The organism is Variovorax sp. S12S4, assembly GCF_023195515.1.
GTDB lineage: Bacteria > Pseudomonadota > Gammaproteobacteria > Burkholderiales > Burkholderiaceae_C > Variovorax.
The window spans coordinates 3,127,540-3,182,034 of the sequence record NZ_JALPKR020000002.1; the positions used below are offsets into that span (position 1 = coordinate 3,127,540).

A 54,495-nucleotide genomic window follows, 5' to 3' on the forward strand; every position below is an offset into this window, starting at 1 on the left:
AGGCGTGGCCACCGCGATTCCCTTCGTGAGTACTTTCCAGCCCTCCGAAAAGGCCAAGGCCGCGGGCGCTGCGGTCGAGGTGGACATTGCGGGCCTCAAGGTCGGTGAGAAGATCACCGTCGAATGGCGCGGCAAGCCCGTCTGGATTCTCAAGCGCTCGCCCGAGCAGGTTGCCGAGCTCGCCAAGCTCGACGGCCAGCTGGCCGATCCGCTCTCCAAGCGGCACCCCGACGAGTTCACCCCCGAATACGCGCAAAACCAGCACCGCTCCATCAAGCCCGACGTGCTGGTGGTCGTGGGCATCTGCACCCACCTCGGCTGTTCGCCGGTCGACCGGCTCCAGGCCGGTCCGCAGCCTTCGCTGCCGAACGACTGGGAAGGCGGGTTCCTGTGCCCTTGCCATGGCTCGACCTTCGACTTGGCCGGCCGCGTCTTCAAGAACAAGCCCGCGCCTGACAACCTGCCGGTGCCCCCGCACATGTACGTGTCGGACACCAAGTTGCTCATCGGCGAAGACTCCAAGAAGGCCTGAGGCAGAAGAAGAACATGGCTGAATTCCACGAAATTTCCCCCAACGCGCCCGCCGGCGAGAAGCTGCTCAACTGGGTCGACAACCGCTTCCCGCTGACCAAGCTCTGGAACGACCAGTGGGGCAAGTACTACGCGCCGAAGAACTTCAACTTCTGGTACATCTTCGGCTCGCTCGCGATGCTGGTCCTCGTGATCCAGATCGTGACCGGCATCTTCCTGGTGATGCACTACAAGCCCGACGCGAACCAGGCGTTCGCATCGGTCGAGTACATCATGCGCGACGTGCCCTGGGGCTGGCTCATCCGCTACATCCACTCGACGGGCGCCTCGGCGTTCTTCATCGTGGTGTACCTGCACATGTTCCGCGGCCTCATGTACGGCAGCTACCGCAAGCCGCGCGAGCTGATCTGGGTGTTCGGCTGCGCGATCTTCCTGTGCCTGATGGCCGAAGCCTTCATGGGTTACCTGCTGCCGTGGGGCCAGATGAGCTACTGGGGCGCCCAGGTGATCGTGAACCTGTTCGCCGCCATCCCGTTCATCGGTCCTGACCTGGCCCTGCTGATCCGCGGCGACTACGTGGTGAGCGACGCCACGCTCAACCGCTTCTTCAGCTTCCACGTGATCGCCGTGCCGCTGGTGCTGCTCGGCCTTGTGGTGGCTCACCTCATCGCGCTGCACGAAGTGGGTTCCAACAACCCCGACGGCATCGAGATCAAGGCCAAGCGCGGCCCTGATGGCCATCCGCTCGACGGCATTCCGTCGCACCCGTACTACACGGTGCACGACATCTTCGGCGTAGTGGTGTTCCTCACGATCTTCTCGGCCGTGGTGTTCTTCGCGCCCGAAGCAGGTGGGTACTTCCTGGAGTACAACAACTTCATTCCGGCCGATTCGCTCAAGACGCCCAACCACATTGCGCCGGTCTGGTACTTCACGCCGTTCTATTCGATGCTGCGTGCAACCACCGACGACATGGTCAACGTTTTCGCGCTGATCATCGGCTTGGCCGCCATCCTGAACTTCGTCAAGGGCAAGTCGGGCACCGCGCTGAAAATCGCGGTCGTCGTGGTGGCGGCCGTGGCGATCTTCCTGCTCAAGGCGTTCGACGCCAAGTTCTGGGGCGTGGTCGTGATGGGCGGCTCGGTCATCATCCTGTTCTTCCTGCCCTGGCTGGACAAGAGCGAAGTCAAGTCGATCCGCTATCGTCCGGGCTGGCACAAGTATGTCTACGGCGTCTTCGTGTTCCTCTTCCTGATCCTGGGCTACCTGGGCATCCAGGCGCCCGGCGTCTGGGGCAACCTGGTCATCGGTTCGTTCGCGCTCGACATCGCGCAGACCATCTCGCAGATCGGCACGCTTTTCTACTTCGGTTTCTTCCTGCTCATGCCCTGGTGGAGCAGCAAGGGCGAGTTCAAGCCCGTGCCCGACCGCGTGACCTTCGCCGCCCATTGAGAAGCCCAAGAGAGCTCGAGAGAAACACGATGAAGAAAAGCATTTCTGGCTGGCTCGCGGTTGTGGGCCTGGCACTGGGCCTGACCTTTTCCGCAGCCGCCTCGGCCGAATCTGGCGGCATTGCATGGGACAAGGCGCCCAACAAGACCACCGACGTGGCCTCCCTCCAGAACGGCGCCAAGCTGTTCGTCAACTACTGCCTGAACTGCCACTCCGCGGCTTTCATGCGCTACAACCGCCTGCAGGACATCGGCATTTCCGAGCAGCAGATCAAGGACAACCTGCTGTTCTCGACCGACAAGGTCGGCGAGACCATGAAGGCCAACATCGATGCACGCCAGGCCAAGGACTGGTTCGGCACCACGCCGCCCGACCTGACGCTGGTCGCGCGCTCGCGCGCCGGCCACGGCGGCACCGGTGCCGACTACCTGTACACCTACCTGCGCACCTACTACCGCGACGACACCAAGGCCACCGGCTGGAACAACCTCGTGTTCCCGAGCGTTGCCATGCCCAACCCGCTGTGGGAGCTGCAAGGCGAGCGCCGTCCGGTCTACGCCAAGGTCGAGCAGCACGGCCACGCAACTGAAGTGTTCAAGGGCTGGGAGCAAGTTACCCCCGGCACCATGACGCCGCTGCAGTTCGACAATGCCGTGGGCGACCTGGTGGGCTACCTGCAATGGATGGCCGAGCCGGCACAGAACACGCGCATCCGCATCGGCGTGTGGGTGCTGCTGTTCCTGGCCATGTCGTTGGTTTTCGTGTGGCGACTGAACGCCTCGTACTGGAAAGACGTCAAGTAGTTCCGTCCACGCCGACCGGGCGCCCCGTGCGTCCGGTCCCACAGAGTGGGTTGCCAACGCGACCCACTCTTTTTGATTTTTAGGAGTCTCTCGCCATGATGGTCTTGTATTCAGGAACGACCTGCCCCTTTTCCCACCGCTGCCGGTTCGTGTTGTTCGAAAAGGGCATGGATTTCGAAATCCGCGACGTCGACCTCTACAACAAGCCCGAAGACATCAGTGTGATGAACCCGTACGGCCAGGTGCCGATCCTGGTCGAGCGCGACCTGATCCTGTACGAGTCGAACATCATCAACGAGTACATCGACGAGCGCTTTCCGCATCCCCAGCTGATGCCCGGCGATCCGGTCGACCGCGCCCGCGTGCGCCTGTTCCTGCTCAACTTCGAGAAGGAACTCTTCGTGCACGTGGCCACGCTCGAGAACCGCACCGCCAAGGGCAACGAGAAGGCTCTCGAAAAGGCCCGCTCGCACATTCGCGACCGCCTTACGCAGCTCGCACCCGTGTTCCTCAAGAACAAGTACATGCTGGGCGACAACTTCTCGATGCTCGACGTGGCCATTGCGCCGCTGCTCTGGCGCCTGGACTACTACGGCATTGACCTCAGCAAGAACGCAGCGCCGCTTCTGAAGTACGCTGAGCGCATCTTCTCGCGCCCGGCTTACATCGAAGCGCTCACCCCGTCCGAAAAGGTCATGCGCAAGTAAAACTGCGTCAACCGTTCTCCGCTGTCTTTCATGATCAACGCGCTCGAGTCGTCCTCCACCCGCCCGTACCTCATCCGGGCGCTGTACGAATGGTGCACCGACAACGGGTTTACGCCCTATGTCGCGGTGCAGGTCGACGACACCGTCCAGGTGCCGCGCGAATACGTGAAGAACGGCGAGATCGTGCTGAACATCAGCTTCGACGCGACCAGTTCGCTCAAGCTCGGCAACGACTTCATCGAGTTCAAGGCCCGTTTTGCCGGCAGCGCGCGCGAGATCATCGTGCCCGTGGGCCGTGTGATCGCGATCTATGCACGCGAGAACGGGCAGGGCATGGCCTTTCCGGCTCCCGTGCCGGCAGGCAGCGGCGCAGAGGGCGGTGCTTCCACGGGCGCCGCGGCGCCTTCGCCCCAGGGGCCCGCGCGCATGCCGCTGCGCGATGCGTCTCGCGGTACCGAAGGCGATGCCGGCAAGATCGTGCACCTGGTAACAGGTGAAGACGCGGATGAGATGGTCGATGTCGGCGACGATTCCGGCGCATCCTCCGAGCCGCACGACGAGCCGCCGCGCCCTCCAGCCGGTGGCGGCAGCCGCCCCTCGCTCAAGCGCGTGAAGTAGGCGTATTTCGCACCGCTAAAATCCCAGGATTCGTGCCGCTTTAGCTCAGTTGGTAGAGCACCCGCCTTGTAAGCGGAAGGTCGTCAGTTCGATTCCGACAAGCGGCACCATATATCGAAGATCCCGGAAAAGGCATCTGCCTTGGCCGGCAAGCAAAAAGGGGCGATTTCTCGCCCCTTTTCATTTTTCGGCGGCCGACAGAAATCAGCAACGGCCTTTCTTGGCTTGTCCCGGTGGGCAATGCGCGTGCCCGCCGCCGCCGTGGTCACCGCCATGATCCGCGTGGCGAGGCCGCTCCGCCCGGCGCCAGTTGCCTTCCATCCACCGCCATCCGCCGTCCGCCTGAACCCAGCGACCGGGCGCATAGGCGTAGTCCGGCCGTGCAGCCTGCCAGAAGCCGGCGCGCCAGACATAGGCGCGCTGGTTCCATTGCCAGTGTCCCGGCACCCACACCTGGCCGGACCTGGGGCCCGGCATCGGCTCATAGCGAGGCGCGGGAGGCGCAACCTGGACCAGGGGCAGGTTGATGTTGACCGAAACCTGTGCCACGGCCGGCACGGCAGACGCGGCGAGCGCGGCGGCGATCAGAAGAGCAGAGACTTTCATCGGAACCTTTGAATATGTGAACACGTATGCACAACGCAGACCGGTGCAAAGTGTAGTCAGCGCATTCCCAGGTGGCGCCGCATCGAAAGCGTGATAGCCCGGGGCCGTTGCTCCTGCCGGGTGCTAGAGTCGAAAGCGCAAGTTGCACGCCGATGCGCAGACTCCGCTTTCTTACCCACCGCCACCGCGCCCCTTCGACGAATCGGGTGCTCGGGCTTCTGCTGGCCTTCAATGCCGGCGCGGTGAATGCGGGAGGCTTTCTTGTGCTGCACATGTATACGTCGCACATGACGGGTTTCGCGTCGCAGTTCGCCGACAGCCTGGTGCTGGGCAACACGAAGCTGCTGCTGAATGCGCTGGGAGCCATCCTGGCGTTTCTTTCGGGGGCAGCCGTCTGCGCGATTCTCGTGAACTGGGGCCGCCAGCATCGCTTGCGCAGCGTCTATGCGGTACCGCTGCTGCTCGAGGCGGCGCTCATGTTTCCGTTCGGCCTGATCGGGGCCATCACCCTGACATGGCCCACGCCGTTTGCGGTGCCGCTCACGGTGCTGTTGCTCTCATTCATCATGGGCTTGCAGAACGCGGTCGGCTCCAAGACCTCCGGCGGCAGCATCCGCACGACCCACATGACGGGCAACATCACCGATGTGGGCATGGAACTGGGCAAGCTGCTCTACTGGAACCGCCATGCAACGCCCGAACGGGCGATGGTGCGCCACAACCGCCGCAGGATGCAGGCGGCGGGCGGGCTGATCGGCATGTTCGTGCTGGGCGGGATCGTCGGCGCACTCGGTTTCAGCTACCTCGGCTTCGTATGCGTGGTGCCGCTCGCGGCATTGCTGTTGGCCGTCTCGGTGCCGCCTCTGGTGCAGGACGTGCCGCGGTCCAGAACACTGCAGAAACTATTGGCGGCACTCAAACCGCGCCCACGCTGCCCGTGATCGGCAGCACGATGCCGGTGATGTAGCTGGCGCAACTCGGCGCGGCCAGGAACACATAGGCGGGGGAGAGCTCCTCGGGCTGTGCCGGCCTTTGCATGTCGGTGTTCTTGCCGAAGTCCTTGACCTTTTCGGGCGGGCTGTCCGCGGGATTCAAGGGCGTCCACACCGGCCCTGGCGCCACCGCATTCACGCGGATGCCCTTGGGCAGCAGGTTGCTGGCCAGCGACTTGGTGAAGGCGTGGATGGCGCCTTTGGTCGTGGAGTAGTCGAGCAGGTGCGCGCTTCCCTCGAGACCCGTGACCGAGCCGGTGTTGATGATCGACGAGCCCTGGCCCAGGTGCGGCACCGCGGCGCGCGCCATCTGGAAATAGCCGAACACGTTGGTCCTGAGCGTCAGGTCGAAGCGTTCGTCGGTAATGTCCTCGATGGACGCCGCATGCAGCTGGAAGGCCGCGTTGTTCACCAGGATGTCGAGCTTGCCGAAGGCCTCGATGGTCTTGTCGACCGCTTCGCGGCAGAACGCCGGATCGCAGACGTCGCCCTTGATCACGATGCAGCGCGCGCCTTCGTCCTCCACGTGCCGCCGGGTTTCCTCCGCGTCCTCGTCTTCATCGAGGTGCACGATGGCCACGTCGGCGCCTTCGCGTGCATACAGCAGCGCCACGGCGCGCCCAATGCCCGAGTCGCCTCCGGTGATCAGTGCCGTCATGCCCTCGAGCTTGCCGCTGCCCTGGTAGTCGGGTGCCTCGAAGCGCGGCCGCAGCGCCATGTCGGCTTCCTGGCCGGGCTTGCTCAGGTGCTGGGCCGGCATCGGGTTGGCCGGCTGCGGGCGCGAGCCTGCCTGTGCGGGCTGGCTGGACTTCTTGGCAGCGGGTTTCGCGCTGTCCTTTTCATCTTGCTCGCGCTGGACTTCCCGATGCTTGGCCGCCGTCTGGGCGGGTCCCGCGGACTGGAATGACTTGGCGGATTTGGGAGGTGATGCGGTGGTCGATTTCATGGTGCCTGGGCTCCTGCATGTGAAAGACAACCGTAGAACCCCGTCGCGCGGCCCGCGTAGGAATCCGTCTCGAATGTGCGCGCACCGATGCCGACCAAGGGGAGTTTCGTGCCTGTTTCAGAAACACCGCGGAACCGGCTTTGCCGGGCCGCTGGTGTTGCCCCCGGTAGGGGGAGGGAGTAGCGACACGAAGTGCGCGAAGCCTGGGGCGAGCTAGATTTCAGCGCCCTCGACCAGGAAGCGCACGCGGCGCACCCCCTGCCACTCATCGGCATCGAGCCTGAAGGCGAGCTTCACGCGTGCGGGCAGCGGGTCGGTATGGCCGAACCAGATGCCGTCGACCGGGTGGCCCTGGTGCCGCAGCTTGAGCGCCAGGTGCTTTTCGCCGACGAGGCGTTGCGACACCACCTCCACTTCCTCGCTGAAGGTGGGCGGCGCAAAGCCCTGGCCCCACACCTCGCGGTGCAGCGTGTCGACGAGGTCGATGCGCATGTACTCGCGCTCCAGCGGTCCGTCGGTGTCCAGGCGCCGGGTCAGCGTGGCTGCGTCGAGCCACTCGTGCGCCACCTCGGCCAGCGCGCGCTCGAACACCTCGAATTTCTCGCGCGCCACGGTGCAGCCCGCCGCCATGGCATGGCCGCCAAAGCGCAGCAGCACGCCCGGATGCCGCTTGGCCACGAGGTCGAGCGCATCGCGCAGGTGAAAGCCCGGAATCGACCGGCCCGAGCCCTTGAGCTCGTGCTCCTTGCCCGGTGCGCCGCTCGCGGCAAATACGAAGGTCGGGCGATGGAAGCGGTCTTTCAGGCGCGAGGCCACGATGCCGACCACGCCCTCGTGGAATTCCGCGTCGAACACGCTGATGGCGGCGGGCGGTGCTTCGCCGCCCTTCGCATCGGGGCCGAACAGCGACTCGGCCAGCATCAGTGCCTGGTCGCGCATGCCGCCTTCGATGTCGCGCCGCTCGCGGTTGATGCCGTCGAGCATGCGCGCGAGTTCGTCGGCGCGGCCCGCGTCATCCGTTAGCAGGCACTCGATGCCCAGCGTCATGTCGGCGAGGCGTCCGGCCGCATTGATGCGCGGCCCCAGTGCAAAGCCGAAGTCGAAAGTGGTGGCCACGGCAGCATTGCGCCCCGCCGCCTTGAACAGGGCCGCAATGCCCGCCGGCAGCGCGCCAGCGCGAATGCGCCTGAGGCCCTGCGCCACCAGGCGACGGTTGTTGGCGTCGAGCTTCACCACGTCGGCCACGGTGCCAAGCGCCACCAGCGGAAGCAGCACGTCGAGCTTGGGCTGCGTGGCCGCCGTGAACACGCCGCGCGTGCGCAACTCGGAGCGCAGCGCCAGCAGCACATAGAACATCACGCCCACGCCGGCAATGCTCTTGCTCTCGAAGCCGCAGCAGGGCTGGTTGGGGTTCACCAGCACATCGGCGGCCGGCAGTTCGGGGCCGGGCAGGTGGTGGTCGGTCACCAGCACCTGCAGGCCGCGCGCCTTGGCGGCGGCCACGCCTTCGACGCTGGCAATGCCGTTGTCCACGGTAATCAGCATGTCGGCGCCGCTGTTTGCGACGCGCTCGGCAATGGGCGGTGTAAGGCCGTAGCCGTCGACCACGCGGTCGGGCACCAGGTAGCTCACGTTCTTTGCGCCGAGCAGGCGCAGGCCGCGCACGGCAACCGCGCAGGCAGTGGCGCCGTCGCAGTCGTAGTCGGCCACGATGCACAGGCGCTTGTCCTGCGCCATGGCATCGGCCAGCAGCACCGCGGCCTCGCGCGTGCCGTGCAGCGTATCGGGCGGCAGCAGGCGCGCCAGGCCGTCGTCGAGCTCGTCCTTGGCCAGCACGCCGCGCGCGGCAAAAAGGCGGGCCAGCAAGGGGTGTACGCCGGCCTGCTCCAGCGCCCAGACCGTGCGGGGCGGAATTTCCCTGGCGATGATCTTCATAGGGCCTCAAGCACCGCAGGGGCGCGTGGCCGGTCGAACAGGCTCTTGGCCCAACCCACCAGGCCGCGCTGCTGTACCGCATAGCGCTGCGCCGCACGGTCGCCGCACAGCGTGAGCGTGATGTCGGCACCCGCGGTGTAGTCGGCCAGCAGGCCGGCGACGGGGCCCGCATCCAGCGCTTGCCATGCCTGTGCCCACTCTGGCCCGTCGTCGCGCAACGCGGCCACGCGCAGCGCGTCGCTCACGGTGGGCGCGGGCATGGCGGGAGAAAGCGGGTCCGCCTGCAGCGCGCCGGTGCCGCTGAGCCAGAAGGAGTTGATCGGCGGCACGCCGCGGGCGGCGCGGTCGTCGTTCACGCGTTGGGTGTAGAGCAGCATCTGCATTTCATTCTGGAGGCGGCGCAGCGGCCGCGCGGCTTCGGCCAGAGGCGACCACTGCGAAATCGGATGGCCCACCGCACGGTCGATCGATGCCGTTGCCAGGCCGTCGAAGATGCGTGCGCGCGCCAGCCAGCGGCCGGGGGTGGAAGAGGGGTGCAGCGCAATGCCGTCTTCCTCGAAGAAAGGATGGGCGGCAGCCAGCAGCGCGGCCGATTCGGCGGCATCGATCTCGATGGCGGACGGGTCGCCCAGCACCACGTCGTCGATGCCCACCTGCCAGTTGCACAGCGACACCAGGCCCCAGCCTTCGCGGTCGCCGGGCTCGGCAATGCCGATTTGCCTGGCTTCGAGCGCGGCCCAGGGAATGCAGCCGTCGGCTGCGGAAATGCCCAGCGCCGCGGCCAGCGCCCTTTCATGGGGCGGTGAGCGCGTGCTTTCGTCCTGCGTATCGGTCTCCACCAGAGAGAGCCGGGAGAGCAGGGACTCGAGGTTGGGCAGCCGAAGCGATGGCAGCGCGGCGCGGCATGCAGGGGAACCGCGGCCGGCAAAGGGAATCAACAGATGACGTGGGAGAGGTTCGGCCATTCCCCTATTGTCCGGGAATGCCACAATCCCGGGGATGCAACGCCCCGAAGCGCCCTTGGCGCCGGAAGCGCGTCAAAGAACTGGAAATATGCGACTTCCTTATGAACTGCAACTCGGCTGGCGCTACACGCGCGCAGGCCGGGCGACACGGCGCAACGGCTTCATCTCCTTCATCTCGGGCGTATCGATGCTCGGCATTGCGCTGGGGGTGGCGGCGCTGATCATCGTGCTCAGCGTGATGAACGGCTTCCAGAAGGAAGTGCGCGACCGCATGCTCGGCGTCGTGTCGCACATCGAAATACTTTCGCGCGACGGCCAGGCCCTGCCCGACATCGACGCCATCATGGCCGCGGCGCGCAAGAATCCCGAGGTGGTCGGCGCGGCTCCCTTCATTGCCACGCAGGCGCTCATCGCGCGCGGCGAGGACATGAAGGGCACGCTGGTGCGCGGCATCGTGCCCAAGCTCGAACCCGAGGTCACCGACATTGCCACCACCGCCCAAAAGGGCACGCTCGACAAGCTGGTGCCGGGTGAATTCGGCATCGTGCTCGGCGGCGAGCTCGCGCGGTCGCTCTTCGTGCAACCCGGCGACCAGGTCACGCTGGTGGCGCCCGGCGGGCAGGTCACGCCCGCGGGCGTGGTGCCGCGACTCAAGCAGTTCACCGTGGTGGGCACCTTCGATTCGGGCCACTACGAATACGACTCGGCCCTGGCCATGATTCACGCGGAAGACGCCCAGCGCGTGTTCAGGCTCGACGGGCCCACCGGCATCCGCATCAAGCTCAAGGACCTGAACGAGGCACGCGACGTGGCCGACCAGATGGCCGTCACGCTGCCGGGCCAGTTCCTCATTCGCGACTGGACGCGCCAGAACAAGACATGGTTTGCGGCCGTGCAGGTCGAGAAGCGCATGATGTTCATCATCCTCACGCTCATCGTGGCGGTGGCCGCGTTCAACCTGGTGTCCACCCTGGTGATGACCGTGACCGACAAGCGGGCGGACATTGCCATCCTGCGCACGCTGGGCAGCTCGCCGCGCAGCATCATGGGCATCTTCGTGGTGCAGGGCGCCATGGTCGGGGTGATCGGCACCGTGGCCGGGCTGCTGCTGGGGCTGGGCATTGCCTACAACATCGACGTGATCGTGCCCGCGCTCGAGCAGCTCTTTCATGCGAGCTTCCTGCCGAAGGACATCTACCTGATCAGCAAGATGCCGAGCGATCCGCAGCGCAGCGACATCATGCCGATTGCGATCATTTCCCTTGTCCTGGCCTTCCTGGCCACGCTGTATCCGAGCTGGCGCGCGAGCCGCGTCAACCCCGCCGAGGCCCTGCGCTATGAGTGAACGGACCCCCACGCTCGGCACTGACGTGTCCTCGCTGCCCCCTGAGGGGGCCGCCATTGGCTTGGGGCGGCCCGGCGCCAATGATGGCGTCGTCCTGAAGGCCCGCGGGCTCACCAAGCGCTTTCATGAGGGGCGCATCGACCTCACCGTCCTGCACGGCGTCGACCTGGACGTGCGCGCCGGCGAAACGCTGGCCATCGTCGGCGCCTCGGGCTCCGGCAAGAGCACGCTGCTGCACCTGATGGGCGGGCTCGATGCACCCACCTCCGGCAAAGTCGAGCTGCTCGGCAAGGACATCGCCCATGCCGACGCGGCCGAGCAAGGGCGCCTGCGCAACCAGCACCTGGGCTTCGTCTACCAGTTTCACCACTTGCTGCCCGAATTCAGCGCGCTCGACAACGTGGCGATGCCGCTAAAAATCCGCCGCACCGAGCCCGCGCAAGCGGTGGCTGCGGCCACCAAGATTCTCGAAAGCGTGGGCCTTGGCGGCCGCCTGCATCACCGGCCGGCCGAGCTTTCCGGCGGCGAGCGCCAGCGCGTGGCCATTGCGCGCGCACTCGTCACGCAGCCAGCCTGCGTGCTGGCCGACGAGCCCACGGGCAACCTCGACCGCAACACGGCCGACACCGTGTTCGCGCTGATGATCGAACTCGCGCACAAGCACCGCACCGCCTTCGTGATGGTCACGCACGACCAGGAGCTTGCAAAGCGCTGCGACCGCGTGCTGCAACTTGTGGCGGGACGTCTGGCGGGTTGAGTTGATGCCGCTTGCCACGCGTCCACGCAATGTCGGCGAAACTGTCTGTCTGTTCGGCAAGATGCCGTTCAACTACAGGAGTGCTTCTTGATCATGGAAACCGACGACGACACCACGCCCGCTGCCACTGCCGAGCCGCGCAACTCCTATCTGGAAGAAAAAGCCTTCAAGTCGCGCACGCTGCTGATCTTCGGCAGCATCACCGATTCGGTGGCCGCCGACGTGACGCGCAGGCTCATCGCGCTGGACGCCGACAGCAGCGAAAAACCCATCGACATTCTCGTGAGCTCGCCCGGCGGCCACCTGGAATCGGGCGATGCGATCCACGACATCGTGCGTTTCATTTCGGCCCCGGTGAACATGATCGGCACCGGTTGGGTCGGCAGCGCCGCCACGCACTTGTACCTGGCCGCGCCGAAGGAACGGCGCGTGTGCCTGCCCAACACGCGCTTCCTGATTCACCAGCCGAGCGGCGGCGCGGGCGGTCAGGCGACCGACATTGCCATCCAGGCGCAAGAGATCATCAAGGCCCGCCACCGCATCGCGCATGAGATTGCGCGCGAAACCGGCAAGCCGATCGACGTGGTGCTGGCCGACATCGAGCGCGACCGCTGGCTCTCGGCCGAAGAAGCGGTTGCCTACGGGCTGGTCTCGCGCATCATCCAGCGCAAGACCGAGCTGCTGTAGCAGCTGCAGCCCGGGCCGATTACTTCGGCTTGTAGGCCACCACGTCGATCTCGACCTTGGCGTCGACCATCAGGCGCGCCTCGGTGGTCGAGCGCGCCGGCTTGTTCTCACCGAAATAGCTCATGTAGATGCGGTTGAAGGCACCAAAGTCGCGCGCGTCCTGCAGCCACACGGTGCTCTTGCACACGTCGTCGAGCGTGGCGCCGGCGAGTGCGAGCACCTTCTTCAGGTTTTCCATCACCTGGCGCGTCTGCGCCTCGATGCCGCCCACCACGATTTCGCCTTCTGCATTGGCGGGCACCTGGCCCGACACGTAGATGAAATCGCCCGCGCGCACGGCGGGGGAGAAGGGGCGGGCCTGGCGGTCCGAGGCGACAGGCGGGGCGCCGAGGTATTCGAGCGGCATGGGAAAACTCCTGAAGTAAGAAAGAAGAAAAGAGGATCGCAAGTATCGATCTAATCTGAAAATTAGTTTCAGAAAATCCTGCAAACAAGGGTTAACACGGATGATTTGGCATGAATACTGCTTCAAAGTCCGGGCCGAAAAGAAAATTTCTTTCAAACACTGCCCGCCCCATGAAGGAGTTCCCCATGCCTCACGCCGGTCTTGTCCAGCGCCTGCCGCACCTGTCCAAGCGCAGCCTGCTGGGCGCTTCCCTGCTTGCGCTGCTGTGCGCCGCGTTGCCCCAACAGCCGGCCCAGGCCCAGGGCCCGCGCAACTTTGCCACGCTGGCCATGGTGGCCGAGCCGCAGACGCTCGACCCGATGGCCTCGACCGCCGACCTGGTCGGAACCATCATGCAGCACGTGTATGAAACGCTCTACACCTTCGACGCAAAGTGGAACGTGGTGCCGATGCTGGCCGAGACCATGCCCAAGATCTCCGCCGACGGCAAGACCTACGCCATTACCCTGCGCAGGGGCGTGATGCTGCACAACGGCCGCGAACTCACGGCCGACGACGTGGTGGCCAGCCTGCAGCGCTGGATGGACCAGTCGCCGCGCGGCAAGGCCGTGGGCAAGGAAGTCGAGAGCCTCAAGGCCAAGGGCCCGCTGGGCGTGGAGATCGTTTTGAAGGCGCCGTATGCGCCGCTGCTGTCGCAGCTTGCGCTGCCGAGCGGCATGGCCGCCATCATGGCCAAGGACTCCATCGCCTCGCCGCTGAAGGAGTTCGTCGGCACCGGCCCCTACAAGTTCAAGGAGCGCCGGCCCGACCAGTTCGTGCTGCTCACGCGCTTCGACAAATACGCAGCGCGCAAGGAGCCCGCAAGCGGCTACGGCGGCAAGCGCGAAGCAGCGATTGAAGAACTGCGCTTCGTGCCCGTGCCCAATGCGAGCACGCGCGTCGAAGGCGCCCTGGCCGGCCAGTACGACTTTGCCGACCTGCTGCCCGTCGAGGCGCTGCCCCGGCTCGAAAAAGCCGGTGGCAAGACCGTGCCGATCATGACGCCGTCGTTCGGCTTTCCGTACCTGGTGCTCAACACCAAGGAAGGCGTTGCCTCCAACCAGGCCATCCGCCAGGCCATTCAAACGGCGCTCGGCGAGGGCGAGATGCTCGCGGCCGGCTTTGGCGACACGCGCTTCTTCGCGGCCGAGGGCAACCACTTTCCGAAGGGCTCGCCGTTCTATTCGGCGGCCGGTGCCACGCTGTACAACGAGCGCAACGCGCCCAAGGCCAAGGAGGCCGCGGCCAAGGCCGGCTACAAGGGTGAGCCGATCCGCGTGCTCACCAGCCGCCAGTACGACTTTCACTACAACATGTCGCTCCTGATGGCCGAGCAGCTCAAGCGCGCCGGGTTCAAGGTCGACCTCAACGTGGTCGACTGGGCCACGCTGGTGCAGCGCCGCAACGATCCCAAGCTCTGGGATATCTACGTCACCCACTCGGGCCAGTTCCCCGAGCCGATGCTCTCGCCTCCGCAACTCGGCGACGGCGCGCCCGGCTGGTGGGACACGCCCGCCAAGAAGGCGGCGCTGCAGGCCTTCAATGTCGAAAGCGACCCGGCCAAGCGCGGCGCGCTGTGGGGCAAGGTGCAGCAGGTGGTCTACGAAGAAGTGCCGTACATCAACGTCGGCAAGTTCAACGGCCTCTCGGCCAAGAGCCCGGCACTCGACAACTACCAGCCGGCCACGTGGCCGTTCTTCTGGAACGCCCGGATCAAGTAATGGCGCCGTCCGCTTTCGCCTCGGCTCGACAAGACTGCACCCCATGATCCGCTACATCGCTTCCCGCGCCGCCGGCATGCTGGTGGTGCTCGCCATCGTGGCGGTGCTCGTCTTCGTGCTCACGCGTGCGGCTTCGGGCGATCCGGTGTCGGTGCTGCTGGGCGACCAGGCCACCGCGGCCGACATCGCCCGCGTGCAGAAGGAATACGGCCTGGACAAGCCTTTGCCCGTGCAGTTCGGCTACTGGCTGCGCGAGGTGCTGCAGGGCAACCTCGGCACCTCCATCTTCCTGCAGCGGCCGGTCACGCAGGCGCTGTGGGAGCGGGCCGAACCGACCACGCTGCTCGCGCTCATGGCCGTGGCCATTGCGGCGCTGATCGGCGTGCCCTGCGGCATCGTTTCGGCGGTGTTCCGCGGGCGCGTGGTCGACCAGCTGTTCACCGGCATCGCGATGCTGGGCGCCAGCATTCCGAGCTTCTGGCTCGGCATCGTGCTGATCCAGATCTTTGCCGTGTCGTTCGGCTGGTTTCCGGTGTCGGGCTACGGCGCGCCTGATGCGCCGTTCGCCGAGCGGCTGCATGCGCTGGTATTGCCTGCCACGGTGCTCGGCCTCTTGAACTCGGCGCTCATCATCCGCTTCACGCGGGCCTCGATGCTCGACGTGCTCGGTGAAGACTACGTGCGCACCGCGCGCTCCAAGGGCCTGAGCGAGAGCACGGTTGTGCTCAAGCATGCGCTGCGCAATGCACTGGTGCCCATCGTCACGGTGATCGGCCTCACGGTCGCGCTGATGATCGGCGGCGCCGTCATTACCGAAACCGTATTCGGCCTGCCGGGCGTCGGCAACCTGGTGGTGAGCGCGGTGCTGCGGCGCGACTACCCGGTGATCCAGGGCGCGCTGCTCGTGATCGCGGCGATCTACGTGCTGATCAATTTCTCCATCGACCTGCTGTATGCGGTGGTCGATCCGCGCGTGAAGGTTTGAGAGAAAAAATGCAAATGCCCCGAATGCTCCGCCAGCTGATGCACCGCCGCATCGTGATGGTCTCCGCGCTGGTGCTGCTGGTCATCGCGGTCATGGCCATCGGCGCGCCGTTGTTCGCCTCCATCGATCCCAACGACACCGCCGTGCTGCAACGCCTGAAGGGGCCGAGCGCCGAGCACCTGCTTGGCACCGACGAGTTGGGCCGTGACATGTACTCGCGCATCGTGCACGGTGCGCGCTATTCGCTGGCGATTGCGGCGCTCACCGCGCTCGGCGCGGTCGTCGCCGGCACCGTGCTGGGTCTCATGGCCGGTTTCTTTCGCCGCCTCGACGCGCCGCTGATGCGCGTGGTCGACGCGATGATGTCGTTCCCAGACATCCTGCTGGCCATCGCACTCGTCGCGATACTCGGCCCTTCGCTCATCAACACGGTGCTGGCGCTGGTGCTGGTCTACACCCCACGCGTGGCGCGGGTGGTGCGGGCCTCGACATTGGTGGTGCGCGAGCTGCTGTTCGTCGAAGCGGTGCGTGCATTGGGCGTACGCACCTCGCGCATCCTGTGGCGGCACATCCTGCCCAACCTGATGTCGCCGATCCTCGTGCAGGTGTCGTTCATCTTTGCCTACGCCATCCTGGCCGAGGCGGGGCTCTCGTTTCTCGGCGTCGGCGTGCCGCCCGAAATTCCGACCTGGGGCACCATGGTCGCGGGCAGCCAGCAGTACGCGCACCAGGCCTTCTGGGTGGTGCTGTTTCCGGGGCTCGCCATCATCTTTACCGCGCTCTCGCTGCAGCTGCTGGGTGACGGCGTGCGCGACCTGCTCGACCCCAAGCTCAAGAAGACGCTGTGATGACGACCCCCACGAACACACCGCGTCTCCAGGTCAGCAACCTGAGCACCAGCTTTCCCACCGAAGACGGCCTCATCCGCTCGGTGGCCGACGTGAGCTTTTCGATCCAGCCCGGCAAGACCACGGCGCTGGTGGGCGAATCGGGCTCGGGCAAATCGGTGACCAGCCTCACGCTGATGCGCCTCTTGCCAAAGACTGCGAATGCGCAGGTCAGCGGCTCGGCCTCTTTCGTCACGCGCGAAGGCAAGTCGCTCGACCTGCTGCAGATCGGCGAGCGCGAAATGCGCAGCCTGCGCGGCAACCAGTTGTCGATGATCTTCCAGGAGCCGATGACCAGCCTGAACCCGGTCTTCACCATCGGCGAGCAGATTGCCGAGAGCGTGCGGCTGCACAAGGGCCTCGACCGCAAGGCAGCCATGGCCCATGCGCTGCGCATGCTGGAGCTGGTCGAGATTCCGGCCGCGGCGCAGCGCATTCACGAGTACCCGCATCAGCTGTCAGGCGGCATGCGCCAGCGCGTGATGATTGCGCTGGCCATGGCCTGCGACCCGACGCTGCTGATTGCCGACGAGCCCACCACCGCGCTCGACGTGACCATCCAGGCGCAAATCCTCGAACTCATGCGCCGGCTGCAGGCCGAGACGGGCATGAGCATCCTCTTCATCACCCACAACCTCGGCGTGGTCGCGCACCATGCGGACGACGTGGTGGTGCTCTATGCGGGCCGCGTGGTCGAAAGCGCGCCCGTGCGGCCGCTGTTCGCGCAGCCTGAGCATCCGTACACCCAAGGGCTCCTGGCCTGCCTGCCGGGCAAGGCGCGCCTGCCGGGGCAGCCCAAGCCCAAGCGGCTGTTCGCCATTCGCGGCCAGGTGTCGAGCCCGCTTGCGCCGCCGCCGGGCTGTGCGTTCGAGCCGCGCTGCGACCATGCGGTGGCAGAGTGCAAGGAGGCGATGCCGCCGCTCATCGATATCCGGCAAGACCGCCAGGTGCGCTGCACTCGGGTGCAGCCGGATGCGCAACTTGCGAGGGTTGCATGAGCCGCCCGCCGCTGACCCCGTCTTGCTCCCTCCCCTTCCGGGGAGGGTTGGGGTGGGGGCTCTGGGCGGTGGAGACCGTCGCAACAATAAAACGGCCGCGTGCCCCCACCCCAGCCCTCCCCGGAAGGGGAGGGAGAAAGTCCACGATGACCACCGCCGCCCCTCTCATCGAAGTCCGCAGCCTCAAGAAATACTTCGGCAGCAGCGACCGCCCGGTGCGTGCCGTCGACGATGTGTCGTTCGCCATCCGCCCCGGCGAAACGCTGGGCCTCGTAGGCGAATCGGGCTCGGGCAAGAGCACCATCGGCCGCACCGTGCTGCGGCTCGTAGAGCGCACCGATGGCCAGGTGTTCTACCGCGGCGACGACATCGGCGCACTCTCGGGCGAGCGCATGCGCAAGCTGCGCAGCAGGCTGCAGATCATCTTCCAAGACCCGTATGCAAGCCTGAACCCGAAGATGCGCATCAGCGCCATCCTCGGCGAGGCGCTGTCCACGCACGGCTTGCACAAGGGCGCCGCCGCGCGCGACAAGCGCATTGCCGAGCTGCTCGAAACCGTGGGCCTGCGCGCCGAGCATGCGAGCCGCTTTCCGCACGAGTTCTCGGGTGGCCAGCGCCAGCGCATCGGCGTGGCGCGCGCGCTCGCGGTGGAACCCGAGTTCATCGTGGCGGACGAGCCGCTGTCGGCGCTCGACGTGTCGATCCAGTCGCAGGTCATCAACCTGCTGGCCGACCTGCGCGAGCGGCTTGGGCTGACCATGCTCTTCATCTCGCACGACCTCGACGTGGTCGAGTACCTGTGCGACCGCGTGGTGGTGCTCTACCTCGGCAAGGTGATGGAAGTGGCCGAGACCGACGAGCTGTTCGCGCGTCCCTCGCATCCCTACACCCAGGCGCTGCTGGCCGCGAGCCCGAAGCCCGACCCGACGCTGGCCACCGAACGCATCGCCCTCAAGGGCGACATTCCCAGCCCCATCTCGCCGCCATCGGGCTGCGTGTTCCGCACCCGCTGCCCCCACGCCATCGAGGCCTGCGCTCAGACCGTGCCGCCGCTCGAAGAGATTTCCGTCGGACACTACAGCGCCTGCATCCGCAAAGAGCTGCTCTCCAACAATGCCGCATGACCATGACCGACATCACCGCCGCCACCGACAACATCGACGATTTCAACGACCCCCTGCTGGGCAGCAGCTTCAAGGGCTACCCGCGCACCCAGCCGCCGCGCCGCCGCAGCGAAGTAGGCGCCGCGGGCTGGAACGTGCTCGCGGGCGACCTGCCGCTGCCGCTGGCCGTGCTCAAGCGCGAGGCGCTCGAGCACAACCTGGCCTGGATGCAGTCGCGCGTGCGCGAGTGGGGCATCGACCTGGCGCCGCACGGCAAGACCACCATGTCGCCGCAGCTCTTCCAGCGCCAGCTTGATGCCGGCGCCTGGGGCCTCACCTTCGCCACGGTGACGCAGCTCGCGGTGGGCGTGGCGGCCGGCGCGCGCCGCACGCTCATCGCCAACCAGGTGGTGAGCGACGAAGATCTGGGCGGCATCCAGCTGCTGCTGCAGGCGCATGTCGACCTGCGCATCGTGTTCCTGGTCGATTCGCTCGCGCAGCTTGCGCTGATCGAAGACTGGGCGAAGCGCCATCCGGCAAGCGTGCCTTTCGAGGTCATGATCGAGATCGGTGTCGAAGGGGCACGCACCGGCTGCCGTACGCACGAAGAAGCCGTGGCGCTCGCCACGCGGCTGCGCGCCAGCGATGCGGTCAAGCTCGTGGGCATCGAAACCTACGAGGGGCAGGGCGCCACCGGTGCCAGCGAACCCGACACGGCCTACGCCAACACGCTGATGGACCGCGTGGAAGCCATCGCGCGCCATTGCGACACGCAGCAGCTGTTCGAAACCGATGAGGTGCTGGTCTCTGCCGGCGGCTCCGCCATCTTCGACCTCGTGGCCGGCCGCTTGAAGCCAGCGCTGGGTTCGCCGGTGCGCGGCCTGCTGCGCTCGGGCTGCTATGTCACGCACGACCACGGCTTCTACAAGCGCATGGTGAGCGCGGTGGACGAGCGGCTGGGCTGCGATTGCGGCGAGAGCCTGCGCCCCGCCATGGAGGTGTGGGCCACCGTGCAATCGCGGCCCGAACCTGGCCTGGCGATTCTTGCAGTCGGCAAGCGCGACATTTCCTTCGATCTCTCGATGCCGGTGCCGATCGCACGCGCGCCCCGCGGCATGCTCGAGGCGGAGCCCGTTCCCGCCGGCTGGAAGATCACCGCGCTGAACGACCAGCACGCCTACCTGCGCTGGGACGCCTCCGAAGAAGCGCAGGCACCCGTGGTGGGCGACCGCGTCGGCCTGGGCATTTCGCACCCCTGCACCACCTTCGACAAATGGCACTGGATGCCGGTGGTCGAAGAGAACTACCGCGTGAGCGACGCCGTCGCCATGCACTTCTGAGCCACGCCAACCGATGACTCCTTCATTGCTTCAGAAGATCGGCGAGATCCGCAGCAGCGCGCCTGCCACGCGCCGCGCGATTCTCGACCTGATCCTCGAAGACCCCGACCGCGCGCTCGAGGAAAGCTTCGAGCAGCTGGCCGAGCGCTCGGGCAGCTCCGTGCCCACCATCATGCGCACTTGCCGCGACCTGGGCTTTGCGGGACTGCGCGAGTTCAAGCTCGCTCTCGCGCAAGAGCTCGCGCTGGGCGGCTCGCCGCTGCACCGGCGCGTGAACATCGAGGACGCGGCCGACGAAGTCGTCAGCAAGATCGCGCGCAGCGCGGCGGCTTCGGTCTCGGGTGTGCGCGGGCAGCTCGACATGCAGGTGCTCGAAGGAGCGGTAGCCGCCATTGCGGCCGCGCCGCACGTCGACTTGTACGGTGCGGGCGCCACCTCGTGGTTCATGGCCAACGACCTGCAGGCGCGGCTCTTCAGGCTCGGTCTTTCAGCCAATGCCTGGGCCGACTACCACCTGCAGCAGGTGGCGGGTGCGGCGCAGCGGCCGGGCGGCGTGGTCATCGCCATTTCGCACGTGGGCGGCATGCCTTCGCTGCTCGACGCGGTGGACATCGCGCGCGGGCAGGGCGCCAAGGTGGTCGCGCTCACGCGGCCGGACACAGCGCTGGCGGCGAAGGCCGACTTTCTGCTGGGCCTGTCCGTGCCCGATGACGCCGTGATGCACGTGGGCATCGATGCCTACCTGACACACCTCACCGCCATCGAGATTCTCACGGTGCTGGTGGCGCAGCGGCGCGGCGAGCCCGCGGTGCAACGGCTGCAGCGTGCGCGCGAGGCCTTCCAGCGCCACGGCATCGACGCCGCCACGCATCCGCTGCAAAGCTGGGATGGCGGCGGCATCAATACAGGGGGCCGTGCATCGTGAGCGGAGAGGCCAAAACCATATTGCTCGAGGCCGGCCTCGTGGTCGACGGCTCGGGCGGGCCTTCATGGACTGGCGACGTGCTGCTGCAGGGCGATCGAATCGTTGCGCTTGGCGAAGGCCTGCGTGAGCGGCTGCCCGAAGGCCTTGCTCTGGCCGACATCGAGATCGTCGACTGCCGCAAGAAGGTGATAGCCCCCGGCTTCATCGACGCGCACACGCACGACGACGCCATCGTGCTGCGCGACCCGCTCTGCCTGCCCAAGGTATCGCAGGGCATCACCACCGTGGTGACAGGCAACTGCGGCATTTCGCTTGCGCCCTACCGCACGCCGCAATCCAAGCCGCCGCTCACGCTGCTGGGCGCCGAGTCGTTCAAGCACGCCACCATGGCCGAGTACCGCGCGGCTGTCGATGCGACGCAGCCCGCGCTCAACGTCGCGGCGTTGGTGGGCCACACCACGTTGCGCTTCGCGGCGATGGAAGCGCTGGACCGCCCCGCGAGCGCCGACGAACTGGCGCGGATGGCGGCGCTGCTCGACAGCAGCATGGCCGAGGGTGCGCATGGCATGTCGTCGGGTCTGTTCTACGAAGAAGCGTTTGCCGCTCCCGCCGAGGAAGTGACTGCGCTCGCACGCGTCGTCGCAAGGCACGGCGGCGTCTACGCGACGCATCTGCGCAGCGAAATGCAGCAGATCATCGAGGCGCTGCATGAAGCGGGCGATACGGCCTTCAGCGCCGGCGTGCCGCTCGTCATTTCGCACCACAAATGCGCCGGCCCCGCCAACTGGGGCCGCACGAAGGAAACGCTGCCGCTGATCGAGGCGCTGGCGGAGCGGCAGAAAATTTCGATGGACGTGTACCCCTACGTGGCCGGCTCCACCGTGCTGCGCGAAGACCTGGTCGACGGCGTCATCGACGTGCTGCTGACCTGGTCCGACCCGCACCCCGAGATGACCGGCCGCCTCATCTCCGACATTGCGCGCGAATGGGGCACCACCGAACAGGAGGCGTGCCTGCACCTGAAGCCCGGCGGCGCCTGCTACTTCCAGATGCAGGAAGAAGACGTGGAGCGCGTCATCGCGCATCCGCTCACCATGATCGGAAGCGACGGCCTGCCGCATGACCGCCACCCGCATCCGCGGCTGTGGGGCGCATTCCCACGTGTGTTCGCGCGCTACTGGCGCCAGCGCCGCCTGTTCACGCTGGAGCAGGCCGTGCACAAGATGACCGGCATGACCGCGCGCAACCTGCGCATTGCCGACCGCGGGTTGCTGCGCGTGGGTGCCATGGCCGACGTGGTGGTGTTCGACCCGGAGACCATTGCCGACACCGCAACCTATGACAAGCCGCACGGTGTGAGCCTGGGCGTGGAGCGGGTGTTCGTGAATGGGGTGCTGGCGTATCGCGGCGGCGGCGCCGAGGCGAAGGTGCTGGCTCGGGCGGGGCGGATGCTTAGCCGGGGGCTGAGGGCGTAATTCATCCGGGGCGCGTGCAAAGGCCACCGGGTACTCCCCCTCCGCGAAAGTCCCCCGCCTTCGGCTCCTCCTTTATTTCGCTGCGTGGAGCACCCGATGGCCTGTGCACTGGGGCACGCTCTCAATTTGTCGCAGGGCAACCGGGACTCTGAACAAATGTTTTCTCCGTCGGCGGGATCGGTCCGGAGCGCCCCGCGCCGCGGTGCGCCTGATAGGGCCTCGTGCGGATTCAGAGGGCGGACATCGCACCGCTGACAAGGCGGGCGTGCGCGATGTGCGCGGCCCGGGCCGGCTGCAAGCCGCTAGTCCCTGCCGCGTCATAGCGTGCGAGCGCATGGTCGCCATCGAAGTCCTCCACCAGCAGCAAACCAGCATCAAGCAGCACTGCCTTCAAGGTAGCCGGGTCAAAACCCGAGAGGAACGCTTCGCCGACGGAGGCCACCTTGCTTCTCAATCTGCGGAAGCTTTCGACTTCCTCGTGATCGGCGTCACACAAGATAGCCTCGTCCACATAGGTGAAAACCAGTTCGCTTCCGGCGGGGGCATATGAAGCGATCGCGCGGAGAGTGGCGAGGTTAGCCTCCCGCGTCAGATACATGGTGACCCCGAGCCACGAGAAGAAAGTCGGCTGCATGGTTTGGAAAGAGGATCGCCCCAGGGCCGATCCCAGCGTTTCGACGGCCAGGTCGGCCTCGACGAAATGTACGTCGGCGGATTCGGGAACCCCGCATCTCTGCAAGCACTGTCGCTTCATGCGCTGGGTCGCGGGGTGGTCGACCTCATAGATCGTCAGCCCTTCGGCCCAAGCTGGACGGCGGCAGATGAAGCTGTCGAAACCCGCACCGATGATCACGTACTGTGCGACGCCCTGCGCAACGGCGGCCTTCAGTGCATCCTCGGTGTAGCGGCTTCGTAAGATTACGTCCGCATATGCAGGGTTGGCGCGCAGGCGGCGTCGAGAATCTTGTCGGTCGCTTCTGCGACTTCGAAGCGCCTGGATGCATCCACGCTCTGCAATGCCCGCTCGCGCAGGGCTATTCGCACCGCGTCAGGAATCAGGCGGTCGCCCCATGGATCGTTCAACAGCGGAACTGGGTCGCCCCGCGTATGAAGTGCTCGCATCAGCGAGGTGGCAACGGCGGTGCGGCTGGCATCTGAAGGGTTCACAAGGGTCTCCGTGCTTTGGGGCGCGAAGTGTCAGCCAGGGTCTCGAATCTGTACAGTGCATTGTTCTCATGCTTCAGCTGCACAAAATGAACTCATTGGATCTCAATCTACTTGCCGCACTCGACGCACTGCTGGGCGCAGGAAGTGTGGCAGGGCCGCGCAGCGCATGCATCTGAGTGCTCCCGCCATGAGCCATACGCTGGCGCGCATCCGAGACGCACTCGGCGATCCGATTCTTGTGAGAGCCGGCCGCAAGCTGATTCCGACGCCAAGGGCGGATGCCTTGCGCCAGCCGGTGCGCCGCCTGATCGCCGAAGCGAGAATGTTGATGCAACCGGATGGCGGCGTACCGCTGGCGCGTGTGGAGCGCGAGTTCACGGTGCGGGCGCCCGAGGGGATGGGAATTGTCTATGGCGCCACATTGCTTGCTGCACTTCGGAAAGACATTCCTTTGGCGCGGCTGCGCTTCGTTCCCGAAAGCAATAGCGATGCGATGGCGCTGCGCGAAGGCAGGATCGATCTGGACGTAGGGACCTTGTTCGACAAGGGCCCCGAAGTCCTGAGTTCTCTGCTCTATGAACAGCGGATTGTCGGCGTGGTCCGGGCCGAACATGAACTGCTGAAGGCACGCATTACGCCAAAGCGTTTCGCCGCCCAGCAACACGTGGCTGTCATCCAACGTGGCATGGCGAAGGAGACTGTCGACCGACTTCTGGCCGAGATAGGCGTTGCGAGACAAATTGCATTGACTGTGCCCAGTGGCTACGGTGCATTGATGGCGGTCGCACGTTCGGCATTGGTCGCCTGTGTGCCGGAATCGTTGGCTCGAACCGTGGCGGATGGGCTCGGCTTGGAGATTTTCAAGCTGCCTGTTGCGGTTCCTGCCGAGCGAGTGCTGCAGGCTTGGCACCCGCGGGACGACGCCGACCCGGCGCATCGGATCTTGCGGACTTGCGTTGCTTCCGTGTCGAAAGATGCGAGCTTTGGCCCACTTGCAGCACGCGGCGGTGAAATGGTGTCGCACCGCGCACTTCTGGCACGAAGATGACGAATGTCCGTCTTCGTGGGTCGCTTGCCGCGACTCGACCTTCCTTTCTTCGACAATCTTCATGAACGCTATTCACCGTCGACCAGTCCCCTGGCCAAGGCCTACCGCCTGATCAACCACGGCCCCACGGTTCTCGTGAGCGCGGCGCACGGCGGACAGCGCAACATCATGGCGGCGGCTTGGGCCATGCCGCTGGACTTCAATCCGCCCAAGGTGGCCGTGGTGCTCGACAAGAGCACGTGGACGCGCACGCTGATCGAAGGCGCGGGCACCTTCGCGCTGCAGGTGCCTTCTCGCGCGCAGCTCGACCTGACCGATGCGCTCGGCAACAGCTCCGGCCGCGAAATCGTCGAGCGCGACGGCCATGACAAGTTCGCGGCCTATGGGCTCCAGACCTTCTCCGGCACAGCCGGTACGGCGCCCCTGCTGGAAGACTGCGTTGCATGGCTCGAATGCCGGCTGCTGCCGGAGCCGCCGATCCAGCAGCGCTACGACCTGTTCCTGGGCGAAGTGATCGCGGCGCAGGCCGACTCGCGCGTGTTCGCCGAGGGGCGCTGGAACTTCACGGGGCACGATGAGCTGCGCACGCTGCACCATGTGGCGGGCGGGCACTTCATCGTCGATGGCGACGCTGTGGATGCGCAGCCGTTCGCACCCGTACAACCTTAGTTTTTGAACGGTGGGCGGCCCGGTCAGGGCGCTGGCCTGCGCGCAATGGGCGCCACCAGCATGTGCCGCAAAGCCAGCACGCCGCACACGGTCGCCAGCGCGATCACCAGCAAGGCCAGCACCGTGTCTGAAAGCGACACAGTCTCGGGCAGGTCGCTGATGAAGATCGTGCCCGTGTTGTAGGCCGCATGCAGCGCGATGCACGGAATGAGCGAGCGTGTGCGCTCATAGAGCCATCCGAGCACCGTTCCCATGACCAGACCCACGACAAACTGGTAGATGTTCATGTGTGCCACGCCGAAGAGCAACGCCGAGCCCAGGATGGCCTGCCACCTCGAATAGCGCTGCAGGAAACCCCGCAGCACGATGCCGCGGAACAGCATTTCCTCGAGCAGGGGCGCCATCACGCAAACGGCCAGCGTGGCGGCTACGCTGCCGTCGGCCATGCGGCTGAACATCGATTCCTCCCAGGCCGAAAGCGGCGCGACCAGCACCAGCAGGTTCATCGCGGTCACTATCACCACCATCAGCCCGGGCACCAGCAGCAGCACTGGCGGCACGATCAGCACCAGCGTGGCCCTGGCGGAGGCCGGAGACTGGTGGAACAACTCGCGATAGGTGAGCTGCTGGAAGTGCATGACGCCGGCAAAGACGCAGCCGTTGCCCAGCACGGCGGCAAGCACGCCAAGCTGCATGTCGTTCAGTCCGAGCCAGCGGTTGGCGTCGCGCAGTGCAACGGCAATGACGAACTCGCAGAGGAACAGTGCCAGGAACAGGAGGGCGGCTTGCGGCCCGCTGGGAAAGCCCTGGCTTGTCTTCACAGCAGGAAAGGAATGAAGCGCCTCGTGCGGCGCATGTAGTCGCGGTAGGCATCGCCGAAATGCGCGATGCATTCCTTTTCATCGCTGCGCGCCGTCAGAAACAGCAGCACCGTGGCCGCCAGCACCAGCGCAAGGGTGAGCCAGGTGAACTGCTTGAGGAAGGCGCCCCAGGCCAGCAGCATCAGCGCCGTGTACATGGGGTGGCGAATGTAGCGGAAGGCGCCGGTACTGACGATGGACGAGGTTTTCTCGAAACCGTAGAGCGCCGGATCGTCGTTGCGCGCCTCGGTCGGCTTGCCATGGGCCTTGAGCAGCCTCACCGCATGGATCGGCAGCCAGATCGAAAGGGCCAGCAGCACGCAGGAGAGCAGCTGCGTGAACGACAGCGGGTCGACATGCCACACCGGCAGGTTCACGATGATGAGCACCAGCATGCACTCCCACGCGAAGAAGCGGTAGAAGCCGTGCGAGCCCGGCTGGCGCAGCGGCCCGCGCGAAACGTAGAGCAGCGCGGCCGTGCCGGCGACAAAAAGAAAGATCTGAAACCAGAGGAGCATGGCGGCCGAATTTACACGGCCCGCCCGACTTCAGCCAGAGATGGAGAAGCCTCCGTCCACAGGAATGGCCGTCCCGGTCACGTAATCGGAGGCTTGGCTCGCAAGAAACACCGCCGTGCCCGCAATATCGGCCGGCTTGCCCCAGCGGCCGGCGGCGGCGCGGGCCACCACCCGGTCGTACAGGCCCGGAATCTGGCTGCGGGCGCCGTCGGTCAGCTCGGTTTCGAACCAGCCCGGGAGAATCGCGTTGACCTGGATGTTGTCCGCCGCCCATGAAAGCGCAGTCGACTTGGTGAGCTGCACGATGCCCGCCTTGCTCGCGGCATAGGCCGGGGCGTAGGGTGCGCCGAAGATCGACATCATCGAGCCGATGTTGATGATCTTGCCGCCGCCCGCCTTCTTCAGGTGGGGATGCGCGGCCCGGCTGCACAGGAAGGCGCTGGTCAGGTTGGTGTCCATCACCTTGTGCCACTCGTCCAGCGCCAGCTGGTCGACCGGCTTGCGCACCGTGGTGCCGGCGTTGTTGATGAGGATGTCGAGCCTGCCGCAGCGCGCGGCCGCTTCGTCGAAAGCCTTCTGCACCGAGGCTTCATCGGCCACATCGACTTCGAGCGCAAAGCTGTCGCTGCCCAGCGCCTTGAGCGCTTCGACCGCGGCGGCCGATTTCTGGGCATTGCGCGCGGCAACGATGACGCGGGCGCCGGCTTGGGCAAGGCCCTGGGCCATTCCCAGGCCGATGCCGCCATTGCCGCCGGTGACGAGTGCTGTTTTTCCTGTGAGATCGAACATCAGGTGGATTCTGGTTTCTTGGAGACGAGGGTCAGGATATCGTAGCTCGCGACCAGCTCGCCGTCCTGGTTCGTCACCTCCACATCCCAGGCCACCACGCCCTGGCCCTGGCCGCTCGCGTCCTTCTTGTTGCGGTCGATCTTGCGCTTGCAGGTCAGGCGCGCGCGGATGGTGTCGCCGATGCCCACGGGCTTGACGAAGCGCAGCGTGTCGAGGCCGTAGTTGGCGAGCACCGGGCCCGGCGCGGGCGAAACGAAGAGGCCTGCCGCAGCGGACAGCACGAAGTAGCCATGCGCAATGCGCTTGCCGAAGGGCGACTCCTTCGCCGCCACTTCGTCGAAGTGCATGTAGAAATAGTCGCCCGAGATGCCGCCGAAGGCCACGATGTCGGCCTCGCCGACCGTGCGGCGGTGCGTGAGCAATGAGTCGCCGATGCGCAGGTCTTCGAAATGGCGGCGGAAGGGGTGCACCTCGCTTTCGCGCACCGCCGCGCCGCGCACGTGCTCGCCGGTGATCGCGGCCAGCATGGTGGGCGAGCCCTGCACCGCGGCGCGCTGCAGGTAGTGCTTCACGGCGCGCAGGCCGCCGAGCTCTTCACCGCCGCCCGCGCGGCCGGGGCCGCCGTGCTTGAGCTGCGGCAGCGGAGAGCCGTGGCCGGTTGATTCGGCGGCCGCTTCGCGGTCGAGCACCAGCAGGCGGCCGTGCCATGCGGCAGCCACCGGAATGGCCTTGGCCGCAATGGCCGCGTCGCGCGTGACCAGCGTGCCCACCAGGCTGCCGCGGCCTCGCGCAGCCAATGCGAGCGCTTCGTCGATGCCGTCATAAGGCATCAGCGTGCTGACGGGGCCGAAGGCTTCGACATCGTGCGCGGCATCATGTTCGAGCGGCTTGCGGCTCAAGAGCAGCGTGGGCGCGAAGAAGGCGCCGTCGTTCACGCCGTCGCCTACCGGCGAGAAGCCGTCGCGCTCGCCGTAGACCAGTTCGGCGCCTTGCAGCAGCGTGGCGACGCGTTCGGCCACGTCGGTTTTTTGCGCATGCGAGGCGAGCGCGCCCATGCGCACCTCTTCGCGTGACGGATCGCCGATGACGGTCTTTGCGAGCCGCGCGCGCAGCCGTTCGGCCACCGCATCCAGGTGCTGGCGCGGCACGATCGCGCGGCGAATGGCGGTGCACTTCTGGCCGGCCTTGACGGTCATCTCGCGCGCTACTTCTTTCACGAAGAGGTCGAACTCCTCGTCGTCGGGCGTCACGTCGGGCGCGAGGATTGCGCAGTTGAGTGAATCGGCCTCGGCGTTGAACGGGATCGACTGGCGAACCAGGTTCGGGTGCACGCGCAGCTTGGCGGCGGTGTCGGCCGATCCGGTGAAGGTGACCACATCGGCACTCTCGAGGCGGTCGAGCAGGTCGCCCGTGCCGCCGACCACGAGTTGCAGGCTGCCTTCCGGCAGGATGCCCGACTGCACGATGAGCCGCACCAGCGCCTCTGTCAGGTAACTTGTCGCCGTCGCCGGCTTGCCGATGCACGGCATGCCTGCCAGAAAGCTGGGCGCGAACTTTTCGAGCAGGCCCCACACCGGAAAGTTGAACGCATTGATGTGCACCGCCACGCCGCCGCGCGGCACCAGGATGTGCGTGCCCGCAAACCCGCCCTTCTTGCCGAGCGGAAAGGCCGGGCCTTCATGCACCAGGTTGCCGGAGGGCAGCTCGTTGGTGCCGATGCCCGCATAGGCGCTGAGCGTGCCGGCGCCGCCTTCGATGTCGATCCAGCTGTCGGAGCGGGTCGCGCCTGTGTGGGCGGAGATGGCGTAGAGCGTTTCCTTGTGCGTGGCCAGGTACTTGGCCAGTGCCTTCAGGCGCTCGGAGCGTTGCTGGAAGTCGAGAGCCATCAGCGCGGGGAGGCCGACTTTGCGTGCGTGGTTCAACGCCTCGGCGAAGTCGATGGCCTCGGCATGCGTGCTGGCCACGGGCTGGCCGTTGACGGCGCTGCGCAGCTGCTGCGCGCTTTCCTTGCCGATCCAGCGGCCGGCGATGTAGCTTTGAAGGGTGGTCATGGTGATGTCCTTTGGCTTTGTATTGCTCCTTCTCCCTTCCGGGGAAGGCTGGGATGGGGGCAGGCGGCGTTGGTTCGGCGCAGTGCTTTATCAAGTGCCGTCGTGCCCCCACCCAACCCTCCCCGGAAGGGGAGGGAGGAAGACGGTTCAATGTTTGTTGCCGATGCCCAGATAGGTTTCGATGATTCGCTGGTCATGCAGCAGGTCGCCTGCGTTGCCTTCGAGCGCCACCGCTCCCATCTCGAGCACATAGGCCCGGTCGGCTACTTGCAGCGCGGCGCGTGCGTTCTGCTCCACCAGCAGCACCGAGACGCCGTGGCTGCGCAGTTGCGACACCACGCGCAGCACCTCGCGCACCACCAGCGGTGCCAGGCCCAGCGAGGGTTCGTCCAGCATCAGCAGTCGCGGGCGCGCCATCAATGCGCGGCCGATGGCAAGCATCTGCCGCTCGCCGCCCGAGAGCGTGGAAGCCAGCTGCGGCTTGCGCTCGCGCAGGCGCGGAAAGATCTCGAACACTTCTTCCATGCGTGCACGCTGGTCGCGCTTGCCCTTGCGCCACTGGTAGAAGCCGCCGAGCAGAAGGTTGTCTTCGACCGACATGTCGCCGAACAGCTCGCGCCGCTCGGGCACCAGCGCCACGCCGCGCGCCACCATGGTCTCGACACCGGGGCGTGCGATGCGTTCGCCATGCAGCGAGAGGCTTCCGGTGGAAGGAAGCAGTCCCATCGCCGCGCACAGCAGCGTGGTCTTGCCCGCGCCGTTGGGCCCGATGACGGTGACGATCTCGCCTTCGTTCACATGCAGGCGCACGCTGTGCACCGCCTCCACGGTACGGTAGGCAACGCAGAAGCCGTCGAGTTGAAGGAGTGGATGGCTCATCGTGCGTCCTCCAGCAGCTGGTCGTCGGCACCGCCCAGGTAGGCCTCGAGCACGCGCGGGTTGGCTTGCACTTCGGCCGGCGTACCGGTTGCGATCACCGTGCCGAACTCCAGCACGGTGATGCGGTCGGCAAGGTTCATCACGAATTCCATGTCATGTTCCACCACGAGAATGCCGAGGCCTTCAGCGCGAAGTTGGCTCAGCAGCACGGAAAGTGCGCGCTTCTCCAGGTGGCGGAGGCCCGCGGCGGGCTCGTCGAGCAGCAGCACCGAAGGCTGGCCGGCCAGCGCGCGCGCAATTTCGACCACGCGCTGCTGGCCGAGCGAGAGCGATGCGGCGGGCGTATCGGCATGCGTGCCGAGGCCGCAGCGCTCGATCTGGCGGCGGGCTTCGGCCATCAGCGCGGCTTCTTCCGCGCGGTCCAGCCGAAGCATGGCGGCAAGCCATCCACGCCGGGCACGAAGGTGCGCGCCCAGTGCCACGTTCTCGACCACGCTGCGCTGCCCGAGCAGGCGCACATGCTGGAAGGTGCGGCCGAGGCCGAGCGCGGCAAACACGCGCGAGGGCCTGGCGGCCATCGGCTGGCCGGCGAGCCGCACTTCGCCCGAACTCGGATCGTCCACGCCCGAGATCATGTTGAAGAAGGTGCTCTTGCCCGCGCCGTTCGGCCCGATCAGCGCATGGATCTCGCCCGCCTTCAGCGTCATCGAGATGTCGTTGTTGGCCACCAGGCCGCCGAATCTCTTGCTGACGTTGGTGGCTTGCAACAGCACCTCGCCCTTGGCAGGAAGGCTGCGCTGCACCAGTTTCACCGCAGCCGCCGACGGCTGCGAAGCATCGATTCCAGCACCGGCATGCGGGCGCACCCAGCGCCTTGCAATGCGCGCCAGCGTCGGCCACAGGCCATCCGCAAAGCGCTGCAGCACAAAGAGCATGAGCAGGCCGAACACGATCACCTCGAAGTTCCCGCTGCTGCCGAGCAGCGAGGGCAGCACGTCCTGTAGCTTTTCCTTCAGCAGCGTGATGAGTGCAGCGCCCAGCACCGCGCCCCACAGGTGCCCCGCACCGCCGACCACTGCCATGAACAGCAGCTCTATGCCGATGTTCAGGTTGAAAGGCGTGGGGTTGACGAAGCGCTGCAGGTGCGCATAGAGCCAGCCCGACACGGCCGCCAGCAGGGCCGCAAGCACGAAGAGCTTCACGCGGTGGCGGGCGGTGTCCACCCCCATCGACTCGGCCATGAGCCGGCCGCCCTTGAGCGCGCGAATCGCGCGGCCTTCGCGCGAATCGAGCAGGTTGTGCATGGCCCACAGCGCCAGCAGCAGCACGGCCCAGATCACCACGCCAAGCGCGCGCGGCGTGGCCAGCGAGAAGCCGGCAATCACCAGCGGCGGCACGCCGGTGATGCCTGTTTGCCCACCGAGGAAATCCATGTTGCCGAACAGGTAGTAAAGGCTGAGGCCCCAGGCAATGGTGCACAGCGGCAGGTAGTGCCCCTGCAGCTTGAGCGTGACCGCGCCGAGCGCCCATGCCAGGGCGAAGGTCAGCAGCAGGCCCAGCAGCAGCCCCGCCCATGGCAGCAGGGCCGGGCCGCCGAAGCTGCCCATCCATGCCGCCGCGGTAGGCGAGGTGCAGACCCACGCAGTCGCGTACGAGCCCACGCCCACGAATGCGGCCTGACCGAATGACGTCATGCCGCCCACGCCGGTCAGCATGACGAGGCCGACCGCGACCAATGCATAGAGCCCGATGTTGCTGAGCACCGATACCGTGAACTCCGGCAGGAAGCCCCAGGCCGCTGCGAGCAGCACGGCAAAGCCGAGCGTGAGCTGCCGCGGCGTGACCAGCGCTCGGCCGGTGGACGGCGGCGCGGCGCCAGCGGTGTTGTTGGCGGAGGTGTCGTTCATTCCTCGTCCTCCACATGGTGGCTGTGCAGCGAGCGCCACCACAGCACCGGGATGATCAGCGTGAAGACCAGCACTTCCTTGAACGGGCTGGCCCAGAATGAAGCAAAGGCTTCGAGCTGGCCGACCAGCAGCGCGCCCCCAGCGCCAGCGGATAGCTTGCGAGCCCACCCACGATCGCGGCGACAAAGCCCTTGAGGCCGATCAGGAAGCCGGTGTCGTAGTACACCGTGGTGAGCGGCGCAATCAGCAGGCCCGAGATCGCGCCGATGAGCGCCGCGAGCGCAAAGCTCAAGTCACCCGAAAGCTCCGTCGGAATGCCCGACAGGCGAGCGCCCACGCGGTTGATGGCGGTGGCGCGCAGCGCCTTGCCGATCATCGAGCGGCCGAAGAAAAGGAACATTGCAATCACCAGCAGCAGCGTGACGCCCACCACCACCAGCGACTGCCCGCTGACCGGAATGCCGCCCACGTCGAAGCGTTCTTCAGAAAACGGCGCGGTGCGATAGCCCTCGGCGCCGAAGAAGAGCAGGCCCAGCCCCACCAGCACGCCATGCAGCGCCACCGAGACGATCAGCAGCATCAGCACGCTGGCATCGGCCAATGGCCGGTAGGCAAGGCGATAGAGCAGCGGTCCGAGCGGCGCGATCAACATCAGCGTGGTGACGGCTTGGGCCGCCATCGATGTCGGCTTGAGCAGCAATACCAGTGCGGCGGCGGCCAGCGGCAACACGACGCACCACGCAACTGCCGAAGCCCAGTCGACGACCGCGCCGCGCTTCCAGCGCCAGAACTCGACCACCAGCACCATGGCCGCGAGCGCAATCAGCAGCCACAGCGTGGCCGGCACCCGGCCCGTTTGCAGCATTGCCATCGAGAGCGCCCCGAAGGCGACGAACTCACCCTGGGGAATGAAGATGACGCGCGTGACCGAGAACACCAGCACAAGAGCAAGCGCCATCAATCCGTAGACGGCACCGTTCACGATGCCGTCCTGCCCCAGCAAAAGGGCGATCTGCAGATCCATAGAAAACCTTTGGGCCTTGCCCGTGTGTCGAATCAGTGTCCGGCGCCTGTGTCTTCAGCTGGGACTTGTATTGCTCCTTCCCCTTCCGGGGAAGGCAGGGATGGGGGCAAGCGCTTGCCTTCACAGCTGCGCGGATGTCGATGCCGTCGTGCCCCCACCCCGACCCTCCCCAGAGGGGGAGCAAGGCGAGACGCGATCAGGGCTGGTATTTCCAGGCGCCGTTTTCGATCTTGACCATGACCCGGGCGCGCTGGTCCAGGCCCAGGTGGTCGTTTGCTGTCATGTTGAACACGCCGTGCGCGCCGGCCACGTCCTTCACCTGCTCGAGCGCATCACGCAGCGCAGCGCGGAATTCGGGCGTGCCAGGCTGCGCCTTCTTCAATGCAACAGGCACTGCGGACGTCATCAACAGGCCTGCGTCCCACGCGTGCGCGCCGAAGGTCGACACGGTGTTCTTGCCGTTAGCGCCCTCATAGGCGGTCACATAGGCCATGGCCGATTTCTTCACCGGGTGGCTGGCCGGCAGCTGCTCGGCCACCAGCACCGGGCCGGCAGGCAGGAAGGTGCCTTCCACATCCTTGCCGCCGACGCGCAGGAAGTCGGCATTCGCCACGCCGTGCGTCTGGTACATCTTGCCGGTGTAGCCGCGCTCCTTGAGCGTTTTCTGCGGCAGCGCGGCCGGCGTGCCGGAGCCCGCCACCAGCACCGCGTCAGCCTTGGCGCCCATGATCTTCAGGGCCTGTCCGGTCACGGAGGTGTCGGTGCGCGCATAGCGCTCGTTGGCCACGATCTTGAGTTTCTTCAGTTCGGCTGCCTTCGCGAACTCTTGCGACCAGCCTTCGCCGTACGCGTCGGAGAAGCCGATGAAGGCCACCGTCTTCACGCCGCTGGTGGCCATGTGCTCGGCAATGGCCAGCGACATCATGATGTCGTTCTGCGGCGTCTTGAACACCCACTGCTTCTTGGCATCCATCGGCTCGACGATGCGGGCCGAGGCGGCAATGGAAATCATCGGCGTCTTGGCTTCGCTCACCACGTCGATCATTGCGAGCGAGTTGGGCGTGGTGGTGGAGCCCAGCACGATGTCGACCTTGTTCTCTGCGATGAGCTTGCGCGTGTTGGCCACGGCGGCCGTGGTGTCGGAGGCGTCGTCCAGCACGATGTAGTTGATCTTCTGGCCGCCGATGGTCTTGGGCATCAGTGCGATGGTGTTCTTCTCGGGAATGCCGAGCGAGGCGGCCGGGCCGGTGGCCGAGAGCGTCACGCCGACGTTCACATCGGCCCATGCCGCGGCGGCTGTGGCGCACAGCGCGGCAATCACCAGGGGCTTGAAGAATTTCATTTTGGTTTGTCTCCGGGTTGAAAAATCGTTGTTGTGTCAGCGCTCGTCGAACGACAGGGTGACGCGTTCGGTGAGGGGGTGCGCCTGGCAGGTCAGCACGAATCCTGCGGCCACTTCATTCTTGTCGAGCGCAAAATTTCTTTCCATGCGGACTTCCCCCTCCACCAGCTTGGCGCGGCAGGTGCCGCACACGCCGGAGGTGCATGAGAAGGGCACTTCGAGGCCCGCCGCCGAGGCCGCATCGAGAATGCTCGGCTGGCCTTCGGTAAAGGCGATCTCGCGCTGCAGGCCGTCGCGCACGATGGTGATGCGCGCCTGCTTGGCATCGCCGGGCAAGGCCTCGTGCACCACTGCGCCCACCTGGCCTGCCGACGTGGCAGAGGGCAGCGCAACGCCAAAGCGCTCGATGTGGATGCGCCCCTCGGGCACGCCCGCGGCAAGCATCGCAGCCTCGGCCTCGTCGTTCATCTGGAACGGCCCGCAAACGTAGGCATGGTCGATGCCCGCGGCGGGAACCACGGTCTGCAGAAACTCGCCGATCTTTTCGCGGTTCATCACGCCGTGGCCCAGCGGCGAATCGGTGTGCTCGTCGGAGAACACGTGGTGCAGCACCAGCCGCGTCATGTAGCGGTTCTTCAGGTCCTCGATTTCTTCCTTGAACATCGTGGATTGCAGCTGCCGGTTGCCGTAGATCAGCGTGAAGCGGCTGAGCGGCTCGCGCGCCAGCACGGTCTTCATGATCGAGAGAATCGGCGTGATGCCGCTGCCGCCCGCAATGCCGACATGGTGGCGCGCGGCGCCGGGTTCGATGGGCACGAAGAAGCGGCCTTGCGGGGCCATCACCTGCACCGTGTCGCCGGGCTGCAGGTGCGCGTTGATCCAGTTGGAGAAAACGCCGCCGCGCACCTTGCGCACGCCGACGCGCAGCTCGCCGTCGTCGAGGCCGGCGCAGATCGAATACGAACGGCGCAGGTCCTGCCCGTCGATGTCGCGGCGCAGCGTGAGGTACTGGCCCTGGGTAAAGCCGAAGGTTTCCCGCAGGTCGGCCGGTACTTCGAACGAGACGATGACGGCCTCGGCGGTGTCAGGCTCGATCGCCTTCACGCGCAGCGGGTGGAAGAGGGTGCTCATCGCTTTGTCAGATCGGCTTGAAATGTTCGAAGGGTTCGCGGCAGGCCAGGCAGCGGTAGAGCGCCTTGCATGCGGTGGAGCCGAAGGCGGAAAGGCGTTCGGTGCGTTCGCTCGCGCAGCGGGGACAGGCGATGCGTTCGCCGCCGGCCATGCGGCCGAAAAGGCGGATGGGCATTGCCGTGTTGGCCGCGGCTTCCGGCGTGAGATGCGCGGGCGGTGCGATGCCGTAGGCCTTGAGCTTGGCGCGGCCTTCGCCGCTGATCCAGTCGCTGCTCCAGGCGGGTGCACGGCGCAGCGTGGCGCGTGCGCGGCCGAGGCCTGCCTGTTCGATGGCGGCGAGCACGTCGTGCTCGATGGCTTCTGTGGCGGGGCAGCCGGAGTAGGTGGGCGTGAGCACGATCTCCAGACCGTCGTCATGCTCGATCACCTCGCGCACGATGCCGAGGTCGCAGACGGACACGGTCGGCACTTCGGGGTCGAGCACCGTATGGAGCACGGCCCACGCCGCATCGACGCGCGATGCGACGGCGTTCACCACACGCCTCCCGGGTAAGAGCGCTGCAGGTGCTGCATCTCGGCGAGGATGTAGCCCATGTGCTCGCTGTGCACGCCCTGTTTGCCGGTGCTTCGAAAGGCAGCTTCCTGCGGCATTGCGAGACCGGCGGCGTCGAGCACCTGCTGCATCTCGGCGAGCCACGGCTCGCGCAATTCGCTCCACGCCGGGCCTAGGCCGGTAGCACTGGCTGCTTCATCCACCGCGTCGCTCTCGAACAGCTCGGGCATGTAGAGCCAGAGTTGCTTCAGCGCCTTTTCCGTACGGCGGCGCGATTCATCGGTGCCATCGCCGAGACGAACGACCCAGTCGCCCGAATGCTGCTGGTGATAGCGCGCCTCCTTCACGGCCTTGCCGGCGATGGCGGCCACCTCGGCATCGCTCGAAGCGGCAAGGCGTTGCCACAGCAGCTTGAGCAGCGTGGCCACCATGGTGTTGCGCACCACGGCAAAGGCGAAGTCGCCGCGCGGAAGCTCGACCAGCGTGAGGTTGAAGTAGTCGCGTTCGTCGCGCAGGTAGGCAAGCTGGTCTTCGTCGTGTTCTCGGCCTTGGCCTTCGAGCTTGCCGGCATGGGTAAGCAGTGCGCGCGCCTGGCCGACCAAGTCGAGCGCAATGTTGGCCATGGCAATGTCTTCTTCCAGCACCGGCGCATGGCCGCACCATTCGCCCAGGCGCTGCGCGAGCACCAGGCAGGTGTCGCCGATGCGCAGCAGGTATTGCACCGTGGGGGTGCGGTTCAGTTCGATAGAGGCTTGCATGCGATCCGCCTACATGTGGTCCACGGACTTGGGCAACGCATAGAAGGTCGGGTGCCGATACACCTTGTCCTCCGCCGGATCGAAGAACATGTCCTTGTCCCCTGGGTCGCTCGCCACGATCTGGTCCGAGCGCACCACCCAGATGCTGCTTCCTTCCTGCCGGCGCGTGTACACGTCGCGTGCCAGCTGGATCGCCATCTTCGGATCGGCTGCGTGCAGGCTGCCGCAATGCTTGTGGTCGAGTCCGGCCTTGCTGCGCACGAACACCTCCCACAGGGGCCACTCTTGTTTCTGTTCGGCGCTCATGCGGCCTCCTTCATGGGTTGCTTGTTGGCATGCGCCATGGCGGCTTCGCGCACCCAGGCGCCGTCTTCCCAGGCATCGACGCGGGCCTGCAGGCGCTCGCGGTTGCAGGGGCCATCGCCGCCCACCACGCGCCAGAACTCGCTCCAGTCGATCGTGCCGAAGTCGTGCGCCTGGCGCTCTTCGTTCCACTTCAGATCGGGGTCGGGCAGGGTCACGCCAAGGATGCGCGCCTGCTCCACGGTGGCGTCGATGAACTTCTGGCGGAGTTCGTCGTTGCTGAAACGCTTGATGCCCCAGCGCATCGATTGCGCGGAGTTGGGCGACTGGTCGTCCGGCGGGCCGAACATCATGATCGAAGGCCACCACCAGCGGTTGACCGCGTCCTGCACCATCGCTTTTTGCGCCTCGGTGCCGCGCGTCATCATGGTGAGCAACGCTTCGTAGCCCTGCCGCTGGTGAAAGCTCTCCTCGCGGCAGATGCGCACCATGGCGCGTGCATACGGCGCATACGAACAGCGGCAGATAGGCACCTGGTTCATGATGGCCGCGCCGTCGACCAGCCAGCCGATGGTGCCCATGTCGGCCCAGGTGAGCGTGGGGTAGTTGAAGATCGAGCTGTACTTGGCCTTGCCGCTGTGCAGCGCATCGAACATCTGGTCGCGCGAGGTGCCCAGCGTTTCGGCGGCGGCGTACAGGTAGAGGCCGTGGCCGCCTTCGTCCTGCACCTTGGCCAGCAGGATGGCCTTGCGCTTGAGAGTAGGTGCGCGGCCGATCCAGTTGCCTTCGGGCAGCATGCCCACGATTTCGGAGTGCGCGTGCTGGCTGATCTGCCGTACCAGCGTCTTGCGGTAGTGCTCGGGCATCCAGTCTTTTGCCTCGATGAAGTCGCCGGCATCGATGCGCTCATCGAAGCGTTCTTCGAGCCGCATTTCGTCGGCAGAGCGCACGGCCTTTTTCTTGCCGTCGTCGCCTGAGTCCTTGCCCATGGTGTCCATTGCCTGGGTGTACATGTGCGTGTCCTTTGCAAAGAGAATGGAAACGGCGCGCGTTCAGCGCGGCCGTGTGTCGATCACGCGGCGGGCCTTGCCGGTCTGCGTGCGTTCGATGGAATCGGGGTCGAACACGCGCACCGTGGTCGAAATGCCGACCAGCGTCTTCACGCGGTCCTGCACCCAGCCGGCGATGGCCTTGCGTTCGGCTTCGTCGACGGCTGCGTTGCGGTGGTCGAGTTCGCAATGCACCTCGACCTCGTCGAGCAGGCCTTCGCGGCGCACGTGCACCTGGTAGAGGCCCGAGAGGCGCTCGTGCGCCAGCACGACTTCTTCCACCTGCGTGGGAAACACGTTCACGCCGCGGATGATCATCATGTCGTCGCTGCGCCCGACGATCTTGCCCATGCGGCGGAACGACCGCGAGGTGGGCGGCAGCAGGCGCGTGAGGTCGCGCGTGCGGTAGCGCACGATGGGCATGGCCTCCTTGCTGAGCGAGGTGAAGACCAGTTCGCCTTCCTCGCCGTCGGCCTTGAGCTCGCCGGTGTCGGGGTCGATGATCTCGGGGTAGAAGTGGTCTTCCCAGATCACGGGGCCGTCCTTGCTTTCGACGCATTCGCTGGCCACGCCGGGGCCCATCACTTCGGAAAGGCCGTAGATGTCGACCGCGTCCAGGCCGGCCTTGCCTTCGATGTCGCGGCGCATGGCTTCGGTCCAGGGCTCGGCGCCGAAGATGCCGATCTTGAGGGAGCTGTTCTTTGCATCCAGGCCCTGGCGCTCGAACTGCTCGATGATCACCTGCATGTAGCTGGGCGTGACCATGATGATGTCGGGCTTGAAGTCCTGGATCAGCTGCACCTGCTTTTCGGTTTGCCCACCGGACATTGGAATGACGGTGCAGCCCGCGCGCTCGGCGCCGTAGTGGGCGCCGAGCCCGCCGGTGAAGAGGCCGTAGCCGTAGGACACATGCACCATGTCGCCCGGCCGCCCGCCGGCGGCGCGGATCGAGCGCGCAACGAGGTCGGCCCAGGTGTCGATGTCCTTCAGCGTGTAGCCCACCACGGTCGGCTTGCCGGTGGTGCCCGACGACGCATGGATGCGCGCCACTTGCGTGCGCGGCACGGCGAACATGCCGAAGGGATAGTTGTCGCGCAGGTCGCTCTTTACGGTGAACGGAAATTTCGAGAGGTCGGCGAGGGACTTCAAATCATCCGGATGCACGCCCTTGGCATCGAAGGCCTTGCGGTAGTGCGGCACGTTGTCGTACGCGCGCTGCAGCGTGGCGCGCAGGCGGCTGAGCTGCAGGGCGGCAATTTCGTCGCGGCTCGCGGTTTCGATGGGCTCGAGCTCGCCGGGGGCGGGGTGTCTGGCGGTCATGGTGCGTGTGTCTCCTCAGGCCGCAACGGCGGGGCGGCCCTTGGCGGTGTATGAGCGGCCGCGAAAAATGGCAACGCGCTCGCCGCGCTGGTTGGTGATTTCGGTGTCGTACACGCCGGTGCGCCCGGCCTTCGAAACTTCGAAGCAGCGCGCGGTGAGCACATCGCCTTCGTGTGCCGGTGCAATGAAGTCGATGGAAAAGCCCGAGGCCACCGTAAGTTCGTTGTACGAATTGCAGGCGAAGGCAAAGGTGGAATCGGCCAAGGTGGCCATGAAGCCGCCGTGGCAGATGGCGTGGCCGTTGAGCATGTCTTGGCGCACCTGCATCTGCAGGGTGGCCTGGCCGGGGGCGACTTCGACGATGCGCATGCCGAGGCCCTTGCTGGCGTTGTCGTTCGCGAACATGCCGTCGCGCACGTACTCGGCGGTTTGCTGCGGGGTGCGGGTGCTGTCGGTCATGGCTCAGCGGTCCTTGAACACCGGCGCGCGCTTGGCGCGGAAGGCTTCGACGCCCTCGCGGTAGTCGTTGGCGTTGCCCATCTCGCGTTGGATGCGGGCTTCTTCGGCGAGCGCAGCCTCGAGGTCCATGTCCTGCGCTGCCGTCATGGCCTGGCGCGTGGCGACCAAGGCGCGGGTCGGCATGCCGGCCAGTTTCGATGCGAGTGCTGCAACTGTGTCGGCCAGTGCCGCATCGTCTACGCATTGCCAGATCAGGCCGATACGCGCGACTTCTTCGGCGGGGAGCTTGTCGCCCAGCATCGCGATGCCGAGTGCGCGCGCCGAGCCCACGAGGCGGGGCAGCAGCCAGGTGCCGCCCGTGTCGGGCACGAGGCCGATCTTGGTGAAGGCCTGGATGAAGCTGGCCGAGCGCGCGGCCACCACCAGGTCGCAGCACAGCGCGAGGTTGGCGCCCGCGCCGGCGGCCACGCCGTTGACGGCGGCCACCACCGGCACCGGCATCGAACGCAGGCGCGCGACGAGTGGCGCGTAGTAAGTGGAGATGACGTGGCCCAAATCCTTGGGAGCGGCGCCCGGCGTCGGGTCGGGCGCGACGGAGGGGTCGGCCAGGTCCTGCCCGGCGCAGAAGGCGCGGCCAGCGCCCGTGAGCACCACGCAGCGCACGCTGTCGTCCGTGGCGGCGAGCTCAAGCGCTGCCATCAACTCGGCATGCATTTCCGTCGTGAAGCTGTTGAGCGCGGCGGGGCGGTTGAGGCTCAACGTGCGGACGGCGCCGGCATTACCGGTGAGAACTAAAGGTTCTGTCATGGGCTTGTCTCTCATCCTTGTTCTGGCGGAATCGGCATGCAAACACTATTGACCGACCGGACGGTAGATTTTAGGATCGACCTTGAATCCGGCACAAGCGGGGTTGATTCAGGGCAAACCCTGAGCCCCTGAAAAAAGGAGACAGACCGAATGCCCAGCTATTCCATCGACGGCGTCATACCCGTCGTCGACCCCACCGCCTATGTGCATCCCAGTGCCGTATTGATCGGCGACGTGATCGTCGGCGCCAACTGCTATGTGGGCCCGTGCGCGAGCCTGCGCGGCGACTTCGGGCGCATCGTGCTGCAGCAGGGCTCGAACGTGCAGGACCATTGCTGCATCCATGGCTTTCCGGACCAGGACACGGTGGTCGAGGTCAACGGCCACATCGGCCACGGGGCGATCCTCCACAGCTGCATCGTGCGGCGCGATGCGCTGGTGGGCATGAACGCGGTCGTGATGGACGAGGCCGAGATCGGCGAGCAGGCGATCGTGGCGGCCTGCGCCTTTGTGCCGGCGGGCATGAAGGTGCCCGCGCGGTCGCTGGTGGCCGGCATTCCCGCCAAGGTGAAGAAGATGCTGAGCGAGGAGGAAATTGCCTGGAAGCTCGAGGGCACGCAGACTTACCAGGCGTTGACGGTTCGCAGCCTTGCCAGCCTGCACGAGGTGGCGCCGCTGCGGCAGATGGAGCCCGATCGCCCGCGCCTGCCTGCCACTGACGTGCGTTCGCTGATTGCGACTCGGCGCGGGTAGCCGGCGCGCTCCATGCAAGATTGCGGGTTGCCCGCAACTCCAATCAAGGAAGAAAGAAGACCCGATGCCGCGTGGAAGATCCGCCACCTATGACGACCAGCGCGAGTTCATCCTCGCGCAGGCCGCCCAACTGTTCGCGCGCCGCGGCTATCCCGCCACCTCGATGAACCAGGTGGCCGAAGCCTGCAACCTCTCCAAGGCCACGCTCTATCACTACTACAAGGACAAGAGCAGCCTCTTGATCAGCATCGCCGAGACGCACGTGTCGAAGCTGGCCGCGCTGGTGGCCGAGGAAGAAGCGTCGACGCACACCGATGAAGAGCGGCTGCGCCGCTTCATCTACCGCATCGTCGAGGAATATGCCGGCGCGCAGGACGCGCACCGCGTGCTGACCGACGACGTGCGCTTTCTCGAAGAGGAAGACCGCGAGCGCGTGCTCGACAAGGAGCGCGAGGTGGTCGCGGGCTTTGCGCGCGCCGTGTCGGCGCTCAGGCCCGGCGCGCCGAGCGACGACCTCGCCAAGCCGCTGACCATGCTGCTGTTCGGCATGATCAACTGGATGTTCACCTGGATGAAGCCCGATGGAAAGCTCGACCACGCGGCGATTGCGCCGATCGTGGCCGACTTGTTCCTGGGCGGCATCGGCGCGGTGAAGTCGCCGGACCAATCCGCGATGGCCGCGCGGGCCGATCAGGCCGTCGCCAGGTAGCGCGCGGCCGGCTTGCTGGTCTGCGAAGCGCCGAACAGCTTGGCGCTTGCATCGGTAAAGCCGGTGAGCAGGGCGGCGTCGTTCACCGACGGCAACGTGATCGCTTCGCCCAGGTCGAGGCCGGCCAGCGCGGCGTCCACGCACTCTTCGGCCTGCATGACGGTGCCCTCGGCCAGCGCCGACACCGGCACGCCCGAAAGCTCCCAGATGTCGGTGGCCGTGGCGGCCGGCAGCACCAGTTGCACCTTCACGCCGGTGCCTGCCACCTCTTCCTGCAGACCGCGCGTGAACGCCACCACGAAGGCCTTGGTGCCGCTGTAGATGCTGCTGATCGGCAGCGTGTAGAAGCCGAGCACCGAGCCGATGTTCACCAGCGTACCGCGGTTGCGCGCCTTGAAGGCGGTCAACGCGACATGGCTCAGGTGAGCGAGGGCGTTGATGTTCACGTCGAGCATGCTCTGCAGCTGCGCGCTCGTGGTCAGCGCGACGGGGGCAAGCGTCGAGAGGCCGGCATTGTTGATCAGCAGCGTGATCGATGGGTCGGCGGCAACGGCCTTGGACACGCGCTCGAGGTCGCCGGCGGCGGCAAGGTCGGCCGCGAGCGTTTGCACCTTGACGCCATATTTGGCGCGCAGGCCCGCTGCGACTTCTTCCAGCAGGTCGGCGCGGCGCGCCACCAGCAGCAGGTCGTGGCCGCGGCGGGCCAGGCGGTCTGCGTAGATCTTGCCGAGGCCGGCCGAGGCGCCGGTAACGACGGCGGTGCCGAGGGTTGCTTGTTCGCTCATTTCGAATCCGTTCAAAAGGTTGGTTGGAAGATCTGGCTCACTGCAAGCATGATGACCATCATGTTTGAGGTGTCGAAGCATGATGGGTATCATGCTTAGCGTCAAGCCATGCCTTGAAGTACCCCGGAACAGAAAGAGGTCACATGCGATACCCCGCAGCGGAAACCGCCGAAAAGCACCAGAAGATCCTTGCCGAGGCCTCGCGCCTCTTCAAGGAGCGCGGCTTCGACGGCGTGAGCGTGAGCGAGATCATGAAAGCCACCGGGCTCACGCACGGCCCGTTCTACAACCACTTCGCCTCGAAGGAAGCGCTGATGGCGGAGTGCATCGTCCATGCGGGGGATGCCGCGCTTGTCCATCTGGATGAGGCCGCACAAACGCCCGAAGGCATGCGCGGCTATGTGCGGAGCTACCTGAGCCGCGAGCACCGCGACAGCCGCGCCGGCGGCTGCCTCGTGGCGGCATTTGCCGCGCACGCCGGCCAACCGGGGAGCGAGCAAGCCATCGGTGCGCCGCTGACGGCCTACTTCAAGGTGCTGATCGAGCGGTTCGCGAGCAAGTTTCCGTGGCGGTCGAAGAAGAACGCCCGCGGCGACGCGATCCGCATCCTGGCGTCGATGTACGGCGGCGTGGTGCTGGCTCGCGCCATGGACGACGAGGCCTTGTCCGAAGAAATTTTGCGCGAGGTGCTCGCCGGCCTGCCGGCCGCCGCCAAGGCCGAAGCTAAAGAATCCGGTTGAACCAGAGCAGCGAGAGCCCTGCCGACAACAGCGTGAGGATGGCCGCACCCAGCGCGAAGAGCGCCGAGATCTCGGTTTCCTTCTTCTCGACAGTGAGTTTGGAGCTCAGCGTTTCATACACCTTCTTCAGGTCGGCGGCGGTGCCCGCATAGAAGTACTCGGCATTGGTCTTGTTGGCCACGGCCTTGAGCGTTTCTTCGTCGAGCCGAACGCGCATCGACCAGCCTTCGAAGCCGATGGTTTCACCGTCGACCGTGCCCACGCCCACCGTGTAGATGCGCACGCCGCGGTCGGCCGCCGCCTTGGCGGCGTCGAGCGGATCGACGCCGGTGGTGCGCTGGCCGTCGGTGAGCATGATCACCGCGGCCGAGGTGTAGGAGCCCGGTGCGACCGGCGTGAACTCCTTCGCCTGCTTTTCGGTCTGGTCGATGGGCGTGCCGCGCTGGCGGCTGGGTGCGCTGAACTGCGAAACGTCGATGCCCGCATCAGGAAACAGCGTGGCGAGCGACACCACGATGGCATTGCCGGTGGCCGTGGCGCGCTGCAGCTGAAAGCTGTCGATGGCGGTGATCAGGTCGTCGTGGTTGGTGGTGGGCAACTGCGCTACCTGCGCACTGCCTGCAAAGGCCACGATGCCCACCTTCACATGGCGCGGCAGGTCCTTGATGAAGCTCTTGGCGGCTTCCTGCGCGGCCACCAGCCGGTTGGGCAGCACGTCGGCCGCGCGCATGCTGCCGGACACGTCCATCGCAAGGATGATGGTCTGCTGGTTCGAAGGCAGCAGCACCACGGCCATCGGCCTTGCAGCGGCCACCAGCATCGCGGCCATGGCCAGCAGAAAGAGGAGCGGCGGAATATGCCGCCTGACGCTCTGGCCGGCGCCCATGGCCTCGCGCACGATCGAGAGGCTGGCATAGCGCACCGCCAGCTTCTTCTTGCGGCGGATCAGCCAGATGTAGAGCAACACCAGCAGCGGCAAGGCCGCCAGCAACCAGAGGAATTGAGGCCAGAGAAATGTCATGCTGCCACCGCCTTCATGCTGCCCGAGCCGATGCGCGTGCGGCGCTTGCGCATGTCGGCAAAACGAACGATGGCTTCCACCAGGTCGTCGCTGGTCGAAAGCTCGAGTGCATCGACGCCGGCCTTTGCGAGCGAGGCGCGCAGCGTGGCTTCGCGCTCGGCCGCCAGGCGGGCGAAGCGCTTGCGAAAACCGGCATCGTGGGTGTCGACCCATAGCTGCTCGCCGGTTTCGGCATCGCGCAGCGGCACCAGGCCCAGGTCGGGCAGCTCGAGCTCGAGCGGGTCGAACAGGCGCACGGCAATCACTTCATGCCGCTGCACGAGTTGGCCGAGCGGGCGCTCCCAGCCGGGCTCGCTCAAGAAGTCGGACACCACGAACACGGTGGAGCGGCGCGGCATCAGCGTAGCGGCCGACTTCAGCAGGTCGGCGAGGCGCGTCATGCCTTTTTGCGTGGGCGCCTTCTCGATCTTGTCGGCGCGGCGTTCCATGGCGTGCAGCAGGTGCAGCACGTGCCGGCGGCCGCTGCGCGGCGGAATCACCGCTTCGAGGTCGCTCCCGTAGACCAGCGCGCCCACGCGGTTGCCGTGGCGCGTGAGCAGGCGCGCGAGCACGCCGACAAAGCCGGCCGAGATCTCGCGCTTGGCCTTGAGGCCGGAACCGAAGTCGACCGAGCGGCTCAGGTCGAGCACGAACCACGCGGACATCTCGCGGTCTTCGGTGAACACGCGCACGTGCGGTACCTGCAGCCTCGCGGTGACGTTCCAGTCGATGTGGCGCACGTCGTCATGGTGCTGGTATTCGCGCAGGTCGGCCAGGTCGAGCCCGGTGCCGCGCATCAGCGTGCGGTAGTCGCCCTGCAGCAAGCCGTCGAGGCGACGGATGACGGTCCATTCGAGCCGGCGCAGCGCGCGTTCCGCTCCACCGGCCTGTGCATTGAGCCGTTCGTCGTTTGCGGCCGCGGGGGCCTTACGCCACCAGCTTTTCATGTTCAAGAGGTTTGGGAGGAGCGGGAACGGCCTTCATGATCTTCTCGATCAGTCCGTCGGGTGTGAGGCCTTCGGACAGGCCTTCGTAGGAAAGCGTCACGCGGTGGCGCAGCACGTCGGGCACCAGCGCGGTCATGTCTTCAGGCAGGGCGTAGCTGCGGCCGCGCAGGAGCGCAAGCGCGCGTGCGCCTTCGGTGAGGCTGATGCTCGCTCGCGGGCTGGCGCCGAAGGTGATGAAGCGGTGCATGTCCTTCAGGCCGTGCTTGTCGGGCGTGCGCGTGGCCGATACGAGCTTTACCGCGTACTGGATGAGCGAAGGGTCGACATACACGCGCCGTGCCTCGGCCTGCAGGGCCGCGAGCTGCTCGGTGGTGGCCACCGGATTGACCTCGACCATGGTGCCGATCACGCGCTGCACGATGACGAACTCTTCCTCGTCGCTCGGGTAGTCGACCAGCACCTTCATCATGAAGCGGTCGACCTGTGCCTCGGGCAACGGATAAGTGCCCTCCGTCTCGATCGGGTTCTGCGTGGCCATGACGAGGAACGGGCGCGGCACCCTGTGCGTTTCACCCGCAATGGTGACCTGCCGCTCCTGCATGACTTCGAGCAGCGCGCTCTGCACCTTGGCCGGCGCGCGGTTGATTTCGTCGGCCAGCAGCAGGTTGGCGAACACCGGGCCGAGCGAGGTGCTGAACTCGCCCGTCTTCTGGTTGTAGATGCGCGTGCCGACCAGGTCGGCCGGCACCAGGTCGGGCGTGAACTGGATGCGCTTGAACTGGCCGCGCACGGTGTCGGCCAGCGTCTTGATGGTGAGGGTTTTCGCAAGACCGGGCACGCCTTCGACCAGCAGGTGGCCACCCGCGAGCATCGCGACCATCACGCGCTCCAGGAAGCGGTCCTGGCCCACCACCACGCGCTTGACCTCGTAGAGGATCTGCTCCATCAGCTCGGCCGTGGCGGAAGACGTGGAAAAGGGGGTCTCGGTGCTCATGCGATGGCCTCTCTGTAATCAATCGAAAAGCATGGGTCGGTCCTCCGTCAGGCTGCTAGAACGGCGGCGAGCCGGCGGCGGAGGCTGCGTTCTCGATGGGCACGGCAAACCCGATGCCTATGAAAGTGCGCTGCTGCGTAGGGTTGAGGATGGCGGTGACGATGCCGAGCACCTCGCCGTCCATGTTGATCAGTGGGCCGCCCGAATTGCCGGGGTTGGCCGCCGCGTCGAACTGGATCAGGTTGCCCAGCTCCTGCTTGCCCTCTGGCGAGCGGAACGAGCGCTTCAGGCCCGAAACCACGCCAGCAGATACCGAAGGACCGATGCCGAACGGAAAGCCGACCGCGGCCACCTGGTCGCCGGATTGCAGGTCGGCCGTCGAGCGCATCACGGCGGGAATCAGGTCGTCGGGAATCTTCTGCGCCTGCAGCACCGCAAGATCGTTCTCGGGCTGCACGCCGGTGATGGTGGCCACGGCTTCGAGGCCATCGGAGAAAGTGACCTTGATGGTCTCGGCGCCGGCCACGACGTGCAGGTTGGTGAGGATGACGCCCTTGTCGACGATGACCACGCCAGTGCCCACGCCGCGTTCGGTTTCGCCCGGCGGCGGGTCGGCTTCGGGCGGCTTGCCCTTCGCAAGATTGCGCCCGCGCTTCTGGGTCTTGGCCTCGGGAGTGGCTTTTTCGGGGCCGTAGCCGACCACGCGAACCACCGAAGGCCGCACGATCTCGGCCGCCTTGGCGGCGGGCGAGGGCAGGGTGTTGGTCTGCAGCGTGCGCAGCACGGCCGAGTCGATGTCTTTTTGCGTGAGTGCCCTGGCGCCCTGGCGCGGCCACCATGCACTGCCGACCGCAATGGCGCACAGCACCACCAAGAACGCAAAACTGCGCCGGCCAGGCTGCCAGCGCGGCTTGCCTTGCGGTGGAGAAACGGGTGAATCCGGCGGCGCGCCATTGCCTCCGCCTTCGGGCGATGGCACGGCCTGATCGGCGGCCGCGGAATCGGCCGCCTGAGGCAGCGTGCGGGGCGAACGGCTGTAGAAGGCGGGCCTGCGCATCGAAACACCTCCGGCAAGGGATGACGGGTGAGGGGTTCACAGTAGCACGCTTTCTTCTGCCTTGCATCCCTTCGGGCATCATCTCGCCATGGCTGTATTCATCGACACCCACTGCCATCTGGACGCGCCCGAATTCGGTGCGGAAATGCCGCTCATCCGGGCCCGCGCTGCGGAACGGGGCGTGGCGCTGTGCGTCATTCCGGCCGTTGCCGCCTTCAACTTTGCAACCGTGCGTGAGCTGGCGCACGTGCAGAGCGACGCTTATGCGCTCGGGATCCACCCGCTGTGCACCGGCAATGCGCAAGAGGCCGACCTGGAGGCGCTCGATGCCGAGCTCTCAACGCGCCGAGGCGACCCGCGCCTGGTTGCGGTCGGCGAGATCGGCCTCGACTACTTCGTGGACGGTCTGGACAGCGACAAGCAGCAGCACTTTTTTCACACTCAGTTGCAACTCGCGCGCAAACACGACCTGCCGGTGCTCATTCATGTGCGCCGCTCGGTCGACAAGGTGCTCAAGCATTTGCGGCAGACAGCGGGCGGCCGACCGTGGCGGGGCATTGCCCATGCGTTCAACGGCAGCGAGCAGCAGGCCAAGGCCTGCATAGACATCGGCCTGAAGCTGGGCTTCGGCGGCGCCGTGACCTTCGATCGCGCGTTGCAGCTGCGGCGCCTCGCAGCCACCTTGCCGCTCGAATCGATGGTGATGGAAACCGACGCACCCGACATCCAGCCGCACTGGATCTACCGCACCCAGGCCCAGCGCGCGGCCGGTGAAGCACAGGGGCGCAACGAGCCCGGCGAACTGCCGCGCATCGCCGAAGTGGTGGCGCAATTGCGCGGCATCGGCGTCGATGAACTGGCCGAGGCCACGACCCGGAATGCGCTGGAAGCCATACCGCGGCTCGAAAGCCTTCTTTCCTTGTCGGAGCGCAGGCCGCAGCGCACGTAGGCCGATGTCCCGAGTTGCGTTTGCGCAAGCGGAGGCTCCTTTTTTACTGTCATCCTCGGTGTTCGAAGTGGCGTTGTTTGTTCAGTGGCAAGTTCGTCACTCCGACACTTCATCCAAAAAGGAGTCTTTACATGACCACATCTTTCGTTCGCACCGTGCCCGTCGTTCTGGCCCTCGCGCTTGCTTCCATCGGCGTGTCCGCCGTGGCTCAAACCGCGACAACCGCCGCGCCCGCAACGACCACCGCCGAGCCCACCACCACCGAAAAGGTGAAGGAAGCCGGCAGGGACGCAGTCGATGCGACCAAGACCACCACCAAGAAGGCCGTGAACGCCACCGAACGCGGCACCAAGAAGGCATGGGACGCCACCAAGCGCACCACCAAGAAGGCCACCAACGCCACCAAGAACGTGGCCGCCAAGACGGGCGATGCGGTTGAAACCGCCGGCCACAAGACAGCCGACGGCATGCGCAGCACCGGCAAGGCCATCGGTGAAAAGGTGCCCGGCACCGCCGAACACGAAGCCGCCAAGAAATAACCGGCGCTCGCCTTCCGCACAACCCGCTTCGGCGGGTTTTTTCATGGGCGATCGAAAGCGCCGACAGTGCCAAGATAGAGGCTGTTCATGAAACCACCGACCCCTCCCGATACATCGAGCGCAGTGCTCACAGGCCTGGCGCCCGTCGTCTCGCCGGACACCGTGGTGCTGATCCTCGGAAGCTTCCCGGGCGTTCGATCGCTCGAGCAGCAGCAGTACTATGCGCATCCGCAAAATCAGTTCTGGAAAATCTTGCAAGCCGTTTGGCCCCAACACCCGCTCCCGATGGGCGCAGACAGCTATCCCGAAAAGAAGAAGTGGCTGCTCGCGCGCGGGCTGGGCGTGTGGGACGTGTATGCGGCCTGCGAGCGCGAGGGCAGCCTTGATTCGGCCATTCGCGCACCCGTTGCCAACGACATAGCCGGCCTGCATCTGCCGAAGCTTGCCGCCATTGCCCACAACGGCGGCGAAAGCTTCAAGCATGCGCGCCACACGCGCACCCTGGGCGTGCCGGTCTACCAGCTGCCTTCCACCAGCCCCGCCAATGCGTCGTGGAGCTTCGAGCGCAAGCTCGCGGCCTGGCGCGACGTCTTCGACGCCCACAAACTTATCTGATGGCCACGAGCAAAACCCCCGTCCTTCCTGAAGTCAATTTTTCCGACTGGGGCGATATCCGCTACCTGCACCTTGGCACCGAATGGGTGCAGGGCTCGATGAAGCTCGATGCGCCGTTCGAGATCGAGCTCGAATACGTGCAGCGCATGATGGCCTGGCTGCTGTTCGCCGACGCGAAAAGCGTGGCAAGCCGCCACGCGATGCAGCTCGGCCTCGGCGCGGCCACGCTCACGAAGTTCTGCCGCAAGACCTTGCGCATGCGCACCACGGCCATCGAGCTGAACCCGCAGGTGGTGTCGGCTTGCCGCGGCTGGTTCAAGCTGCCGGCGGACGACCCGAAGCTGCGCGTGGTCATTGCCGATGCCGCGCTCGAAATCCGCAAGGCCGAATGGCAGGGCACGGTGGACGCATTGCAGGTCGACCTGTACGACCATGAGGCCGCGGCGCCGGTGCTCGACAGCGAAGACTTCTATGCCGATTGCCGCGCATTGCTCACCGAAGACGGCTGCATGACGGTCAATCTCTTTGGCCGCTCGTCGAGCTACGAGCGCAGCCTCGAGAAAATTGCCGGCGCATTCGGCGCCGATACGGTATGGGCCTTCAAGCCGACGCGCGAAGGCAACACGGTGGTGCTGGCGCAGCGCACGCCAAGCCGCCCGAAGCGCGAAGCCCTTGCCGAGCGCGCCCAAACGATCCAGACTCGATGGGGCCTGCCCGCGCCTAAATGGCTGCGTGTGTTCAAACCGCTGAATCCCACTCTCACCCGACCTTCCGGCTCATGAGCGCTGTTCCCGCTGCTTCCGCATCCAAACCTTCGCCTGCCCGTCACGAGGGCCCGCTCGACCTGCGCCGTTTGATCGAATGGCTCGCCGCCGACGGCGTGATCTCGCCGGTGGAGGCCAAGCGCACCATTGCGCGCTGTGCCCAGGCCGAAAGCCGGCAGGCGCCGCTGGTGCGGCTTGCCAACGTGGCCATGACGCGCGAAAGCGACGGCAAGCCGCTCGACCTTGAAATGCTCACGCAATGGCTCGCCGGCCGTGCGGGGCTCAGCTACCTGCGCATCGATCCGCTCAAGGTCGACGTGGGCAAGGTGGCCGACACCATGAGCGCGGCCTATGCCGAGCGCCACAAGGTGCTGCCGGTGCAGGTGCTGCCCACCGAGGTGGTGGTGGCCACGGCCGAGCCGTTTCTTACCGACTGGATTGCCGAGGTAGAGCGCCAGGCGCGCCGCACTGTGCGCCGCGTGGTGGCCAACCCGACGGACATCCAGCGCTACACGGCCGAGTTCTTTGCGCTCGCCAAGTCGGTGCGCGCCGCGCAGAAGGCCGGGGGCAACACCGGCGGCGCGAGCTTCGAGCAGCTGGTGGAACTGGGCAAAAGCACCAAGCAGCTCGACGCCAACGACCAGAGCGTGGTGCAGGTGGTCGACTGGCTGTGGCAATACGCGTTCGACCAGCGCGCGAGCGACATTCACCTGGAGCCGCGCCGCGAGCAGGGCGTGATCCGCTTTCGCATCGATGGCATCCTGCATCCGGCCTACCAGATGCCCATGGGCGTGATGAACGCGATGGTGTCGCGCATCAAGCTGCTGGGGCGCATGGACGTGGTCGAAAAGCGCCGCCCGCTCGACGGCCGCATCAAGACCCGCAACATGCGCGGCGACGAAGTCGAAATGCGGCTTTCCACCTTGCCGACCGCTTTCGGCGAGAAGATGGTGATGCGGATCTTCGACCCCGACACGGCGGTGAAGGATCTCGACGCGCTCGGCTTCTCGCAGCATGACGCGCACCGCTGGGAGCAACTCGTCACGCGGCCCAACGGCATCATTCTGGTGACCGGGCCGACGGGCTCCGGCAAGACGACCACGCTGTACTCCACGCTCAAGCGCGTGGCGACCGAAGAGGTCAACGTGAGCACGGTCGAAGATCCGATCGAAATGATCGAGCCTTCGTTCAACCAGACGCAGGTGCAGCCGCAGCTGGACTTCGGTTTTACCGAAGGCCTGCGCGCACTGATGCGGCAGGATCCGGACATCATCATGGTCGGCGAAATCCGCGACCTGGCCACGGCCGAGATGGCGGTGCAGGCCGCGCTGACCGGCCACCTGGTGTTCAGCACGCTGCACACGAATGACGCGCCGAGCGCCATCACGCGGCTCATGGAGCTGGGCGTGCCTTCGTACCTCATCAACGCCGTGATGCTCGGCGTGCTGGCGCAGCGGCTGGTGCGCACGCTGTGCCCCAACTGCAAGCAGCCCGACGATACGGTCACGCGCGAGAAGCTCGAAGCCATCGTCAAGCCATGGCAGATCACCGGTTCGGTGCGTGCCTACAAACCCGTGGGCTGTGTCGATTGCCGCATGACGGGCTATATGGGCCGTATGGGCCTGTACGAACTGCTGAGCATCAGCGAAGACTTCAAGAGCCAGGTCAACAAGGAGCCCAACCTGGCCGGGCTGCGTCGGCAGGCGGTGATCGACGGCATGCGCCCGCTGCGCCTGGCGGGCGCGCTGCGCGTGGCCGAGGGCGTGACGACGGTCGAAGAAGTACTGAGCGCGACGCCGCCCCTGGAATGAGCCCCGGCGGAGCCGGTTTTCCGGCGTTCCGCGATTTTGCGCGGTGAAGTCTTTCGGGTTATCCCTAGGCCTTTCGTTAGTGGAATCCACATCGGCCTGACCACTGGCTGACTCGACAATCCGGCATCGAAATTTGTTCGAGGAGACTGTTCGTGAAAATCAAGAGTCAGAAAGACTTTTTCTCGGGCCTGATGTTTACGGTAGTGGGCGCGGCGTTCGCATGGGGCGCCACCACCTACAGCGTAGGCACCGGCGCTCGCATGGGTCCGGGTTACTTCCCGTTGATGCTGGGCATCCTGATGGCCGTCATTGGCCTGGGGATCATGTTCAGCGGCCTGACCGTTGAAACCACCGACGGCGAAAAGATCGGCAAGTGGGCCTGGAAGCAGGTGATCTTCATCCTGGGCGCCAACGTCGCCTTCGGCATCTTGCTCGGCGGCCTGCCGAGCCTCGGCGTGCCGGCCATGGGAATGATCATCGCGATCTACGCGCTCGTGCTCATCGCCAGCCTTGCGGGCCACGAGTTCAAGCTGCCTACCGTGCTGATCCTGGCCACCGTGCTGGCCGTCGGCAGCTACGTTGCATTCATCTGGGCGCTCAAGCTGCAGATCCAGGTCTGGCCGACCTTCATCACCGGTTGAGAAGAAAGCTGCTCACATGGAATTGTTTGACCACCTCTCGATGGGTTTTGGCGTTGCCTTTACCTTCACGAACCTGCTGTACTGCCTTGGCGGCTGTATCCTGGGCACGCTGATCGGCGTGCTGCCGGGCATCGGCCCGGTTGCGACCATCGCAATGCTGCTGCCCGCCACGTACGCGCTGCCGCCCGTGTCGGCGCTGATCATGTTGGCCGGTATCTACTACGGCGCGCAATACGGCGGCTCCACCACCGCAATTCTGGTGAACCTGCCAGGCGAATCCTCGTCGGTGGTGACCGTGATCGACGGCTACCAGATGGCGCGCAAGGGCCGTGCAGGTCCGGCGCTCGCCGCGGCGGGCCTGGGTTCGTTCTTTGCCGGTTGCGTCGGCACCCTGATCCTGGCTGCCTTTGCGCCGCCGCTCACCGAGCTGGCCTTCAAGTTCGGCCCGGCCGAATATTTCTCGCTGATGATCCTGGGCCTGATCGGCGCCGTGGTGCTGGCTTCGGGCTCGCTGCTCAAGGCGATCGGCATGATCGTGCTGGGCCTGCTGCTGGGCCTGGTGGGCACCGACGTGAACTCGGGCGTGGCGCGCTACAGCTTCGACGTTCCGGAACTGACCGACGGCATCGGCTTCGTCGCCATTGCCATGGGCGTGTTCGGCTATGGCGAAATCATTGCCAACCTTTCGCGCCCCGACGACGAGCGTGAAGTGTTCACCGCCAAGGTTTCGGGCCTGTTTCCGACCAAGGAAGACTTCAAGCGCATGATCCCGGCCGTGCTGCGCGGCACGGCACTGGGTTCATCGCTCGGCATCCTGCCGGGTGGTGGTGCGTTGCTGTCGGCCTTCGCGGCCTACACCATCGAGAAGAAGACCAAGCTGCATCCGGGCGAAGTACCGTTCGGCAAGGGCAACATCCGCGGCGTGGCAGCACCCGAGGCAGCCAACAACGCAGGTGCGCAAACCTCGTTCATTCCGCTGCTGACGCTGGGTATTCCGCCCAACGCGGTGATGGCGCTGATGGTGGGCGCAATGACGATCCACAACATCCAGCCGGGCCCGCAGGTGATGACCAGCAACCCCGAACTGTTCTGGGGCCTGATCGCCTCGATGTGGCTCGGCAATGCAATGCTCGTGATCCTGAACCTGCCGCTGATCGGCATGTGGATCAAGCTGCTGACGGTGCCCTACAAGTTCCTGTTCCCCGCGATCGTGCTGTTCTGCGCCATTGGCGTGTACTCCACGAACAACAACACGTGGGACATCTGGATGGTCG

At 66.0% G+C, this 54,495-nt stretch carries 56 protein-coding genes, 1 tRNA gene and 1 pseudogene (2 of these 58 cut by a window edge); 30 read left to right on the plus strand and 28 right to left on the minus strand.

The annotated features are described in order from the left end of the window. The 6 genes from petA to M0765_RS15430 all read left to right on the plus strand — a co-directional run. Positions 1-532, plus strand: partial view of a ubiquinol-cytochrome c reductase iron-sulfur subunit gene (petA, locus tag M0765_RS15405; protein ID WP_258504443.1) — the 3' portion only. It extends 86 nt beyond the left edge of the window; the window shows 532 of its 618 coding nt (coding positions 87-618); its start codon lies off the left edge, out of view; the stop codon is at positions 530-532. A gap of 14 nt (positions 533-546) precedes the next feature. Then, complete coding sequence (locus tag M0765_RS15410) at positions 547-1,983, plus strand: cytochrome b (protein ID WP_258504444.1); 1,437 nt, start codon at positions 547-549, stop codon at positions 1,981-1,983. Between the two features lie 29 nt (positions 1,984-2,012). Continuing rightward, positions 2,013-2,786, plus strand: a complete 774-nt coding sequence (locus M0765_RS15415) for a cytochrome c1 (RefSeq protein ID WP_126745571.1) — start codon at positions 2,013-2,015, stop codon at positions 2,784-2,786. 95 nt (positions 2,787-2,881) lie between these two features. Then, on the plus strand, positions 2,882-3,493 hold the full coding sequence (locus M0765_RS15420) for a glutathione S-transferase N-terminal domain-containing protein (protein WP_062473683.1): 612 nt from the start codon (positions 2,882-2,884) through the stop codon (positions 3,491-3,493). 30 nt (positions 3,494-3,523) lie between these two features. Continuing rightward, entirely contained in the window at positions 3,524-4,111 is a 588-nt protein-coding gene (locus M0765_RS15425) for a ClpXP protease specificity-enhancing factor (protein ID WP_258504445.1), read from the plus strand. Between the two features lie 34 nt (positions 4,112-4,145). Further along, positions 4,146-4,221: transfer RNA gene (locus M0765_RS15430), tRNA-Thr, on the plus strand. A gap of 94 nt (positions 4,222-4,315) precedes the next feature. On the opposite strand, the gene M0765_RS15435 is transcribed toward M0765_RS15430, so the two are convergent. Then, positions 4,316-4,717: a hypothetical protein gene (locus M0765_RS15435; RefSeq protein ID WP_258504446.1), complete on the minus strand. Its 402-nt coding sequence runs from the start codon at positions 4,715-4,717 to the stop codon at positions 4,316-4,318. A gap of 152 nt (positions 4,718-4,869) precedes the next feature. Between M0765_RS15435 and M0765_RS15440 the strand changes: the two genes are divergently transcribed. Continuing rightward, positions 4,870-5,658: a YoaK family protein gene (locus M0765_RS15440; protein WP_258504447.1), complete on the plus strand. Its 789-nt coding sequence runs from the start codon at positions 4,870-4,872 to the stop codon at positions 5,656-5,658. On the opposite strand, the gene M0765_RS15445 is transcribed toward M0765_RS15440, so the two are convergent. The 3 genes from M0765_RS15445 to M0765_RS15455 form a co-directional block, all read right to left on the minus strand. Beyond that, positions 5,633-6,655, minus strand: a complete 1,023-nt coding sequence (locus M0765_RS15445) for an SDR family oxidoreductase (RefSeq protein ID WP_258504448.1) — start codon at positions 6,653-6,655, stop codon at positions 5,633-5,635. The two genes, M0765_RS15440 and M0765_RS15445, sit on opposite strands and share 26 nt — an antisense overlap. Positions 6,656-6,868: 213 nt before the next feature. Continuing rightward, on the minus strand, positions 6,869-8,590 hold the full coding sequence (recJ, locus tag M0765_RS15450; RefSeq protein ID WP_258504449.1) for a single-stranded-DNA-specific exonuclease RecJ: 1,722 nt from the start codon (positions 8,588-8,590) through the stop codon (positions 6,869-6,871). Further along, positions 8,587-9,555 (minus strand): hypothetical protein, encoded by a 969-nt coding sequence (locus M0765_RS15455; protein ID WP_258504450.1) that lies wholly within the window; start codon positions 9,553-9,555, stop codon positions 8,587-8,589. The genes recJ and M0765_RS15455 overlap by 4 nt, the downstream gene beginning before the upstream one ends. An 88-nt stretch (positions 9,556-9,643) precedes the next feature. Between M0765_RS15455 and M0765_RS15460 the strand changes: the two genes are divergently transcribed. The 3 genes from M0765_RS15460 (at position 9,644) to M0765_RS15470 (ending at position 12,344) form a co-directional block, all read left to right on the plus strand. Beyond that, positions 9,644-10,900, plus strand: coding sequence for a lipoprotein-releasing ABC transporter permease subunit (locus M0765_RS15460; protein WP_126745577.1), 1,257 nt, complete (start codon positions 9,644-9,646; stop codon positions 10,898-10,900). After that, positions 10,893-11,657, plus strand: a complete 765-nt coding sequence (gene lolD / locus M0765_RS15465; protein ID WP_258504451.1) for a lipoprotein-releasing ABC transporter ATP-binding protein LolD — start codon at positions 10,893-10,895, stop codon at positions 11,655-11,657. The genes M0765_RS15460 and lolD overlap by 8 nt, the downstream gene beginning before the upstream one ends. A 93-nt stretch (positions 11,658-11,750) precedes the next feature. After that, entirely contained in the window at positions 11,751-12,344 is a 594-nt protein-coding gene (locus M0765_RS15470; RefSeq protein WP_258504452.1) for an ATP-dependent Clp protease proteolytic subunit, read from the plus strand. 19 nt (positions 12,345-12,363) lie between these two features. Here M0765_RS15470 and M0765_RS15475 read toward each other — a convergent pair whose 3' ends face one another. Further along, a complete protein-coding gene (locus tag M0765_RS15475; RefSeq protein WP_055803740.1) occupies positions 12,364-12,750 on the minus strand; it encodes a RidA family protein in 387 nt (128 codons plus the stop codon). 185 nt (positions 12,751-12,935) lie between these two features. Between M0765_RS15475 and M0765_RS15480 the strand changes: the two genes are divergently transcribed. The 8 genes from M0765_RS15480 (at position 12,936) to M0765_RS15515 (ending at position 22,223) form a co-directional block, all read left to right on the plus strand. Beyond that, a complete protein-coding gene (locus tag M0765_RS15480) occupies positions 12,936-14,510 on the plus strand; it encodes an ABC transporter substrate-binding protein (RefSeq protein ID WP_258504453.1) in 1,575 nt (524 codons plus the stop codon). 43 nt (positions 14,511-14,553) lie between these two features. Continuing rightward, positions 14,554-15,495: an ABC transporter permease gene (locus M0765_RS15485; protein WP_258504455.1), complete on the plus strand. Its 942-nt coding sequence runs from the start codon at positions 14,554-14,556 to the stop codon at positions 15,493-15,495. A gap of 8 nt (positions 15,496-15,503) precedes the next feature. Then, the gene (locus M0765_RS15490; protein WP_126745583.1) at positions 15,504-16,343 is read left to right on the plus strand and encodes an ABC transporter permease; all 840 of its coding nucleotides are present in this window, start codon (positions 15,504-15,506) and stop codon (positions 16,341-16,343) included. Next, the gene (locus M0765_RS15495; protein ID WP_258504457.1) at positions 16,343-17,380 is read left to right on the plus strand and encodes an ABC transporter ATP-binding protein; all 1,038 of its coding nucleotides are present in this window, start codon (positions 16,343-16,345) and stop codon (positions 17,378-17,380) included. The genes M0765_RS15490 and M0765_RS15495 overlap by 1 nt, the downstream gene beginning before the upstream one ends. Before the next feature lie 146 nt (positions 17,381-17,526). Next, the gene (locus M0765_RS15500) at positions 17,527-18,504 is read left to right on the plus strand and encodes an ABC transporter ATP-binding protein (RefSeq protein ID WP_258504458.1); all 978 of its coding nucleotides are present in this window, start codon (positions 17,527-17,529) and stop codon (positions 18,502-18,504) included. Positions 18,505-18,506: 2 nt separating this feature from the next. Next, a complete protein-coding gene (locus M0765_RS15505) occupies positions 18,507-19,823 on the plus strand; it encodes an amino acid deaminase (protein WP_258504460.1) in 1,317 nt (438 codons plus the stop codon). Between the two features lie 13 nt (positions 19,824-19,836). Beyond that, a complete protein-coding gene (locus M0765_RS15510) occupies positions 19,837-20,748 on the plus strand; it encodes a MurR/RpiR family transcriptional regulator (RefSeq protein ID WP_126745587.1) in 912 nt (303 codons plus the stop codon). Next, positions 20,745-22,223 carry an N-acyl-D-amino-acid deacylase family protein gene (locus tag M0765_RS15515; protein WP_258504465.1) on the plus strand — a complete coding sequence of 493 codons (1,479 nt, stop codon included), beginning with the start codon at positions 20,745-20,747 and terminating at the stop codon, positions 22,221-22,223. Before M0765_RS15510 ends, M0765_RS15515 begins: the two co-directional genes overlap by 4 nt. 229 nt (positions 22,224-22,452) lie before the next feature. Here the strand turns inward: M0765_RS15515 and M0765_RS15520 are convergent, their stop codons facing one another. Together M0765_RS15520 and M0765_RS15525 are read right to left on the minus strand one after the other, a co-directional pair. Continuing rightward, positions 22,453-23,241 carry a class I SAM-dependent methyltransferase gene (locus tag M0765_RS15520; RefSeq protein WP_342456065.1) on the minus strand — a complete coding sequence of 263 codons (789 nt, stop codon included), beginning with the start codon at positions 23,239-23,241 and terminating at the stop codon, positions 22,453-22,455. Continuing rightward, entirely contained in the window at positions 23,142-23,390 is a 249-nt protein-coding gene (locus M0765_RS15525; RefSeq protein ID WP_258504467.1) for a class I SAM-dependent methyltransferase, read from the minus strand. Before M0765_RS15525 ends, M0765_RS15520 begins: the two co-directional genes overlap by 100 nt. A 187-nt stretch (positions 23,391-23,577) precedes the next feature. Between M0765_RS15525 and M0765_RS15530 the strand changes: the two genes are divergently transcribed. After that, complete coding sequence (locus M0765_RS15530) at positions 23,578-24,438, plus strand: LysR substrate-binding domain-containing protein (protein ID WP_258504468.1); 861 nt, start codon at positions 23,578-23,580, stop codon at positions 24,436-24,438. 3 nt (positions 24,439-24,441) lie between these two features. Next, positions 24,442-25,107, plus strand: a complete 666-nt coding sequence (locus M0765_RS15535; protein WP_258504470.1) for a flavin reductase family protein — start codon at positions 24,442-24,444, stop codon at positions 25,105-25,107. A gap of 23 nt (positions 25,108-25,130) precedes the next feature. Here M0765_RS15535 and M0765_RS15540 read toward each other — a convergent pair whose 3' ends face one another. The 16 genes and pseudogenes from M0765_RS15540 to M0765_RS15615 form a co-directional block, all read right to left on the minus strand. Further along, entirely contained in the window at positions 25,131-25,928 is a 798-nt protein-coding gene (locus M0765_RS15540; RefSeq protein WP_258504472.1) for a CPBP family intramembrane glutamic endopeptidase, read from the minus strand. Continuing rightward, on the minus strand, positions 25,925-26,485 hold the full coding sequence (locus M0765_RS15545) for a methyltransferase family protein (protein WP_126745591.1): 561 nt from the start codon (positions 26,483-26,485) through the stop codon (positions 25,925-25,927). Before M0765_RS15545 ends, M0765_RS15540 begins: the two co-directional genes overlap by 4 nt. Before the next feature lie 30 nt (positions 26,486-26,515). Beyond that, positions 26,516-27,274, minus strand: coding sequence for an SDR family NAD(P)-dependent oxidoreductase (locus M0765_RS15550; protein ID WP_126745592.1), 759 nt, complete (start codon positions 27,272-27,274; stop codon positions 26,516-26,518). Further along, complete coding sequence (gene paaZ / locus M0765_RS15555; protein WP_258504475.1) at positions 27,274-29,325, minus strand: phenylacetic acid degradation bifunctional protein PaaZ; 2,052 nt, start codon at positions 29,323-29,325, stop codon at positions 27,274-27,276. The genes M0765_RS15550 and paaZ overlap by 1 nt, the downstream gene beginning before the upstream one ends. 147 nt (positions 29,326-29,472) lie before the next feature. Beyond that, positions 29,473-30,204 (minus strand): ABC transporter ATP-binding protein, encoded by a 732-nt coding sequence (locus M0765_RS15560; protein ID WP_258504477.1) that lies wholly within the window; start codon positions 30,202-30,204, stop codon positions 29,473-29,475. Continuing rightward, entirely contained in the window at positions 30,201-32,111 is a 1,911-nt protein-coding gene (locus tag M0765_RS15565; RefSeq protein WP_258504479.1) for a branched-chain amino acid ABC transporter ATP-binding protein/permease, read from the minus strand. Before M0765_RS15565 ends, M0765_RS15560 begins: the two co-directional genes overlap by 4 nt. Then, positions 32,108-33,135 (minus strand): annotated as a pseudogene (locus M0765_RS15570) (branched-chain amino acid ABC transporter permease). Before M0765_RS15570 ends, M0765_RS15565 begins: the two are co-directional and overlap by 4 nt. A gap of 196 nt (positions 33,136-33,331) precedes the next feature. Then, complete coding sequence (locus M0765_RS15575; RefSeq protein ID WP_258504481.1) at positions 33,332-34,477, minus strand: ABC transporter substrate-binding protein; 1,146 nt, start codon at positions 34,475-34,477, stop codon at positions 33,332-33,334. A 36-nt stretch (positions 34,478-34,513) separates the two neighbouring features. Next, a complete protein-coding gene (gene paaE / locus M0765_RS15580) occupies positions 34,514-35,608 on the minus strand; it encodes a 1,2-phenylacetyl-CoA epoxidase subunit PaaE (protein ID WP_258504483.1) in 1,095 nt (364 codons plus the stop codon). A gap of 7 nt (positions 35,609-35,615) precedes the next feature. Further along, positions 35,616-36,143 (minus strand): 1,2-phenylacetyl-CoA epoxidase subunit PaaD, encoded by a 528-nt coding sequence (gene paaD, locus M0765_RS15585; RefSeq protein ID WP_446751559.1) that lies wholly within the window; start codon positions 36,141-36,143, stop codon positions 35,616-35,618. Continuing rightward, positions 36,140-36,919 carry a 1,2-phenylacetyl-CoA epoxidase subunit PaaC gene (paaC, locus tag M0765_RS15590; protein WP_258504487.1) on the minus strand — a complete coding sequence of 260 codons (780 nt, stop codon included), beginning with the start codon at positions 36,917-36,919 and terminating at the stop codon, positions 36,140-36,142. Before paaC ends, paaD begins: the two co-directional genes overlap by 4 nt. Positions 36,920-36,928: 9 nt before the next feature. Then, positions 36,929-37,225: a 1,2-phenylacetyl-CoA epoxidase subunit PaaB gene (gene paaB, locus M0765_RS15595; protein ID WP_126745601.1), complete on the minus strand. Its 297-nt coding sequence runs from the start codon at positions 37,223-37,225 to the stop codon at positions 36,929-36,931. Then, complete coding sequence (paaA, locus tag M0765_RS15600) at positions 37,222-38,235, minus strand: 1,2-phenylacetyl-CoA epoxidase subunit PaaA (protein WP_258504490.1); 1,014 nt, start codon at positions 38,233-38,235, stop codon at positions 37,222-37,224. Before paaA ends, paaB begins: the two co-directional genes overlap by 4 nt. Before the next feature lie 39 nt (positions 38,236-38,274). Beyond that, positions 38,275-39,591: a phenylacetate--CoA ligase PaaK gene (gene paaK / locus M0765_RS15605; protein ID WP_258504492.1), complete on the minus strand. Its 1,317-nt coding sequence runs from the start codon at positions 39,589-39,591 to the stop codon at positions 38,275-38,277. A 15-nt stretch (positions 39,592-39,606) separates the two neighbouring features. Further along, positions 39,607-40,050: a hydroxyphenylacetyl-CoA thioesterase PaaI gene (gene paaI, locus M0765_RS15610; RefSeq protein ID WP_258504494.1), complete on the minus strand. Its 444-nt coding sequence runs from the start codon at positions 40,048-40,050 to the stop codon at positions 39,607-39,609. Between the two features lie 3 nt (positions 40,051-40,053). Continuing rightward, positions 40,054-40,857, minus strand: a complete 804-nt coding sequence (locus M0765_RS15615; protein WP_258504495.1) for an enoyl-CoA hydratase-related protein — start codon at positions 40,855-40,857, stop codon at positions 40,054-40,056. A 150-nt stretch (positions 40,858-41,007) separates the two neighbouring features. Here M0765_RS15615 and M0765_RS15620 point away from each other — a divergent pair, with 150 nt between their 5' ends. Both M0765_RS15620 and M0765_RS15625 read left to right on the plus strand, forming a co-directional pair. Continuing rightward, positions 41,008-41,610 carry a phenylacetic acid degradation protein PaaY gene (locus M0765_RS15620; protein ID WP_258504497.1) on the plus strand — a complete coding sequence of 201 codons (603 nt, stop codon included), beginning with the start codon at positions 41,008-41,010 and terminating at the stop codon, positions 41,608-41,610. Between the two features lie 64 nt (positions 41,611-41,674). After that, positions 41,675-42,319 carry a TetR/AcrR family transcriptional regulator gene (locus M0765_RS15625; RefSeq protein WP_258504499.1) on the plus strand — a complete coding sequence of 215 codons (645 nt, stop codon included), beginning with the start codon at positions 41,675-41,677 and terminating at the stop codon, positions 42,317-42,319. Here the strand turns inward: M0765_RS15625 and M0765_RS15630 are convergent. Then, positions 42,301-43,104, minus strand: a complete 804-nt coding sequence (locus M0765_RS15630) for an SDR family NAD(P)-dependent oxidoreductase (RefSeq protein WP_258504500.1) — start codon at positions 43,102-43,104, stop codon at positions 42,301-42,303. The genes M0765_RS15625 and M0765_RS15630 overlap by 19 nt on opposite strands. Positions 43,105-43,247: 143 nt before the next feature. Here M0765_RS15630 and M0765_RS15635 point away from each other — a divergent pair, with 143 nt between their 5' ends. After that, the gene (locus M0765_RS15635) at positions 43,248-43,844 is read left to right on the plus strand and encodes a TetR/AcrR family transcriptional regulator (protein ID WP_258504501.1); all 597 of its coding nucleotides are present in this window, start codon (positions 43,248-43,250) and stop codon (positions 43,842-43,844) included. Here M0765_RS15635 and M0765_RS15640 read toward each other — a convergent pair. The 4 genes from M0765_RS15640 to M0765_RS15655 are packed head-to-tail and all read right to left on the minus strand — an operon-like array spanning position 43,828 to position 47,902. After that, entirely contained in the window at positions 43,828-44,865 is a 1,038-nt protein-coding gene (locus M0765_RS15640; protein ID WP_258504502.1) for a VWA domain-containing protein, read from the minus strand. The genes M0765_RS15635 and M0765_RS15640 overlap by 17 nt on opposite strands. Then, a complete protein-coding gene (locus M0765_RS15645; protein WP_258504503.1) occupies positions 44,862-45,851 on the minus strand; it encodes a DUF58 domain-containing protein in 990 nt (329 codons plus the stop codon). Before M0765_RS15645 ends, M0765_RS15640 begins: the two co-directional genes overlap by 4 nt. Further along, positions 45,832-46,845: an AAA family ATPase gene (locus M0765_RS15650; protein ID WP_157612665.1), complete on the minus strand. Its 1,014-nt coding sequence runs from the start codon at positions 46,843-46,845 to the stop codon at positions 45,832-45,834. The genes M0765_RS15645 and M0765_RS15650 overlap by 20 nt, the downstream gene beginning before the upstream one ends. 55 nt (positions 46,846-46,900) lie before the next feature. Next, positions 46,901-47,902: a S1C family serine protease gene (locus M0765_RS15655; protein WP_258504505.1), complete on the minus strand. Its 1,002-nt coding sequence runs from the start codon at positions 47,900-47,902 to the stop codon at positions 46,901-46,903. Positions 47,903-47,990: 88 nt separating this feature from the next. On the opposite strand from M0765_RS15655, the gene M0765_RS15660 reads away from it, so the two are divergent. The 7 genes from M0765_RS15660 to M0765_RS15690 form a co-directional block, all read left to right on the plus strand. Continuing rightward, entirely contained in the window at positions 47,991-48,851 is an 861-nt protein-coding gene (locus tag M0765_RS15660) for a TatD family hydrolase (RefSeq protein WP_258504506.1), read from the plus strand. Between the two features lie 131 nt (positions 48,852-48,982). Next, the gene (locus M0765_RS15665; RefSeq protein ID WP_157612668.1) at positions 48,983-49,390 is read left to right on the plus strand and encodes a hypothetical protein; all 408 of its coding nucleotides are present in this window, start codon (positions 48,983-48,985) and stop codon (positions 49,388-49,390) included. 87 nt (positions 49,391-49,477) lie between these two features. Then, positions 49,478-50,005, plus strand: a complete 528-nt coding sequence (locus M0765_RS15670) for a DNA-deoxyinosine glycosylase (protein ID WP_258504508.1) — start codon at positions 49,478-49,480, stop codon at positions 50,003-50,005. Beyond that, complete coding sequence (locus M0765_RS15675) at positions 50,005-50,787, plus strand: spermidine synthase (protein WP_258504510.1); 783 nt, start codon at positions 50,005-50,007, stop codon at positions 50,785-50,787. Before M0765_RS15670 ends, M0765_RS15675 begins: the two co-directional genes overlap by 1 nt. Beyond that, complete coding sequence (locus M0765_RS15680) at positions 50,784-52,580, plus strand: GspE/PulE family protein (protein ID WP_258504511.1); 1,797 nt, start codon at positions 50,784-50,786, stop codon at positions 52,578-52,580. The genes M0765_RS15675 and M0765_RS15680 overlap by 4 nt, the downstream gene beginning before the upstream one ends. A gap of 152 nt (positions 52,581-52,732) precedes the next feature. Then, on the plus strand, positions 52,733-53,221 hold the full coding sequence (locus tag M0765_RS15685; RefSeq protein WP_258504512.1) for a tripartite tricarboxylate transporter TctB family protein: 489 nt from the start codon (positions 52,733-52,735) through the stop codon (positions 53,219-53,221). Between the two features lie 16 nt (positions 53,222-53,237). Beyond that, positions 53,238-54,495: the 5' portion of a tripartite tricarboxylate transporter permease gene (locus M0765_RS15690; RefSeq protein ID WP_258504514.1), read on the plus strand. 254 nt of this gene lie beyond the right edge of the window; 1,258 of the gene's 1,512 nt are visible here — the first part of the coding sequence; it begins with the start codon at positions 53,238-53,240; its stop codon lies beyond the right edge, outside the window.

Bases quoted from the DNA above. Each gene is read 5' to 3' on its own strand.
- M0765_RS15560 (WP_258504477.1), bottom strand. From the start codon at position 30,204: ATGAGCCATCCACTCCTTCAACTCGACGGCTTCTGCGTTGCCTACCGT.
- M0765_RS15650 (WP_157612665.1), bottom strand. From the start codon at position 46,845: ATGAGCACCGAGACCCCCTTTTCCACGTCTTCCGCCACGGCCGAGCTG.
- M0765_RS15625 (WP_258504499.1), top strand. From the start codon at position 41,675: ATGCCGCGTGGAAGATCCGCCACCTATGACGACCAGCGCGAGTTCATC.
- paaC (WP_258504487.1), bottom strand. From the start codon at position 36,919: ATGCAAGCCTCTATCGAACTGAACCGCACCCCCACGGTGCAATACCTG.
- M0765_RS15480 (WP_258504453.1), top strand. From the start codon at position 12,936: ATGCCTCACGCCGGTCTTGTCCAGCGCCTGCCGCACCTGTCCAAGCGC.
- M0765_RS15660 (WP_258504506.1), top strand. From the start codon at position 47,991: ATGGCTGTATTCATCGACACCCACTGCCATCTGGACGCGCCCGAATTC.
- M0765_RS15630 (WP_258504500.1), bottom strand. From the start codon at position 43,104: ATGAGCGAACAAGCAACCCTCGGCACCGCCGTCGTTACCGGCGCCTCG.
- paaZ (WP_258504475.1), bottom strand. From the start codon at position 29,325: ATGACCACCCTTCAAAGCTACATCGCCGGCCGCTGGATCGGCAAGGAA.
- M0765_RS15550 (WP_126745592.1), bottom strand. From the start codon at position 27,274: ATGTTCGATCTCACAGGAAAAACAGCACTCGTCACCGGCGGCAATGGC.
- M0765_RS15680 (WP_258504511.1), top strand. From the start codon at position 50,784: ATGAGCGCTGTTCCCGCTGCTTCCGCATCCAAACCTTCGCCTGCCCGT.
- M0765_RS15675 (WP_258504510.1), top strand. From the start codon at position 50,005: ATGGCCACGAGCAAAACCCCCGTCCTTCCTGAAGTCAATTTTTCCGAC.
- M0765_RS15410 (WP_258504444.1), top strand. From the start codon at position 547: ATGGCTGAATTCCACGAAATTTCCCCCAACGCGCCCGCCGGCGAGAAG.
- M0765_RS15620 (WP_258504497.1), top strand. From the start codon at position 41,008: ATGCCCAGCTATTCCATCGACGGCGTCATACCCGTCGTCGACCCCACC.
- M0765_RS15665 (WP_157612668.1), top strand. From the start codon at position 48,983: ATGACCACATCTTTCGTTCGCACCGTGCCCGTCGTTCTGGCCCTCGCG.
- M0765_RS15485 (WP_258504455.1), top strand. From the start codon at position 14,554: ATGATCCGCTACATCGCTTCCCGCGCCGCCGGCATGCTGGTGGTGCTC.
- M0765_RS15425 (WP_258504445.1), top strand. From the start codon at position 3,524: ATGATCAACGCGCTCGAGTCGTCCTCCACCCGCCCGTACCTCATCCGG.
- M0765_RS15565 (WP_258504479.1), bottom strand. From the start codon at position 32,111: ATGAACGACACCTCCGCCAACAACACCGCTGGCGCCGCGCCGCCGTCC.
- recJ (WP_258504449.1), bottom strand. From the start codon at position 8,590: ATGAAGATCATCGCCAGGGAAATTCCGCCCCGCACGGTCTGGGCGCTG.
- paaI (WP_258504494.1), bottom strand. From the start codon at position 40,050: ATGACCGACAGCACCCGCACCCCGCAGCAAACCGCCGAGTACGTGCGC.
- paaE (WP_258504483.1), bottom strand. From the start codon at position 35,608: ATGAGCACCCTCTTCCACCCGCTGCGCGTGAAGGCGATCGAGCCTGAC.
- M0765_RS15470 (WP_258504452.1), top strand. From the start codon at position 11,751: ATGGAAACCGACGACGACACCACGCCCGCTGCCACTGCCGAGCCGCGC.
- M0765_RS15500 (WP_258504458.1), top strand. From the start codon at position 17,527: ATGACCACCGCCGCCCCTCTCATCGAAGTCCGCAGCCTCAAGAAATAC.
- M0765_RS15420 (WP_062473683.1), top strand. From the start codon at position 2,882: ATGATGGTCTTGTATTCAGGAACGACCTGCCCCTTTTCCCACCGCTGC.
- M0765_RS15615 (WP_258504495.1), bottom strand. From the start codon at position 40,857: ATGACAGAACCTTTAGTTCTCACCGGTAATGCCGGCGCCGTCCGCACG.
- paaA (WP_258504490.1), bottom strand. From the start codon at position 38,235: ATGTACACCCAGGCAATGGACACCATGGGCAAGGACTCAGGCGACGAC.
- M0765_RS15670 (WP_258504508.1), top strand. From the start codon at position 49,478: ATGAAACCACCGACCCCTCCCGATACATCGAGCGCAGTGCTCACAGGC.
- M0765_RS15460 (WP_126745577.1), top strand. From the start codon at position 9,644: ATGCGACTTCCTTATGAACTGCAACTCGGCTGGCGCTACACGCGCGCA.
- M0765_RS15545 (WP_126745591.1), bottom strand. From the start codon at position 26,485: ATGCTCCTCTGGTTTCAGATCTTTCTTTTTGTCGCCGGCACGGCCGCG.
- M0765_RS15445 (WP_258504448.1), bottom strand. From the start codon at position 6,655: ATGAAATCGACCACCGCATCACCTCCCAAATCCGCCAAGTCATTCCAG.
- M0765_RS15655 (WP_258504505.1), bottom strand. From the start codon at position 47,902: ATGCGCAGGCCCGCCTTCTACAGCCGTTCGCCCCGCACGCTGCCTCAG.
- M0765_RS15475 (WP_055803740.1), bottom strand. From the start codon at position 12,750: ATGCCGCTCGAATACCTCGGCGCCCCGCCTGTCGCCTCGGACCGCCAG.
- M0765_RS15415 (WP_126745571.1), top strand. From the start codon at position 2,013: ATGAAGAAAAGCATTTCTGGCTGGCTCGCGGTTGTGGGCCTGGCACTG.
- M0765_RS15645 (WP_258504503.1), bottom strand. From the start codon at position 45,851: ATGAAAAGCTGGTGGCGTAAGGCCCCCGCGGCCGCAAACGACGAACGG.
- M0765_RS15635 (WP_258504501.1), top strand. From the start codon at position 43,248: ATGCGATACCCCGCAGCGGAAACCGCCGAAAAGCACCAGAAGATCCTT.
- M0765_RS15440 (WP_258504447.1), top strand. From the start codon at position 4,870: ATGCGCAGACTCCGCTTTCTTACCCACCGCCACCGCGCCCCTTCGACG.
- paaB (WP_126745601.1), bottom strand. From the start codon at position 37,225: ATGAGCGCCGAACAGAAACAAGAGTGGCCCCTGTGGGAGGTGTTCGTG.
- M0765_RS15435 (WP_258504446.1), bottom strand. From the start codon at position 4,717: ATGAAAGTCTCTGCTCTTCTGATCGCCGCCGCGCTCGCCGCGTCTGCC.
- M0765_RS15535 (WP_258504470.1), top strand. From the start codon at position 24,442: ATGTCCGTCTTCGTGGGTCGCTTGCCGCGACTCGACCTTCCTTTCTTC.
- M0765_RS15505 (WP_258504460.1), top strand. From the start codon at position 18,507: ATGACCGACATCACCGCCGCCACCGACAACATCGACGATTTCAACGAC.
- lolD (WP_258504451.1), top strand. From the start codon at position 10,893: ATGAGTGAACGGACCCCCACGCTCGGCACTGACGTGTCCTCGCTGCCC.
- paaK (WP_258504492.1), bottom strand. From the start codon at position 39,591: ATGACCGCCAGACACCCCGCCCCCGGCGAGCTCGAGCCCATCGAAACC.
- M0765_RS15490 (WP_126745583.1), top strand. From the start codon at position 15,504: ATGCAAATGCCCCGAATGCTCCGCCAGCTGATGCACCGCCGCATCGTG.
- M0765_RS15455 (WP_258504450.1), bottom strand. From the start codon at position 9,555: ATGGCCGAACCTCTCCCACGTCATCTGTTGATTCCCTTTGCCGGCCGC.
- M0765_RS15510 (WP_126745587.1), top strand. From the start codon at position 19,837: ATGACTCCTTCATTGCTTCAGAAGATCGGCGAGATCCGCAGCAGCGCG.
- M0765_RS15530 (WP_258504468.1), top strand. From the start codon at position 23,578: ATGAGCCATACGCTGGCGCGCATCCGAGACGCACTCGGCGATCCGATT.
- M0765_RS15575 (WP_258504481.1), bottom strand. From the start codon at position 34,477: ATGAAATTCTTCAAGCCCCTGGTGATTGCCGCGCTGTGCGCCACAGCC.
- M0765_RS15495 (WP_258504457.1), top strand. From the start codon at position 16,343: ATGACGACCCCCACGAACACACCGCGTCTCCAGGTCAGCAACCTGAGC.
- M0765_RS15640 (WP_258504502.1), bottom strand. From the start codon at position 44,865: ATGACATTTCTCTGGCCTCAATTCCTCTGGTTGCTGGCGGCCTTGCCG.